The sequence below is a fragment of the Streptomyces griseoaurantiacus genome, assembly GCF_036189845.1.
In the GTDB taxonomy this organism is placed as follows: domain Bacteria; phylum Actinomycetota; class Actinomycetes; order Streptomycetales; family Streptomycetaceae; genus Streptomyces; species Streptomyces griseoaurantiacus.
Window position 1 is genome coordinate 3,014,992 of sequence record NZ_CP108326.1, and the last position, 56,833, is coordinate 3,071,824.

Consider the following 56,833-nt stretch of genomic DNA (forward strand, 5'->3'; position numbering starts at 1 on the left):
CGCTGGGACTGCTACCTGGTGCCGGCCGGCGGCACGGCGGCGAGGCGGTGGCGGATCACCGCCCGGATCGTCGAACAGGCCGCGCTGCTCGGACGGGAACCGGACGTCGGCCCGCACGGGGTGAGTTCCTGGATCCCGTACACCACCACGGACGGCTTCCTCGCCCTGCGCACCTGGCTGCGGCCCGCACACGCCGAGGTCGAACGGATCCACGTCGGCAGGGACGACCAGGAGGCGCTGACGGTGACGGCCACGCTGTACGGGACGGAGGCGGTGCCGCCGCGGGACGCGCGGGTCACCGCGACGACGCGTTCGGGAAGGGCGCCGGAGATCGTGGTCCCCGCGCGTCCGACCGCAGGCGCCGGTTTCACCTTCGTCCTCCCCTACGCGGAACCGGTCCGCCGCGGCACCGGCGAGGACGAGCCGTGGGACCTGCGGCTGACGGGCCCCGGCCTGCCGGCGCCGGTACCGCTCGGCCGGATCGGCGGGGACGTCGCCGACCGGAGGAGGACGGACGTCCTGCCGGCGACCACGGTGGGCGGCCACCGGGTGCAGCCCTGCTTCACGGCGGACAACGCACTGGCGCTGAGCGTGCGCCCGGAGACCGCGTAACGCCCGCTCGCGGGCGGAGGTGCCGGCGACTACGACTACGACTACGGCAACGGCAACGGCAACGACGGTTACGGCGACGACGGTTACGGCGACGACGGTTACGGCAACGGCGGTTACGGCAACGGCGGTCACGGCAACGAAGGACCGGCGAACACTGCGCACTCCGGGCAATGCCCACTGTCAGACCCGCCTGCCACACTCCTCCCGTCGCGTCCCACCGGACGGTACGCGCCCCGACACCCCACTACACCAAGGTGGTTCGACTCCGTGAGACTGACCCGTGTGACGCTCGCCGTGGCCGCCGGCGCCCTCGCCCCCGCCCTGCTGCTCTCCACCCCGTCCTTCGCCGCCGGCGCCACCACCGCCCCGGCGGCCACCGCCTCGGACACGACCCCGGGCGACGGGTCCCCCTACGACGACATGGACATCCACGACCTGCGCATCGCCGTCCTGCGCATCCTCGCCGACCCGGACAGCGGCAAGCGCGTCACCAAGGAGGCCAACGCCCTCCTCGACAACGGCACGGAGGAGGACCTGCGGACCTGGCTGGAGACCGGCTACCGGCTCGCGCGGTTCGAGGACGACCAGGTCGCCATTTTCACCATCCTCGCCAAGCCGTCCTCCGGCAAGGGCGTCTACCGCGAGGCCACCGAGGCGCTGGAGGCCGGCACCCCCGAGGCCGCCCGCGCGTTCCTGGAGACCGGCTACCGCCTGGCCCAGGCCGAGGACGACAGCGTCGCCATCGTCCGCATGCTGACCGACCCGGACCTCACCCCCGCCATGCGTGCCGCGATCAACGCGGTCCTGGACGACGGCACCCCGGAGGCCCTGCGCCACTTCCTGGAGGTCGGCCAGTACGAGGTCGACGGCTGAGCGACCGGCCACCCCGGGCGCCGCGCGCCCGGGGTGGCCGGGCGCCCCTGTGCGAATGCGGGTCACCGCACCCGGTGTGCCCCCGGGGACGGGACCGCGGTGAAGGTGCGGGGGGCCGTGAAGCCGGCCTGGGCGAAGGCGGCTTCGACCGCTGCCGTGAGGGGGGCGACCGTCGCCTCCTCCACGAGGACGATGGCCGAGCCGCCGAAGCCGCCGCCGGTCATGCGGGCGCCCAGGGCGCCGGTGGCGAGGGCCGTGTCGACGACCAGGTCGAGTTCGGGGCAGGAGATGCGGAAGTCGTCGCGCAGGGAGGCGTGGCCCTCGGTGAGGACCGGGCCGATGCCGCGGGTGTCGCCCGACTCCAGGAGGGAGACGACGCGCTCGACGCGCTGGTCCTCCGTCACCACGTGGCGGACCAGGCGGCGGACCTCCTCCTCGTCGCCGAGCCGGTCCAGTGCCGCGTCGAGTTCCTCGTAGGCCACGTCGCGCAGGGCGTCGACGCCGAGGAGCGCGGCGCCCTTCTCGCAGCCGGCCCGGCGCTTGCCGTACTCGCCGTCGCTGTGGGCGTGCTTGACCTGGGTGTCGACGACGAGGAGCCGCATGCCCTCGGCCGCGAGGTCGAAGGGGATCTGCTTCTGGGAGAGGTCCCGGGTGTCGAGGAAGAGGGCGTGGCCGTCCTCGCAGCAGGCGGAGGCGGTCTGGTCCATGATGCCGGTGGGGGCGCCGACGTAGACGTTCTCGGCGCGCTGGCACAGGCGGGCCAGCTGCCAGCCCCGCAGCCCCAGTGCGTACAGGTCGTTCAGTGCGAGGGCGACGACGACCTCCAGGGCCGCCGAGGAGGACAGGCCGGCGCCGGAGGGGACGGTGGAGGCGAGGTGGATGTCGGCGCCGTCGATCTCGTGGCCCGCCTCGCGCAGCGCCCACACCACGCCGGCCGGGTAGGCGGTCCAGCCCTTGTCGGACTCGGGGGCGAGCTCGTCGAGGGTGAGTTCGACGGGGGCGGCGTCGATGTCGGCGGAGTGCAGCCGCAGTCGGCCGTCCTCGCGCCGGGCGACCGCCGCGACGGTGGTGTGCGGCAGGGCGAACGGCATGACGAAGCCGTCGTTGTAGTCGGTGTGCTCGCCGATGAGGTTGACCCGTCCCGGCGCGGCCCACACCCCCTCGGGTGCGCTCCCGTACAGCTCCCGGAACCGGTCGGCCACCTCGTCGGCGGCTCTCGCGACAGCCTCACTCATGCCCTGTTCCTGACCCTTCGCTACCACTCTTTTGCGGCGTACGCGCCGACTGTACGTGCGTGTTATTCGGCTTCGCGCGCCTGGGCGAACCGCCAGGCGTCGGCGACGATCCCCGCGAGGTCCGCGCGGGACGGGTTCCAGCCCAGTTTCTGCCGGGCCGTGTCCGCCGAGGCGACCAGGACGGCCGGGTCTCCGCCGCGGCGCGGGGCCACGACCTCGGGGACGGGGTGGCCGGTGACCTGCCGCACGGTCTCGACGACCTCGCGGACGGAGAAGCCGTTGCCGTTGCCGAGGTTGCAGATCAGGTGCTCGCCGGGCACGGCGGCGGTGAGGGCGAGGAGGTGGGCCTCGGCGAGGTCGGCGACGTGGATGTAGTCGCGCACGCAGGTCCCGTCGGGTGTCGGGTAGTCGTCGCCGAAGACGGAGATCGCCTCGCGACGGCCCTGGGCGACCTGGAGGACGAGCGGGATGAGGTGCGACTCGGGGTCGTGCCGTTCCCCGTAGGTGGCGCCGGAGGAGGTGGCGTAGGCGCCGGCGACGTTGAAGTAGCGCAGGGAGACCGCGCCCAGGCCGTGGGCCGCCGCCTCGCCGCTGATCATGTGGTCGACGGCGAGCTTGGAGGCCCCGTAGGGGTTGGTGGGCTTCGTCGGCGCGGTCTCCACGATGGGGACCTGCTCGGGCTCGCCGTACGTGGCCGCCGTCGAGGAGAAGACGAGGGTGCGCACCCCCGTCTCGCGCATCGCGGCGAGCAGCGCCATGGTGCCGCCGACGTTGTTCTCCCAGTACTTCTCCGGCTTCACGACCGACTCGCCGACCTGCGAGAACGCGGCGAAGTGCAGGACGGCGTCGAAGGAGGCGTCGAGCCATTTGGCGGCGTCGCGGATGTCGCCCTCGACGAACGTGGCGCCCGTGGGGACGCCCTCGCGGAAGCCGGTGGAGAGGTTGTCCAGGACGACCACCTCGTGTCCGGCCTCCAGCAGGTGCTGGGCGACCACACTGCCGACATAGCCGGCCCCGCCGGTGACCAGGTACTTACCGCTCATGTGCTCGCTACCTCCCGAAGTCGGCGGGCCGCGGCCTCCGGCGGCACGTCGTTGATGAACACGTTCATGCCGGATTCGGAACCGGCGAGGAACTTCAGCTTTCCGGCGGTGCGGCGGATGGTGAAGAGTTCGAGGTGGAGGGCGAAGTCGTCCCGCCCGACACCCTCGAACTCGTCCCAAGGGCCGAACGGCGCCTGGTGCCAGGCCGCGATGTACGGGGTGCGCGACTCGCCCACGGTGCCTCCCCCTCCGTCCCCCCCGTCGAAGATCCGGTCGAAGCGCCGCAGCAGCTCCAGGTAGACCCGGGGGAACTCGGCGCGCGCCGCCTCGTCGAGCCCGAGCAGGTCCGGCACCCGGCGGCGCGGATAGAGGTGAACCTCGTAGGGCCAGTGGGCCGCGTAGGGCACGAAGGCCACCCAGTGCTCGGTCTCCAGGACGACCCGCTCACCTGCGGTCTCCCGCTCCACGACGAGGTCGAAGAGGTTCTCCCCGCCACTGGCCTGCTTGTGCTGGGCGAGCGAACGGAGCATCAGGGCGGTGCGGGGCGTGGTGAACGGGTAGGCGTAGATCTGCCCGTGCGGGTGACCCAGCGTCACCCCGATCTCGGCGCCGCGGTTCTCGAAGCAAAAGACCTGCTGGACGGAGGGCAGATGGGACAGTTCGGCGGTGCGGTCGGTCCACGCCTCCAGGACCAGTCCCGCCTGCTCCTCGGTCAGGTCGGCGAAGGACGCGTCGTGGTCCGAGGTGAAGCAGACGACCTCGCAGCGCCCGGAGTCGCCGGCCAGCGAGGGGAAGCGGTTCTCGAAGACGACGACGTCGTAGGAGGAGTCCGGGATCTCGCTGAGCCGCCCGTCCCGGGAGGGGCACAACGGGCATTCGTCGGCGGGCGGGTGGTAGGTGCGGCCCTGCCGGTGGGAGGCGACGGCGACCGCGTCGCCGAGCAGCACGTCGTGGCGGATCTCGGACGTGGTGACGGTGCGCTCCAGCGGGCGCCGGTCCACGGCGTCGCGCACGGTGTCGTCACGCAGGTCGTAGTAGATCAGCTCACGCCCGTCGGCCAGCCGGGTCGAGGTCTTCTTCACTGCGCCATACCCCAATCTTCCAACAGAACCCAACATAACAAACCACGCCACTCCCCGGACGTCAACATCACAACCCCACAAAAGCGATCACTCGCGAGGTTCACCCCCTGACCGCGGAGGCGTGGATTCCGTCCGGATCGGTTCACGCGACGAATCGAGTACACATGCGAACCCCCACACACCTGGCAGCCGAACTGCGGCTCCCCACCAACTGGCTCGACTACACGATCCTCGGGATCTACTTCGTGGTCGTGCTCGGCATCGGCTTCGCGGCCCGCCGCTCGGTGAAGACCAGTCTCGACTTCTTCCTGTCCGGGCGCTCCCTGCCCGCCTGGATCACCGGCCTGGCGTTCATCTCGGCCAACCTGGCCGCCACCGAGATCCTCGGCATGGCCGCCAACAGCGCCCAGTACGGCGTGTACACCGTGCACTGGTACTGGATCGGGGCCATCCCCGCCATGGTCTTCCTCGGCCTGGTGATGATGCCCTTCTACTACGGCTCGAAGGTCCGCTCCGTCCCCGAGTTCCTGCTGCTCCGCTTCGACAAGTGGGCCCACCTGCTCAGCGCGCTCCTGTTCGCCTTCGCGGCGCTCCTGATCGCGGGCGTCAACCTCTACGCCCTGTCGATCGTCGTCGAGGCGCTGCTGGGCTGGCCGAAGTGGGTGGCGATCCTCGTCGCCGGCGCCTTCGTGCTCGGATACATCACCCTGGGCGGCCTGTCCTCCGCGATCTACAACGAGGTGCTGCAGTTCTTCGTCATCCTCGCGGCCCTCATCCCGATCGCCGCGCTCGGCCTGAAGCGGGTCGGCGGCTGGGACGGCCTGACGGACTCCCTCACCGCCTCGCACGGGGACAACTTCGTCACCGCCTGGGGCGGCACCGGCATCGGCAGCGCCAACCCGCTCGGCGCGAACTGGCTGACCATCGTGCTGGGCCTCGGCTTCGTGCTCTCCTTCGGCTACTGGACGACCAACTTCGCCGAGGTGCAGCGCGCGCTGTCCGCGAAGAACCTGTCGGCCGGGCAGCGCACCCCGCTGATCGCCGCCTTCCCGAAGATCTTCATCGTCTTCCTGGTGATGATCCCCGGCCTGGTCGCCGCCGTCCTCGTGCCCAAGATCGGCACCTCCACGTCGGGCCTGCAGTACAACGATGCGATCCCCTACCTGATGCAGGAGCTGCTCCCCAACGGTGTGCTCGGCATCGCGGTCACCGGACTGCTCGCGGCGTTCATGGCCGGCATGGCGGCCAACGTGTCCTCCTTCAACACCGTGTTCACCACCGACATCTGGGGGCGGTACGTGGTGCGCGACCGCGAGGACGCCTACTACGTGCGGTTCGGCCGGCTGATCACCGTCATCGGGGTCGCGGTGTCCGTCGGCACGGCGTTCCTGGCCTCGTCGTTCTCCAACATCATGAGCTACCTGCAGACGCTGTTCTCCTTCTTCAACGTGCCGATGTTCGTCGTCTTCATCGTCGGCATGTTCTGGAAGCGGGCGTCCATGAAGTCCGGGTTCTGGGGGCTGCTGGCCGGCACGACGGCCGCGATGGTCAACTACTTCGTCCTCTACAAGCAGGACATCGTCGGCATCCCCACCGACCAGGGCGCCAACTTCGTCTCCGCGATCGCCGGCTTCGTCGCCGGCGCGGTCGTGATGGTCGCCGTCACCCTGTTCACCGCGCCCAAGCCGGCCGAGGAACTCCAGGGCCTGGTCTACGGCACGCGCTCCCCCGGCATGGACGAGCCGCCCGCCAAGGGCGACGACGCGTGGTACCGGCGGCCGGCACTGCTCGGCTGGGGCGCGATCGTCCTGGCCGCCGCGTGCTACATCCCGTTCTCCATCTGAGCGCCGAGGGGCTGAGACACCATGGCTGAGCAATTCCCGCACGAAGGCGAGCACCGGCCCGCGTCCTCGGAGAAGGACCTCCAGCGCGAGGTCGCCGAACTCCAGAACCAGTCCGCGACCGCGGCCCGCCTCTTCGACATCCGCCGCATCATCGGCGGCCTGTTCGTGCTCTACGGCGTCATCGTGACGATCGCCGGCCTCACGGCCTCCGACGCCGACATCGACAAGGCGGTCGGCGTCAACATCAACCTCTGGACCGGCCTGGGCATGCTGATCCTCGGCCTCCTCTTCCTCCTCTGGCTCAAGCTCCGCCCGACGGAACCGCCGGAGGTGACGGAGGAGGACGTACGGGAACAGAAGTAGGCGGGCGCGCTACCCGCGGTGCCAGGGGCCGGTGTCCACGAGGGTGGACACCGGCTCCGCGCCGTCGGCGGGGCCGCCCGCCCGGATCACTCCCCGGCGAACAGGTCCTCGGCGGTGGTCGCGCGGACCGCGCGCTCGGCCCACAGCTCCAGCAGGTCCAGATCGGGGCACGCCGGCACCCGCTCGCGAACGGACTCGGGCACCGGGATGTCCCGCCACCCCAGGATGCGCAGAATCATCGCGGCACGATCCCCCGGCGCCCTTCTTCCCGGCCCTGTTCCCGGCCCTCCTCGCGGACGACTTGGGCGACCGGGCTGTTGAAGAAGTACTTCACCGGTGACGTGGGGGTCCTCAACGGCTCTCCCGCACGGGGAAGGTGCTCGTGTCGATCGTGATGCGCTCCCCCGTGGCCAGAGTGAAGACGACCGGCCGGCCATAGGGGGTCTCCGCGACCTTGCCGTACCCCGAGGCGTGCGGCTCGGACATCAGCGTGACCATCCGCTTGAACGGATCGGCGATCAAATAGAAATCGATGCCGTACCGGCCGTACTTGCGGACGTTCCGCACGTAGTCCTTCTCGTCCTCGGGCTCCGACGGCACCTCGACCACTGCCAGGACATCGAGGCAGGAGTAGCTGTTCCCGCGTCGTTCGGCGTCGAAGCCGACGACCGTCAGATCGGGGGCGGCGTCGTTCTCCCCGGGGAACGACACGAGCACATCTCCGAAGACACGCTCGCGCGCGATACCGGCGGCCTTGACCGCGTCCTTGACGTCCGAGACGGTCCAATCCTGCTCCGGACTCTGCGGGGTCATGATCACCCTTCCGTCGAAGACCTCGACTTTGTAGCCCTCGGGGATGCCGCCTCGCTCGATCAGGTCGCTCATGACAGTCACAGCAGCTCACCTCCTCCTCGCATTATGGCCGGGCAGCCCCGAAGCCCGCCCACCTCAACGATCACGCGGTCGCCAGGTCACACCACACGTACTTGCCCCGGTTGCCCTCCGTGGACAGGGGGTGCCAGCCCCACAGGTCCGCGCAGGCGCGGACGAGGGTGAGGCCGCGGCCCTCCTCCAGTTCGGCCGCGCGGTCCGCCGCCGTCGGGTCCACCGGCTCGGGAGGGCGCGGGTCCGTGTCCCACGTACCGATCCTCAGCACCCCCGCCGACCAGCGCACCCGCAGCGCGGCCGGTCCCTCCGTGTGCCGTACGGCGTTGGCGACCAGCTCCGCCGCGAGCAGCTCGGCGACGTCGACGACGCAGATGAGTCCGTGCAGGGTGAGGATGAGCCGCAGGGTGCGCCGGCTGACGGTGACGGCGCGCAGGTCGTTGGGGATGTACAGGGAGTACTCCCAAGGGGCGGCGAGTCCCGTTCCGGTCCCGTTCTCGGGCATGCGTGAACTCCGTTCGGTGAGGGCGAGGGGGTTGAGAGACGCGGTCCCCGGGCGGTGGCATGCCTCAGCCGTCATGGCAGGACGGATCGGTGCGCTTCCGGGCATCCCGGCGGTTCCGCAACGTGTGCGTCGCGTCACTGAAGGTAAGTCCTTAATTTAGGACACTGCAAGTCGTTGCCGTAATCTCCCCCTGAACGAGTAGCCCGTGAGAGGAACTTGGGGACGAGGAGGAACACCATGCCGCGTCGACGGCAGCCCACCGCACGCCAGGTGCGACTGGGCATCGAGCTGCGGAAACTCCGCGAAGCGGCAGGGCTGAAGGCCCGCGAGGCGGCGGCCTTGCTCGGCGCCGACTCCGTGCAGATGAGCCAGATCGAGGCAGGCATCGCAGGCGTGAGCGAGGAGCGGGTACGACGTCTCGCCGCGCTGTACGACTGCGTGGACGCGGAGTTGGTCAACGGCTTGGTGGCAATGGCGACCGACCGGACGCGCGGCTGGTGGGAGGAGTACCGGGGTGCGCTGCCGGAATCGTTCCTCGACCTGTCCGAACTGGAACAGCACGCCATGTACAGGTGGGACATGGACTTCCTGTTCATCCCCGGACTGCTGCAGATCGAGGACTACTCCCGCGCGCTCTTCGCGGACAGGGTTCCCGCTCTCCCCGAGGAGGACCTCGACTTGCGCGTACGCCACCGAGTGCAACGCAGAAGGGTCATCGAAGGCCCTAACCCGGTCCCCTACGTCGCCATCATCCACGAGGCGGCGCTGCGCATCAGGGCATGCGATCGCGCCGCCTCACGCAAACAACTCGCCCATGTACTCGACCTGTCGGAAGCGGACCACATCACCGTCCGCGTCGTGCCCCTGGACCTGGACAGCTTCGCCAGCGCCGGGGCCACCATGGTGTACGCGGGCGGAACCGTCTCCAAGCTGGACACGGTCGTGCGCGACGCGCCCCACGGAACGGTCTTCATCGACGCGGAAGCGCAACTGGGGACCTTCCGCGCTCACTTCCATAAGGTAGAGGCGCGGTCTCTCGCACAAGGTCCCTCCCGGGACCTCATCCACAAGCTGGCGAAGGAGCTGTGAGGCGCACATGGGCACCCAGTTGATCTGGCAGAAGTCTTCCTACTCCGGTGGTGGCGACGGCAACGCCTGCGTCGAACTGGCCGCCGCCACCCCCGCCAACCTCCACCTCCGCGAGAGCGAACAGCCGGACACACGGCTCACCACCACGCCCCTCGCCGTAGCCCGCCTTCTGCACCACATACGTTCCGGGGGCGACGCCTGACCTCCGTACCGCACGGCGAACGTCAGGTCGGGATCCCGCCAGCTTCTCGCGGCGTCGGACGCGATGCTCGGCGGTATGAACCGACTCGAAGGAAACGTGGCCCTGATCACGGGCGGTGGCCGCGGCATTGGTGCGGCCGTGGCGGTGCGGTTGGCCGAGGAGGGCGCCGATGTCGTGCTGACCTATGAGAACAGCGCGGACCGGGCCGCCGGGGTGGTGGAGCACATCAAGGCCGGGGGACGCCGAGCGGTTGCCCTCCGGGCCGATTCTGCGAATCCCGCGGCGCTCACCGCCGCGGTGGACGAGGCCGCCGCGCTGTTCGGCAGGCTCGACATCCTGGTCAACAACGCGGGCGTCTTCCCTGTCGGTCCCCTTGAGGAGGTGGAACTGGCGGAGCTCGACCGCACGCTGGCGGTGAATGTCCGGGCACCGTTCCTCGCGTCGCAGGCGGCAGTGCGCCATATGGGCCGAGGCGGCCGCATCATAAGCATCGGCAGCAATATCGCCCAGCGTGCGGTCTTCCCGGAGATGGCGCTCTACTCGATGAGCAAGTCGGCCCTCACCGGGATGACCAAGGGCCTGGCCAGGGAACTCGGCCCACGCGGCATCACCGTCAACCTCGTGCACCCAGGACCCACCAACACAGATGCCAACCCGTCCACCGGCCCCCATGCCCAGGCGATCGCCGGCCTCACCGCCGTAGGCCGCTACGCGGAACCGCATGAGATAGCCGCCACCATTGCCCACCTGGCAAGCCCGGACGCCCAGTACACGACGGGAACCTCCCTCCACGTGGACGGTGGCTTCACGGCCTGACCCCGTCCGTTGTGACGTCCGGTCCATCCCGAAGCCCCCTGCGTGGCCCCCGCGTCGCACCCGTCGGGATCACGCGAGGCCCAGTGCGTGAGGGAGCGTCGCCGCACGCGGATGCCTGGGCGGCTGCGGATCTCGTGGCCCATGGGAGCGGCCAGGTGCAGGGTGCCGTCGTCCCTGGGGAGACCCTGCATGCCCAGCAGTCGGGCGGCCGTGGGGCCCGCGGCCACCACGTGGGGCCCGCAGGTCAGGAGGGCCCCCCGCACCCGGGAGCGCAGGGACGGGCCCCCTTCGTCCTGCCCCACCCAGTAGCTGCCCCGGGTCAGCGGAACCCAGCGGCCCGATCTGACCATCCGCCGCACGGTGTTCCGGTCGGCGCCGGCCGGCCCGAGTTGCGGGAGGGTCACCGCCCAGTCCTGTCGGGCGGCGGTGGCGTGGACTCTCCGGAGGACTTCGCGGACACCCTCGTCGGTCTTTGTCAGTGCCATTGCCGCACTATGGCGTAGGGGGCGGACAGTTCACCCTGGGCTGTGGACAGGGCTGTGGACAACTCGGAATCGGGTGCCCGGGGCCGGTGCGCTCGGTCAGGAGAGCTTTGCTTCCTGGGCCTTGAGCACCGGTGCCGGGAAGTCGAAGTCCTGGCCCAGGGGGTGGATGGCGGAGAGGTAGGCGAGCGTGCTGCCCTTGCGGAAGACGACCACCTTCTCGGGCCCCTCGTCGCCGTCGACCTCGCCCGTCGCGGTGAACGCCAGTGCCTGCTCACCCACCTCGGGTGCGCGGTCCTGGGTGACCGCGGTGAAGTGGAGCGTCGTTTCCCGCTGTGTGCCGGTGAAGCCGCCGCGGCAGGCCGTCAGCGCCTTGCCGAGGGCCGTCAACTCCCCCTCGGCGGTGCCGGCGTCCTCGTAGGACGCGAGCGTGATCGCCATCATGGGGAGGTCGAGCGCCGGTTCGGTCCCGTCGAGCCCGCCGGTCCGGGAGCCGGAGGAAGGGACGGGCAGGTCCGCGGCGGCCCAGCGTTGTGCCGTGGCCACCGGGTGCCCCAGGGCGACCGGGGCCAGTGCCAGATCCAGGAGCCGGCACTGCTTCTTGTCGGTGCGCACCTGGTCCGCCGTGAACTTCTGGCCCTTGCCGCCGCTCTCTACCAGAAAGCCCTCCAGGTCCCCCTTGTCCAGCGACCTCTTCTCCAGTTCGCGCGCGCTCAGCGGTCCGGCCGGCGGCGTCGAGGGCGTCGAACTGGTGCCGGAGCCATCGGCTCCGTGGGTGCCGGAGTCGTCGCACGCGGTGAGGAGTGCGAGCGGCAGGGCGGTCAGGACGGCCAGGGTGGTGCGTAAGGCGGCGGTGTTCATACGGGTGCGTCTGCTTTCGGTGGGTCCTGAGGTTTTGAGGTTTTGAGGTCCTGCGCAGCTTGGGCCGAGTGCGATCGCAGGGTGCGGACAGGGGCACCCAACGATCGCCCATGGACAGTCAGTCGGCGCCCCGGCCGTTCAGCCCAGCTTCTTCGCCTGTGTCTCCACGAGTACCGTCGGGAACTCGAAGTCCCCGCCCTTCATCAGGGCCGCGGGGTTCAGGCTGGACACGTAGGTGACCGTCGAACCGGTGCGGAAGGCGGCGACCTTCATGGGGCCGGGCTTCGGCATGCCGTCCTGCTGGACCGTCGCGGTGAAGGCGACGGCCTCGTCGCCCGCCTCGGGGGCGGTGTCGGCGGCGACCTCGGTGAGCTTCTGCTCGGTGCCCATCGCGGAGTAGGTGTAGCCCTTCGCACAGGCGGTGACGCTCTTGCCGATCGAGGCGAGCGCCTCGGTGGCGGCGGCCTCGTCGGCGTAGGAGGCGAGGGTGACGGCGGAGGTCGTCGTGTCGAACGCCGCGTCCACGGCGGCGTCGACGTCCTTCTCCTTGCCGGTCGGCGCGTCCTTCTTGCCCGTGGCCCGGCGCTGCACGGTCGCCTTCGGCTCGTCGAGGGCGACGCCGGAGAGGGAGAGGCTGACCGGGGCGCAGTCCTCGCGCTTGGAGGCGACCTTGTCCGCGCTGATCTCCTCGTCCTTGGTCGGCTTGCTGACCAGGAAGCCTTTGACGTCGGACTGGGTCAGGACCTTCTTCTCCAGCTCGGCGGCGCTCAGCGGCGCGGCCGCCGTGCCCTTGGAGGAGGACCTGGTGTCGGCACCCCCGGACTTCGAGGAGTCGGAGTCCGAGCCACCGCAGGCGGTGAGGAGGACGGCCGTGAGGGCGACGAACGGGACGGCCAGGGTCAGGGTGCGTCTGGGCAAGGTGGTGCCTCTACCTTTCGGCTTCCGCTTTGACGGAAGGTCAACAAGAAGTTGACAGGACTTTACTTGCGGCTTCACAGAAAACACACCCGGGTTTACCTTCGCCCCTCGTCCGCGCCGCACCCGACCCCCGGGGATCCCGCTCGCGAAGGCCCTGTGAAGGTCTTCGGCAGGAGTCCGATCAAAGGGGTTGACAGCTCACAGAATGCTAAGATCATCGCACGTTCAGTAGGCTGACGGCGCGTCACGTGTTGACCGCGCACGGGGGACAGTCTCTAGGGCCCCATCGCGAGGGGCAGCGACCGCGGCCGGCCGGTCAGGCACCGGCCCGCGGTCGCCCCTGTTCGCGAGGCGACTTGAAGAGAGTCTCATGACGTCATTGCTCCAGGACCCACTCCTGTGGGTCTTGCTGGCGGTACTTCTCGCTGCGGTCTTCGCGGTGATGAAGGCCCGCCGCACCAACATGGCACTCCGCAGACAGAACGAGAACCTGCGCAGCGCCCGAGACGGCCTCCAGGGAGAACGCAACCAGCTCTACACCGACTACGCCGCCCTGCGCACCCAGCACTCCGACGCCCTCGCGGAGGTGCGCCAGGACGCGGAGGCGGAGACCAAGGACGTACTGAAGTCCGCGATGCGCACCCTCCAGGTGCTCGCGGACGAGCAGCAGCACGTCATCGACAAGGCACAGCGCAAGTACGGCGACGACTCCGAGATCCTCGCCGACCTGATGCTGGTGGACCACACCAACAGCCAGTTCAGCCGCCGTGCCCAGGGCATCGCGGTGCTGTGCGGTGGCTGGCTCGGGCGCCGCGAGACCATCGCCTCGGTCTACGACGTGGCCCGCAGCGCGCAGGGGCGGATCAAGCACTTCGACCGGGTCCGCATCAACTCGCAGGTGAACGTCTCGGTCGCGCCCAGGGCCGTGGAGCCCGTGGCGGTGGTGCTGGCCGAGCTGCTGGCCAACGCCACCAACTACAGCGCGCCCGGCACGCCCGTCGAGATCAACATCCAGACCGTGTCGACCGGCGTGTGCCTGATCGTCGACGACGCGGGTCTCGGCATGAGCCAGGAGGAGAAGGACCGGGCCGCCGAGCTGCTCGATCCCCAGGGGCCCGTCGCCATCACCGGCCTCGGCAATCCCCCCAAGTTCGGTTTCGCCGTCTCGGGGATGCTCGCCGCCCGCTACGGCTTCAAGGTGTCGGTCGACTCCGTATCCCCCTACGGCGGCGTACGCGCGGTGATTCTTCTGCCCGAGAACCTGCTGACCACCAATGTGCCCGAACCGGAGGAGTCCGGGGCGACGGGGCATCGCCACGCGGACGGGCAGTCCGCCGTGCCGGGGCCGACGCCGGTGCCGGACCCGGAGCCGATGGCGCAGCCGCAGCGGCTGACATCGATGGCAACGTCCGCCCACCACGCGGCCCCCGCCCGCCCGGTCGGCACCACGGCCGGGGGTCTGCCCAAGCGCCGTCGCATCAGTTCGGTCTCCGTGGTCCCGTTCCCCGTCGACGCCGACGAGGCGGAGCGGGAGCAGCCGGAGCCGGAACACGGCGGCCAGGTCACCGCGGCGCGCATCTCCGCGTTCGCGCGCGGCACGCAGCTCGGTCGGAACACCCCCTCCACGGAAGGACCCGAAGCCCAGTGAATCCCGACCTGTCGTGGGTGCTGAACGACGTGCTGCAGGTGCGCGGCGCCCGGCACGCGATCCTCGTCTCGGCCGACGGCCTGCTGCTGGAGCGCTCCAGCGACATCGGCCGTGACGAGGCGGAGACCAACGCGGCCGCCATGAGCTCGATGCAGTCCCTGAGCCGGGCGGTGGCCCCGTTCGTGTCCGCCGGGAACGGCGTCTGGAAGCAGACGCTGATCGAGTACGACGGTGGCTGGATCTTCCTGATCGCCGCGGGCCAGGGTGCCTACCTGGCGGTCTCGGCGGCCCTCGACGTCGACATGGAGTCGATGTCGTTCCGGATGCAGCAGCAGGTGAGCGCGCTGGGCAAGGCGATGACCACACCGCCCCGCCAGAGCGCGGGTGCGGACGTATGACCCGGCCGGACGAGGAAGCCGCGGTCACCGGTCACTTCGTACGCTCCTACGTCATCACCGGGGGCCGGCGCCTGCCGGAGGCGGACGAGCTGTCCCTGCACACCCTGGTGACGCTCGCCCCCGACGCGGAGCTGCCGCTCGGGGCGTCCCCGGAGGTGCGCGAGATCTGGGAGCTGTGCGCCGGCGGCTACCTGGCCGTGGCCGAGGTGTCCGCCCACCTCGGGCTGCCCGTGGGAGTGGCCCGGCTGCTGCTGACCGATTTATTCGAACAGGGCCATCTGCTGCGCCGCGCCGCACCGCCGCGCGCACAGCTCGTCGACCGAGAAACCATCGAGAAGGTGCTGCATGGACTCCAAACCCGTTATGGATGAGCGCGGGACCACCCGCAGCACCCCCGCCGGCCGCAACCCGGGCATCTACGTCTCCGACGCGGTGACCACCACCGCCAAGATCCTCGTCGTGGGCCACTTCGCCGTGGGCAAGACCACGTTCATCGGGTCGCTCTCGGAGATCACCCCGCTGCGCACCGAGGAGAAGATGACGGAGGCGTCCACCCAGGTGGACGACCTGCGCGGGGCGCCGGACAAGGTGACCACCACCGTGGCCCTGGACTTCGGCCGGCTGACCCTGAGCGACGACCTGGTGCTCTACCTGTTCGGCACGCCGGGCCAGCAGCGGTTCATGCAGCTCTGGGAGGACATGGCGCGCGGCGCGCTGGGCGCGCTGATCCTGGTGGATCCCGCCCGGCTCGCCGACTCCTTCCCGGTGATCGACCTGGTGGAGAAGTACGGCCTGGAGTACGCCATCGCCGTCAACTCCTTCGATCCCTCGGCACAGTTCGCCCAGGAGGAGATCCGCGAGGCGCTGGACCTGCTGCCGGACACCCCCGTCGAGTACTGCGACGCCCGGGACCAGCGCTCCTCCGGCCACGCGCTGATCGCCCTCGTGCGGCACCTGCTCACCCGGGTGTCCTGAACACCCCTCGTACCACTTCCGCCCCCGAAGGAACCACCTCATGGACCACCAGCAACCGGCCGGCAGCCCCGGCGCCGCCTCCAGATGCCCGATGCACGGCGCCGACTTCGCGGCCGACCCGCACCTGGTCTACGACCAGTTGCGCGCCCAGGGCCCGGCGGCGCCCGTGGAGATAGCGCCCGGCGTGAACGCCACCCTGGTCACCGGGTACGAGACCGCCCTGCGCGTTCTGCAGAGCCCGCAGCTCTTCGTCCGGGACTCACGGCGTTGGAAAGACCTCAACGAGGGCCGTATATCCCTGGACAGCCCCGTCCTGCCGATGATGGCCTACCGGCCCAACTGCCTGTTCACCGACGGGGCCGTGCACCTGCGGCTGCGCAAGGCGGTCACCGAGAGCCTGGACAAACTGAACATCACCCGGATCCGCCGGGACGTCGAGCCGATCGCCGCCTATCTCATCGACCAGTTCAGCGAGCGCGGCCGGGCCGACCTGCTGCACGACTACGCCAAGCTGCTGCCGCTGCTGCTGTTCAACAAGCTGTTCGGCTGCCCGGCCGACATCGGCGACCGGCTGACCGGCGCCATGGCCGCCCTGTTCGAGGCGCAGGACCCGAACGAGGCGCTGCGCGCCAACGAGGAGCTCAACGCCTCCCTGATGGAGCTGATCGCGCTCAAGCGGCGCGAGCCCGGCGACGACATGACCTCGTGGCTGATCCAGCACGGTGCGGGCCTGACCGACGAGGAGCTCAAGGACCAGCTCGTGATGCTGATGGGGGCCGGCATCGAGCCGGAGCGCAACCTCATCTCCAACACGCTGCTGACGCTGCTCACCGAGGACTCCGGCCGCGGCACCGGCATGCTGATCGAGGAGGCGCTCGACCACGTCCTGTGGAACGACCCGCCGATCGCCAACTACGCCACGCACTTCCCCGTGCAGGACATGGACCTCGGCGGCACGGTCGTGGAGGCGAACTCCCCGGTCGTGATCAGCTTCGCGGGTGCCAACACGGACCCGGCGCTGAAGGAGGCCCGGCAGGCGCGCAGCGCGGGTGCCCACCTGGCGTGGGGCGCCGGGCCGCACGCCTGCCCGGCGAAGTCGCCGGCGCAGGTGATCGCGGTGGCGGCGGTCGAGGCGATCCTCAACGCCCTGCCCGACCTCCAGCTCGCGGTACCGGCCGACCAGTTGCAGTGGCGTCCGGGGCTGTTCCACCGGGCGCTGGTGGCGCTGCCGGTGCGCTTCGGCCCGACGCCCGCGACCCGGGTGGCCTCGGCGCTGGGCAACGGCGCCATGCCGGCGGCCCGGCCGACGCCGGCCGAGCAGCCGCTGCGGGCCCAGGCGCCCTCGGCCCCGCGTCCGGCGGAGCCGCAGCGGGCGGGCCGCAAGGGCGGCTTCTGGAGCACGTTCCTGGACCTGTTCCGGGTGTGACCGAGGGGGCGGGAGGCTGCTGCGGACATCGGGGTGCGGGTCCGGAGCAGCCTCCCGCCGTGTGAGCACACGTGTGCTCCTGTGAACATCATTTGACCGAATGTGGGCGATGACGACCACCAGAAGTCCACAATGTGCCACGGAATGTGACAGGAGCAACACGCAGCGGCGCATGCCGAAGGTATGGGGACGGGTAGGTTCCGCCGGTACGGGTAACGCACCGCCCACCCGAAGGAGCCCCCCGTGTCCGCCGTCGGTGACATACCCCGCACCACCGTCGACCGCCGTACCGTCCTCTCCGTGCTCCGGCGGCTCCGCTCCCCCGAGGGCCAGAGCAACCCCCTCCCGCTCTGGGAGGAGTTCCGCCGGCTCGGCGACGTCGTCCCCGCCCCCTGGGGCGGCTACTTCCTCACCGGCTACGACGTCTGCAACCAGGTACTGCGCGACCGCGCCTGGCACGTCCCCGACTTCGCCTGGCAGGACCGGCAGGCCGACCCCGGACGCTGGGGGGCCGCCGCGACCCGCGAGATGGGCGGCACCCTCTCCCGCCTCAACGCCCCCGCGCACACGTGCCAACGGCGCGCCCTGGGCAACCCCTTCGACCGCAGCACCCTCCAGGACCTGGCCCCGGTCGTCGCCGGGCACGTCGACACCCTCCTGGACGACCTGGCCGAACGGCTGGAGGCCGAGGGCGAGGCCGACTTCCTCGCCACCGTCGCCGAACCGCTCCCCATCAGGACCGTCGGCCACTGGCTCGGCCTGCCCCCCGAGGACCACGCGCGCATCGTGGACTTCGCGCACCGCCAGGTCTTCGCCCAGGAACTCACGCCCACCCGGAGCCAACTGGAGATCTCGGCCGGGGCCAGCGCCGAGATGCGGGCCTACTTCACCGAGCTGATCGCCGGCCGCCGCGCCGCCCCGGGCGAGGACGCGCTCTCCGGCTGGATCCGCCACTGGGACGCCGCCCACCCGGACGACCCGGCCGCCGCCGACCACGTCCTCTACCACCTGACCATGTTCATCACCATCGCCTCGATGGAGACCACCGCGACCACGATGTCCAACGCGGTGTGGCTGCTGGGCCGGGACCCCGGGCGGTGGGCCTGGCTGCGGGAGCACCGGGAGTTCGTCGACGGGGCGATGGAGGAGACCCTGCGCTACGACCCCCCGGTGCACCTCACCTCCCGTTACGCCTCCGAGGACACCGAACTGGCCGGGGTGCCCATGCCCCGCGACACGATGGTCCACGTCCTCTACGGCGCCGCCGCGCACGATCCGCGCCGCAACCCCGACCCCGGCGCCTTCGACCCCACCCGGGACGGGGCGCACCTCAGCTTCGGCGGGGGCGCGCACTACTGCCTGGGGGCGGCGCTCGCCCGGCTGGAGATCCGTACCCTGCTGGCCCGGCTGCTGGAACGGTTCCCCACCCTGCGGCCGGTCTCCGCCCCCGCCTACGCGCCCCGGATGGTGTTCCGGCGCGTCACCTCCCTGAAGGTGACCTCGACCTCCCTGGCGGCGGCCGCATGACCTCCCCGACGCCGCCCGTACCGCCGGTGCCCCCGATGCCGCCCTCGGTGCCCTCGGTGGCCGAGACCGTGCTGTTGAAGACCCTGCGGGTCCAGCAGAACGGCGCCGTGCTCTCGATCGAGCTGAACACCCCCGAGGACGGCAACCTCGTCACCGACCAGATGCTGCAGGACCTCCTGACCGTGCTCGACGGTCAGGACCCCGGTGTACGGGTGGTCGTCCTGTCCGGCGCGGGCGAGGACTTCTGCGTCGGCGGGGACCGCGCCGCACTCGCCGGGCACCTGGCCGAGGACCCGGGCGGCGCCGGGATACGCGCCTACGGCAACCGGGCGCGGCGGGTCTGCGAGGCGCTGACCCGGAACCCGGCGGTCACCGTCGCGGCGGTGCACGGCCGGGTGATCGGCGCCGGGTTCGCCCTCGCCCTCGCCTGCGACCTGCGGGCCGGGGCCGACACCGCGACCTTCCGGCTCCCCGAACTCGCGCTCGGGGTGCCGGCCGCGTGGGGCGGGCTGCTGCCGCGGCTGCTCAGCGAGGTGGGGCCCGCACGGGCCCGCGAACTGGTGCTCACCGGACGGGAGTTCGGGGCGCGGGAGGCGCTCGGGCTGTCGCTGTTGCAGCGGGTCGTGCCGTGGGCCGACCTCGACGCGGCGGTCGCCGCGTGGACCCGGCCGGTGGTGCGGCGGCCGGGAGGCGCGCTGCGGGTGACGAAGGCACTGCTCAACGCATACGGGGTGGGCTCACGGCTGGCCGACGCGACGGGGCTGGACGCGGAGTTGCTCGCCTCCGTCCTCACGTCGGAGCAGCCGGGCACCGGCCGCCGTACGGGGCATCTGCTGTGACGGGGCCCCGGCAGCGGCGATTCACCCGCTGACCGGCCCCGCCCTGTCCAGCAGCCCCGTGCGCGCGGCCAGCGCCGCCGCCTCCAGGCGGCTGCCCACGCCGAGTTTCATCAGCACCCGCTGCACATGCGTGCGCGCGGTGCTCGGCGCTATGCCCATGCCGGCCGCGATCAGCCGGGTGTCCTCACCGTCGGCGACCCGGACCAGCACCTCCACCTCACGGGGCGTGAGCATCGCGAGCAGCCGCTGGCCCTCGTCGTCCGGCTGGGCGGCGGGGTTGAGGAGTTCGGCGAACGCCCCCTGGAGCAGCAGCGGCGCGACCGCCGCCTCCCCCGCCCGCGCCTTCATGATCGCCCGCTCGACGCCCTCGATCCGCTCGTCGTGGCGCACATAGCCCGAGGCGCCCGCCGCGAACGCCGCCGCGATCCCCCGGGGGTTCGGCACCGGGCCGAGCACCACCACCGCCACCTGCGGGCGTTCCCGCTTGATCCGCGCCACCGGGTCGAAGGCACCCGGTGCGGCCGGCGCGGCCGTGCCCAGCAGGCACACCTCGGGTGCGCGCGTGATCACCAGCTCCGCCGCTCCCGCGGCGGGCGCGGCCGCGGCGAGCACCCGGTGCCCGCGCAGTTTCAGCGCCGATGCCAGCGCCTCGGCCAGCAGCCGGTGGTCGTCGACCACCATCAGCCGCACTCCCATCGAGCAACCCCCCAGTCACCCCAGTCCCCCAACGGATGCCCACTGTGGATGCCCACCGATCCCCGTGGTCGGGAAAACCCCGCTCGGCAACCCCGTTCTGTCTGCCCCCGGAAGCTACACGCTTGTTCGACGTTGCGCTTCCCCTGGCGCCCAGAACTGCCCGGATTGCCGAAAAGCCCTCCCCGCGCGGGCCCGGCACGGTAGGCGATCAACGCGAAAAGGCCCCGCCCTCAACTGGGGCGGGGCCGGGCGCGCGCACGTGTCCGCGCGCCTCGCGGGCTACTTGGCGCCGAAGCCGAGCGCCGTGTACTCCTTCTCGCCGGCCGAGTAGGGCCTGCTGACCAGGTCCTTGCCGAGGAACAGCCGGCCGTCGCCGTAGAGCATCTCCGACGTCTTCGGGACCATGCTGCTGACGGCGCGGATCACCGACTGCGAGTCCGGGGTCTCCAGCAGCTTGGTCGACTTCAGCGACTTCCCGTCGACCGAGACCACCTGGGCGCCCTTGTCGTAGGGGCCGTCCTTGAAGGCGAGGATGTTGTCGCCGTCCATGCGGATCGGGAAGATCTCGTAGCCGTCACCGGCGTCGATCTTGTCGCCGGTGGTCTTCCCCGTGGCCAGCGAGAACGCGATGATCTCGTTGGTCCGGCTGAAGTCGCCCCCGCCGTCGTGCTCCTTGGTCGGCACGTACAGCTTGTCGTTGCCGACCGCGATGGCGTGGCAGTCCTCCACGAGGTTCACGCCGCAGTCGTGCTCGTACTTGCCGTCCGCGAGCGTGATCTTCGTGCGCAGTCCGCCCTTGTCGTCCAGCGAGAAGACGTCGGTGACACCGCTCGCGGTGATCTCACCGGAGTCGACGCCGAAGACGACCGGCTTGGTGGAGATGACCTTGGCGTTGTCGAGGCCCGAGGGGAGCTTGTACTCCCACTTCACGGCGCCCGACTTGGAGTTGAGGAGCTGCACCGAGTAGCGCTCGTTGCCGAAGTCGCCGCACTTGCGCACGGCCACGAGCTGCTCGCCGCCCGCGTAGCCCTCGTCCTGGCAGTCGCCGACCTTGGGCTGCCACAGCACCTTGCCGGAGGAGAGGTCGAAGGCCGCGCCGCCGTTGTACCCGCCGCCGACGGCGAGCGTGGTGGCGGAGATCGCCGCCTCCTTGAACTGCACCTTCGCGCCGCTCACGGCCACGCTCTTGCGCCACAGCTTCTTGCCGGTGGCCACCTCGAACGCCGTGATCTCGGTGCAGGGGTGGTAGTCCTTGGGGTTCTTCCGCTTCGCGGACTCGCTGATCACCGCGGCGATGCCGTCGGAGCTCGTCGTGCGGGTGCCGGCGCAGGTCTGGCCGGGCAGGTCCAGCGTCCACTTGGTGTCGCCGGAGTCCGCCTCGTAGCCGACGATCTTGTTGACGGCCGCCTTGGCGTAGACGGAACCGGACAGCCAGGAGCCGGCGACGCTGTCGATCTCGTTCTTGTCGGTGATCTTCGGCGCCGGAAGCTGGAAGAGGACCTCGGCGGACGGGTTCGCGGGCGCCTTCTCGCCGCCCGAGCTCCCGCCGGTGCCGCCGCCGGAGCCGTCCTCGCCCTTGCCGTCGCCCTTGCCGCCGGAGCCGGAGGCGGTCTTCTTGTCGTCGTCACCACCGCCGGAGGTGGCGTAGATGACGCCGCCGCCGACGATCAGCGCGATCGCGGCGACCGCCGCCACGACGATCCACAGCACGTTGCGGTTCCGGCCGCCACCGGGCTGCGGCTGCATCGGCACGGTGGGCGGCTGGTAGCCGCCGTAGCCGGGCTGCTGACCGGGGAAGCCGTACCCGGCCTGCGGCTGGCCGTACGCCTGCTGCTGCCCGTAGGGCGGGGGCTGCTGGCCCGGGTAGCCGTAGCCGGGCTGCTGCGGCGGGGCGGGCTGCGGATAGCCGTACCCGGGGGCCTGCTGCGGGTAGCCGTAGCCGGGGCCCTGCGGGGACGTGGGCGGGGGCGGCGGGGTCTGGCCCGGCGGGGTGGCCGGGGGTGTGCCGGGCGGGGCGGCCGGCGGGGGCTGGGGTGCGCCGAAGCCGCCGGGAGGCGGGGGCTGCGGGGCGCCGAAGCCCTGCGGGGGCGGAGGGCCCTGCGGGGCGTTCTGCGGCGGGCCCTGGGGCGCCGGGGGCGCGCCGAAGCCGTGGGGCGCGGGCGGCGGCGGGCCCTGCGGGGCCGGGGCGGAGTCGGCGGCCCCCTGGGGCTGCGGGGTCTCCGGGGCGGCGGAGTCCTTCTTCTTCAGCGGGTCCTGCGGGGCACCGGAGTCCCCCGAGGGCGGCTGGTTCGGAGGCGGGGGCGGCGGCTGGCTCATGGTGTGGGTTTCCTCGTGGGTACGGACGACGGGGACGACGGTGGCAGCGGTGACAACGGGGACGGCGCCGGCCGGCGGGGGCACCCGCGGGACGCGAAGGGCCCGCGGGTACCGGTCACTTGCCGTAGGCGAGCATCAGCTTCTGCTTGGTCTGGGAGTTGCCGTTCAGCCGGCCCGTGGAGAGGTAGAAGCGGCCGTCCACGTACGCGATGTCCCGGGAGTAGAAGCCGTTCTCGATGTCGGCGGTGCCCTGCGGGTTCCGCAGCAGGGTGGTCGGCTTGTGGCCGCCGCCTCCCGTGGACACGGACACCACCCGTCCGCCCTCGCGGTACGTCGGCTCGACGTAGGCGTACAGCGTGGAGCCCTCGGTCCGCATCGGCAGCATCGAGGAGTCGGCCGGGGACTTCGTCCGCCACTTCTCCTTGCCGGTGTCCAGGCTGATCGCGACGATCTCGTTGGCGCCGCTCTTGGCCTCGGTCGGCAGGTACAGGGTGCTCGCGTCCGCCGTGACACCGCTGCAGCCCTGGAGGTCGCGCTCCAGGATGGCCCAGCCGCACTCGGGGGCGAAGGACTCGTTCACGTCCACCTGGGAGCGGAGCGAGCCGTCGTCCTTGAGCGTGGAGACGTTCCACTTCTTGTGGTCCTCGTCGGTGAGGTACAGCACCAACGGGTCGACGGAGTACGTCCGCGCGACCGACCAGCCCTTGGGGATCTTCCTCGTCCACCGGGCCTTGCCGGTCTTCGGGTCGAGCTGCTGGACCTCGTCGTGCTCCTTGGAGGTGGAGGCGGCGCAGGAGGAGACGGCGATCAGCTTCGAGCCGCCCGCGAACGCCGAGGGGAAGCAGGCGGAGCCGTACTTCTTCTTGTCCCACAGCTTCTTGCCGGACCGGACGTCGTACGCCGTGCCGGACTGGGAGCGGCCGACCATGAGGGTGTTCCCGGCGAGGGACACCTCCAGGGAGCGCGTGCTGTCGAACAGGTCGCCCTCGGAGACCTTGGCGGTCCAGCCCTTCTTGCCGGTGGTGAGGTCGATCTGCTGGAGCTGGTTACACGTGGCGTTGCTGCTGACGCCGTTCATGTAGGCGACGACGACCTTGTCGTCCGAGGTCTTCTCGTGGGTCACCGCGCAGATCTTCTGGGGGAAGGTGATCGGGTCCCAGGCGGCCTCGCCGGTGGCGACGTCGTAGGCCACGACCTCCTTGTAGACGGCCTTCACGGCCGTCTTCCCGGTGATCCACATGCCGGGGGCGTCCGCGCCGTCACCGGGGGCCTTGGGGGCCTCCTTGTACCAGAGGACCTTCGCCTCGCCGTCCTTGCGGCCCTCGTTGAGGTCCTCGGGGTCCGCGCCGTCGCCTCCGTTGCCGTCCCCCTTGTCGACGGGGGCCTTGCTCGCGGAGGGGGAGGCCTTGCCGCTCTTGCGGGCGACGGGCTTCTTGTCGTCCTCGCCACCGCCGCCGGACACGGCCCACACCGTGCCGCCGACGATCAGCAGCAGCGCCACGGCGCCGCCGACGATCAGCGCGGGCTTGCCCCTGAAGGGGTTCCGGCCGCCTCCGCCCTCCGGCGGGGGCGTGGGCGCGCCGGGGAACTGGGGCGCCTGCTGCGGGTAGCCGTAGCCGGGCCCCGGCGGGGTGCCGTACGGGCCGGGCTGGGCCGGGGCCTGGTACGGGCCGGGCTGCGGCGGGGCGCCGTACGGCCCGGACGGGGCGTACGGGCCCGGCTGCTGGGGCGGGGTGGCACCGTAGGGGCCCGGCTGCGGCGGGGGCGCGTAGGGCCCGGCCTGCTGCTGCGGGTAGCCGTACCCGGGCTGCGGCGGGGCGGGCGGTGCCTGCGGAGGCTGCGGCGCCTGCGGGGGCTGGGGAACGGAGGACTGTCTCGGATCCTGCGGGGCGCCGAAGCCGCCCTGCGGGGGCGGCGGTTGCTGCTGCGGCTGCTGCCCCTGAGGTGTGTCCTTGCCGCCCTGCGGCGGCGGATCGCTCGGCTGAGTCATCAGCGCCTTCCCCCCTGTTGTCACCGCGTGGCGCCGCGTCCGACAGCGATCGTTTCTCGCCACAGCAGTACTTCTCAGACGATTCTCACTCCGGCCCTTTCTATCACCGCCCTACGACAACCCTGCGGGCCGGTCACCCGCTGTTCCCAAGGGAGGACCGGTCCGTGATGGGGTCGTTACGCGCCTTCACCACTCGGACACGGTGCGCGCACCGCGCGCACCGCCGAGGGCGGAACGAGGCCCTCGGGGGACGCGGACGAGACCGGCCGGGTTCAGACGTCCTCGGCCAGTTCCAGCCAGCGCATCTCCAGCTCCTCGCGCCGGCCGCCGAGTTCGCGCAGCTCCGCGTCGAGGGAGGCGACCTTCGCGAAGTCGGTCGCGTTCTCCGCGATCGCCGCGTGCAGGTCCTTCTCCTGCTCGGAGACCCGGTCGAGCTGCCGCTCGATCTTCTGCAGTTCCTTCTTGGCGGCGCGGGCGTCGGCCGCGGAGACGGTCCTCGCGGCGCCGGCCGCCGGGGCGGCGGGCGCGGGGGCGGCCGCCTCCGCCGCCTTCTCCATCCGCTCGCGCCGCTCCAGGTACTCGTCGATCCCGCGCGGCAGCATCCGCAGCGCCCCGTCGCCGAGGAGGGCGAACACCCGGTCGGTGGTGCGCTCGACGAAGAACCGGTCGTGGGAGATGACGACCATCGAGCCGGGCCATCCGTCGAGCACGTCCTCGAGCTGGGTGAGGGTCTCGATGTCCAGGTCGTTGGTGGGCTCGTCGAGGAACAGCACGTTGGGCTCGTCCATCAGCAGCCGCAGCAGCTGCAGCCGGCGCCGCTCACCGCCGGACAGGTCGCCGACGGGCGTCCACTGCTTCTCCTTGCTGAAGCCGAAGGTCTCGCAGAGCTGACCGGCGGTCATCTCGCGGCCCTTGCCCAGCTCGACGCGCTCACGGACCTGCTGCACGGCCTCGAGCACCCGCAGCGAGGGGCTGAGTTCGGCGACCTCCTGGGAGAGGTAGGCCAGCTTCACCGTCTTGCCGACGCGGATGCTGCCGCCCGCCGGCTGGCTCTCGCCCTCGCTGACGGCCGCGTCGGCCATGGCGCGCAGCAGGGAGGTCTTGCCCGCGCCGTTGACGCCGACCAGGCCGATCCGGTCGCCGGGGCCGAGCTGCCAGGTGACGTGCTGGAGCAGCACCTTCGGGCCGGCCTGCACCGTGACGTCCTCGAGGTCGACGACGGTCTTGCCGAGCCGGGAGGAGGCGAACCGCATCAGCTCGGAGGTGTCGCGGGGCGGCGGCACGTCCTGGATCAGCTCGTTGGCGGCCTCGACGCGGAAGCGGGGCTTGGAGGTGCGGGCGGGGGCGCCGCGCCGCAGCCAGGCCAGCTCCTTGCGGACGAGGTTCTGCCGCTTGGTCTCCTCGGTGGCGGCGATGCGCTCGCGTTCGGCGCGGGCGAAGACGTAGTCGGAGTAGCCGCCCTCGTACTCGTAGACCGCCCCCTTCTGCACGTCCCACATGCGGGTGCAGACCTGGTCCAGGAACCAGCGGTCGTGGGTGACGCAGACGAGCGCGGAGCGCCGGTTCTGCAGGTGGCGGGCGAGCCAGGCGATGCCCTCGACGTCGAGGTGGTTGGTGGGCTCGTCGAGGACGAGGAGGTCCTGTTCCTCGATGAGCAGCTTGGCGAGGGCGATGCGGCGGCGCTCGCCGCCGGAGAGCGGGCCGATGACGGTGTCCAGGCCCTGCGGGAAGCCCGGCAGGTCGAGCCCGCCGAACAGCCCGGTCAGCACGTCGCGGACCTTGGCGTCGCCCGCCCACTCGTGGTCCGCCATGTCGCCGATGACCTCGTGCCGGACGGTGGCCTCGGGGTCGAGGGAGTCGTGCTGGGTGAGCACGCCGAGCCGCAGCCCGCCGGAGTGCGTGACCCGCCCGGTGTCGGCCTCCTCCAGCTTGGCGAGCATCCGGATCAGGGTGGTCTTGCCGTCGCCGTTGCGGCCCACGACCCCGATCCGGTCCCCCTCGGACACTCCCAGGGAGACACCGTCGAGCAGCGCACGTGTGCCGTACACCTTGCTGACGGACTCGACATTGACGAGGTTGACGGCCATTTCACTCCTGATCGGGGACACGGAAGACATGATCGACAGGTGAACTCGATCAGCCTTCAAGCGTAGGCCCTGCGGGGGCGGCGACGGGGCGCGCGAGGACGGTCACTCTTTGTGATGACGGGCGCGCGAACGGGCCGCTACCGTGGAGGGCAGGCAGCAGGATCCCGTCCATGGGAGGAACCATGACCGCCGAGTCCGTAGAGCACCGCCGACGCCACTGGCCGGTGCCGCCCGTGGACGGCTACACCGTGGACGACCTGTTCACGCTGCCTGATCTCCCGCCGCACACCGAGTTGATCGACGGGAGCCTGGTTTTCGTGAGTCCGCAGCGAATCTTCCACACCTTCGCCATCGATCTGCTGGTGAACGGGCTGCGCCGCACGTTGCCGCCGGACCTGTCGGTCTGTCGTGAGATGACTGTCGTGCTCGACCGGCACAACGGCCCCGAGCCGGACATCTGCGTGCTGCGGGCCGATGCCGTGAAGAGCAGGCGGCAGACCCGGTTCGAGGCCGCCGACGTGCTGCTCGCCGTCGAGGTCGTCTCGCCGGACTCCGAGGCCCGCGACCGGGGCACCAAGCCGCACAAGTACGCCGCCGCGGGCATTGCGCACTTCTGGCTGGTGGAGATGGCGGGCGAGACCGACCACCCCGCCGTCCAGGTGTACGAGCGCGGTCAGGCCACCGGGACCTACTCGCTGACCGGCATCCACCACGAGCACGTCAAGCTCACCGCGCCCTACGACATCGACATCGATCTGACCGCCATCGACGAGTTCTGAGTCCCGCCCCTCACGACAGCACCGTCGCCCCCGGCGCCGGTGCTGTCGTCGTGCGGGCCGTGCGGCAGGTGCCGGAGGCCGTGAGGGCGGCGGCCACCCGCGCGGCCGTCGCGGCGTCGGGGGCGAGGAAGGCCGTCGTGGGCCCCGAGCCGGAGACCAGGGCGGCCAGGGCGCCGGCCGTCCGGCCCGCCTCGAGGGTGTCGGCGAGGGCGGGGCGCAGGGAGAGCGCGGCGGGCTGGAGGTCGTTGGTGAGGGTGGCGGCGAGGGCGGCGGCGTCGCCCTTGGCCAGCGCGGACAGCAGGGCCTCGGAGGCGACCGGTTCGGGGACGTCCGTGCCCTCGGTCAGCCGGTCGAACTCGCGGTAGACGGCCGGGGTGGAGAGCCCGCCCTCGGCGACCGCGAAGACCCAGTGGAAGGTGCCGCCCACCTCCAGCGGCCGCAGCCGCTCTCCGCGTCCGGTGCCGAGGGCCGCCCCGCCGACCAGGGAGAACGGCACGTCGCTGCCCAGCTCGGCGCAGATCTCGAGGAGTTCCTCGCGGGGGGCGCGGGTACCCCAGAGCGCGTCGCAGGCCACCAGGGCGCCGGCCGCGTCCGCGCTGCCGCCCGCCATGCCGCCGGCCACGGGGATGTCCTTGGCGAGGTGGAGGTGGACGGCGGGTTCGAGGCCGTGGCGCTCGGCGAGGGCGCGGGCGGCCCGCGCGGCCAGGTTGGACTCGTCCAGGGGGACCTGGCCGGCGTCGGGGCCCTCGCAGGTCAGGCGCGGGCCGTCCGGCGAGGGGGTCGCGGTGACCTCGTCGTACAGGCCGACGGCGAGGAAGACGTTGGCGAGGTCGTGGAACCCGTCGGGGCGGGCGGCGCCCACCGCGAGCTGGACGTTGACCTTGGCGGGGACGCGGACGGTGACGCTCACTGGCTGCCGGGCTCCTTGGTGCGCGGGGCGTGCGGGGGTCGCGGGACGTACGGTCGGGGCGCGCGGCGCCCCGGGGGCGTGCGGCGCCCCGGGGGCGTGCGGCGCCCCGGGGGCGTGCGGCGCGGTTACGGGGCCGGTTCCGGCGAGGGCGAGGCGGGCCCGGCGCCCGCGCGGGGGCCGTGCTCCGCGATGCGCGCGAACTCCTCCACCGTCAGCGCTTCACCGCGGGCCTGCGGCGGGACCCCCGCGGCCACGAGCGCGGCCTCGGCGGCCGCCGCGGACCCGGCCCAGCCGGCGAGCGCGGCACGCAGGGTCTTGCGGCGCTGCGCGAAGGCCGCGTCGACGACGGCGAACACCTCCGCCTTGGCCGCGGTCGTCTTCACCGGCTCGGCACGGCGGGTCAGGGAGACCAGCCCGCTGTCCACGTTCGGCGCGGGCCAGAACACGTTGCGGCCGATGGAGCCGGCCCGCCTGACCTCGGCGTACCAGTTCGCCTTGACCGAGGGCACGCCGTAGACCTTGGACCCCGGCCCGGCGGCGAGCCGGTCGGCGACCTCGGCCTGCACCATCACCAGGGTGCGCTCGATGCTCGGGAAGGTGTCGAGCATGTGCAGCAGGACGGGCACGGCCACGTTGTACGGCAGGTTCGCGACGAGCGCGGTCGGGGCGGGCCCGGGCAGCTCGGTGACCCGCAGGGCGTCGGAGTGGACGAGGGCGAAGCGGTCGGCGCGCCCGGGCATGCGGGCGGCGACGGTGGCCGGCAGCGCGCCCGCGAGCACGTCGTCGATCTCGACGGCGGTGACGCGGTCGGCGGCCTCCAGCAGCGCGAGGGTGAGCGAGCCGAGTCCGGGTCCCACCTCCACGACGACGTCCGCCGGCCGCACCTCGGCGGTCCGGACGATGCGCCGCACGGTGTTGGCGTCGATGACGAAGTTCTGCCCGCGCTGCTTGGTCGGCCGTACGCCGAGCACGCCCGCGAGCTCGCGGATGTCGGCGGCCCCGAGGAGGGCGTCGGAGGGGGAGGGGTTGCTCACGGCGACAAGGGTACGGGGCGGCCACCCGGCCGAGGGGCGCGCGCCCGGCCGACGGGTGCGACCGGTGGCGCCCCATGCGGCGGCAAAGCCCTCGCGCGGTCGGGCAAAGGCGCAGGTGATGACGGGGGCGTCCGGCAACGGAGCGGTCAAATCGGGACCAATCTTCGACAGGCCCCCTGCCCCCGGCACGGCCGTCGGGCGTCCACTGGAACACGGGGCGGCATCCCGTCCCACGCCCCCGGCGGCCGCCACCCGCCGGGCGCCTGTCCCCGGACGAGGCAAGAGGAGCCGGCATGACAGAGAGCGCAGAACGCACCGGAGAGACCGGGACCCGCACCACCCGGGCCGAGGCGACTCGGGCCGAGGCCGCCGGGGCCCGTGGCCCCGGGTCCCGCGGCGCCGACGCCAGGACCGTCGACCCGCGCACGGACGGGGTCCGGGCCGTCGGCCCCCGCGCCGCCGCCGACGTCGTCCACGAGTCGTACTCCTTCGCCTGCATGCGCTGCGGGCACGGCTGGGAGCAGTCGTTCGAGATAGAACACCACTTCGACGCCGAGGGCACCGCGTTCGTGACCTACGTGGCGAACGGCACCGTCGTGCCCTCGCCCCTGTCCCGCCCCTCCTGCCAGAACTGCGGCGGCCACGTGCTGCGGATCATGCGGCCCGGCCGGGTCTCCTCGGCCCAGCGCTCGCTGTACGGGCAGCGGCAGGACGCCGCCCGGCCCGCTCCGCGCCGGGTGCCGAAGGCCCGGCGCGGGGAGCCCGGGGCCGAGTCCTCCGCCACCGGGGGCGGGTCCGGCGGGCGGCGGCACTGGCACCTCTCCGACCTCCTCCACCTGTTCGCGCACCGCCAGCACCGGACGAGCTGACCCCTTCCGGGCGGTCCGTGGGATCCGGTGGGGTCCGGGCGGTTCGTAGGATCGATGCATGCCTTCGCACACCGACAAGAACGCCGCGCCGCCGCTCCCGGAACCCCTCCGGGTGCCGGTCGCGGACTCCCACACCCACCTCGACATGCAGTCCGGCACGGTGGAGGAGGGGCTCGCGCGGGCCGCGTCGGTGGGGGTGACCACGGTCGTGCAGGTGGGCTGCGACCTGAAGGGCTCCCGATGGGCCGCCGAGACCGCCGCCGCGTACGAGGCCGTCCACGCCGCCGTCGCCCTGCACCCGAACGAGGCGCCCCGCATCGTCCACGGCGACCCCGACGGCTGGTCCCGGCAGGGCGCCCGCGAGCCCGGCGGGGACGCCGCCCTGGACGAGGCCCTCGCCGAGATCGACCGTCTCGCCGCGCTCCCGCAGGTCAGGGGCGTCGGCGAGACCGGGCTCGACTACTTCCGCACCGGCCCCGAGGGCAAGGACGCGCAGGAACGGTCCTTCCGCGCCCACATCGAGATCGCCAAGCGGCACGGCAAGGCGCTCGTCATCCACGACCGGGAAGCCCACGCCGACGTGCTGCGGATCCTGAAGGAGGAGGGCGCCCCCGAGCGGACGGTCTTCCACTGCTACTCCGGGGACGCGGCCATGGCCGAGGAGTGCGCCCGGCACGGCTACTACCTGTCCTTCGCCGGCAACGTCACCTTCAAGAACGCCCAGAACCTGCGGGACGCGCTCGCCCTCGCCCCCCGGGAACTGGTGCTCGTCGAGACCGACGCGCCCTTCCTCACCCCCGCGCCCTACCGGGGCCGCCCCAACGCGCCCTACCTCATCCCCGTCACGCTGCGCGCGATGGCCGAGGTGTGCGGCACGGACGAGGACGCACTGGCCACGGCGATCGCCGCGAACACGGCCCGCGCCTTCGGCTACTGAGGGGACGAGGGCGGCCTCGAACCGCCTCGGGGCGACCACGCAGGGTCACCGGGCGAACATCCGTCGCCACGCTCCGTGTTCGTGTCGTGCGGGTGGGCGACGGCCGCTCCCGCTAGGTTGCGCTGGCCCGGTCCGGACCAGCCCCCACCTCGGAGCGCGTCGTCGTGAACACCCGTCCCCAGGACACCCCCGCACACCCCCTGGCCCCCTCGGCGTATCCGTCGAACCCGACCCGTCCGTCGTACCCGACGCTTCCGTCGCACACGCCGTACACGCCGTACACCCCGTGCACGCCGTACACCCCGTACACGCCCACGTACGTCCCCACGGCGCCGTACGGGTACGGGGTGCACGAGGCGGAGACCGTGCCGGTGCTGCCGCGGCAGGGCGGCCCCGTGGCTCCGGGCGGGACCGTGGCCCGTGACGGGACCGTGCGGCGGGGTGCCCGGCGCAAACCCCCGGCGCGCCCCGAGGCCGTGCGCCGGCTGGTCCCGCAGGCACTCGTCGTCGCGTTCCTCGCGGGCGGCACCACGGCCTTCGTGGCCAAGGACAAGGCCGTAGAGCTGAACGTCGACGGCCGGCGGCGCACGCTGCACACCTTCGCCGAGGACGTCACCGGACTCCTCGCCGAGCAGGGCCTCGACACCGGCGCCCACGACCTCGTCACCCCCGGGCCCGACACCGCCCTGAGCAGCGGCGACGAGATCGACGTACGGCACGGGCGGCCGCTGCGCCTCACCCTGGACGGTCAGCGGCACCGGGTGTGGACGACGGCACGCACGGTCGACGCGGCACTGCGGGAGCTGGGGGTGCGGGTGGAGGGCGCGTACCTCTCGGTCGCGCGCTCCCGGCACATCGGGCGCGCGGGTCTCGCGCTGGACGTGCGCACCGAGCGGACGGTGACGGTCATGGCGGACGGCCGCGAGCGGCGGGTGCGCACCAACGCGGCGACCGTGCGGGAGGCGGTCGCGCAGGCCGGGGTCGTCCTGCGCGGGCAGGACACGACCTCGGTCGCGCCGGACGGCTTCCCCCGGGACGGGCAGACGGTCACCGTCCTGCGGGTGCGGGGGCACCGGGAGGTGCGCGAGGAGCCCGTCCCCTTCGAGGAACGGCGCACGGAGGACCCGGCGCTGTTCCGGGGCACGGAGGTCGTGGACGACGCGGGGCGCACGGGCGTGCGCCGGGTGACGTACGGCGTCCGCACGGTCAACGGGGTGCGGCAGCCGCCGCGACGGCTGCGGACGGAGATCCTGCGGGAACCGCGGGCCCGGGTGGTCCGGGTGGGGACCCGGCCGCTGCCGGCCTCCGTCGCGGGGGCGGAGGGGCTGGACTGGGAAGGGCTGGCGCGCTGCGAGTCGGGCGGGCGCGCGGACGCGGTGGACCCGTCCGGGACGTACGGGGGGCTGTACCAGTTCGACGCGCGCACCTGGCACGAGCTGGGCGGCCGGGGCCGGCCCGAGGCGGCGCCGCCGGCGGAGCAGACGTACCGCGCGAAGAAGCTCTACGTCCGCAGGGGCGCCGCCCCGTGGCCCCACTGCGGGGAGCGCCTGCGCGGCGGGGCGTGACAGCTCGGGGGTACGGGTGCGCTCGCGAGTGCGGGTGCGTCGTGGCCGGTCGCGCCCCTGACAGGGGGTGCGCGTACGTCCACACGTGCGGGGGCGTCGTGGCCGAGCGCGCGGTTCCCCGCGCCCCTGATGAGGTGCGCGTACGTCCATACGTGCGAGTTCGGGGTGTCGGGGGTCGGCGGTGCCCCGGCTTGCCAGGGGCGCGGGGAACCGCGCGACCGGCCGCACTCGGCCCGCACCCGCCCGGGCACGCGCACCCCCGGGTCATGAGGCGCCCCGGGTCATGAGGCGCCCCGAGCCACAAGGCGCCGTGCCCTACCGCTCCGCGTGCTTCGCCGCGACCACCGCGTCGAAGACCTCCCGCTTCGGGACGCCCGCCGCCGAGGCGACCGCGGCGATGGCCTCCTTGCGGCGTTCGCCCGCCTCCTCCCGCACCCGTACCCTGCGCACCAGTTCCGCCGCGTCCAGGGCCTCCGGGCCGCGCTCGGGGGCGCCCTCGACGACCACCGTGATCTCCCCGCGCACGCCGTCCGCCGCCCACTCGGCGAGTTCGCCCAGCCCGCCCCGCCTGACCTCCTCGTACGTCTTGGTCAGTTCGCGGCAGACGGCGGCCCGGCGCCCGGGGCCGAAGACCTCGGCCATCGCGGCGAGGGTGTCGTCGAGGCGATGGGGTGCCTCGAAGTAGACGAGGGTGCGGCGCTCGTCCGCGACCTCCCGCAGCCGGGCGAGCCGTTCGCCCGCCTTGCGCGGCGGGAAGCCCTCGAAGCAGAAGCGGTCCACCGGCAGCCCGGACAGGGCGAGCGCGGTGAGCACCGCGGACGGCCCCGGTACCGCCGTCACCCGCACGTCCCGCTCCACGGCCGCCGCCACCAGCCGGTACCCGGGGTCGGAGACCGAGGGCATGCCCGCGTCGGTGACGAGCAGCACCCGGGCACCGCCCACCAGCGCGTCCACGAGTTCCGGCGTCCGGGCGGTCTCGTTGCCCTCGAAGTACGACACGACGCGCCCGGTCGTCTGCACGCCGAGGGCCTGGGTGAGCCGGCGCAGCCGCCGGGTGTCCTCGGCGGCGACGACGTCGGCGGAGGCCAGCTCCCGGGCCAGCCGGGGCGGGGCGTCGGCCACGTCACCGATGGGCGTGCCGGCGAGTACGAGGGTTCCAGTCACTCCCCCATCCTCCCAGGGCTCCCGGGCCGCGGCCGCCGCCCCCGTCCGCGGCCCGAACCTCGGCTTGCGCGGGACGCGCACAGCGCGGTTCCCTACGATGGCGCGGTGACCAGTACCGCGTCCTCCACGGACACCCGGCAGAGCCTGGCCGCCCAGGACCGGCAGCCCGCGTGGCAGCAGCGGCTGCGCCGTTTCGGCTACGCGCCCCCACCGGGCGCCGCCGCCCCGGCCGGCGGCGGCGACGTGCGCGACCGGCTCGTGCCGCCGTTCACCGAGCCCGGCCCCCGGCTGTGGGCGACCCTCGGTCTGCGTCCCGGGCTCGTCGACCTGATCCGGCGCCGGTCGGGCTGGGGCGGCCCGCTGCTGGTGACGCTGCTCGCCGGGGTGATCCGGTTCTGGAACCTGGGCAGCCCGAAGGCGGTGATATTCGACGAGACGTACTACGCCAAGGACGCCTGGGCCCTGGTCCACAACGGCTACGAGGCGAACTGGGCGAAGAACGCCAACGACCTGATCCTGCGGCACGACGGGCACGTGGCGATCCCCACGGACCCGGCGTACGTGGTGCATCCGCCGGTCGGCAAGTACGTCATCGGCCTCGGTGAGCTGCTGTTCGGCTTCAATCCCTTCGGCTGGCGGTTCATGACCGCGCTGCTCGGCACCCTGGCGGTGCTGATGCTGTGCCGCATCGGCCGCCGGCTGTTCCGTTCCACGTTCCTCGGCTGCCTGGCGGGCACTCTGATGGCGCTGGACGGGCTCGCCTTCGTGATGGCCCGGACGTCGCTGCTCGACGGCGTGCTGATGTTCTTCGTCCTGGCCGCGTTCGGCTGTCTGGTCCTCGACCGGGACCGGGCCAGGGGGCGGCTGGCGGCCGCCCTGCCGGCCGATCCGGACGGCCGGGTCCGCCCGGACGCGTACATCGCCGAGACGACCCGGCTGGGGCTCCGCCCCTGGCGCTGGGCGGCCGGTCTGATGCTGGGCCTGGCGATCGGCACCAAGTGGAACGGCCTGTACATCACGGTCGCGTTCTGCGTGATGACCGTCCTGTGGGACGTGGGCAGCCGCCGGGTGGCGGGCGCCGTGCACCCCTACCGGGCGGTCCTGCGGCGCGACACGGGGCTGGCGTTCCTGGCCACCGTCCCCGTCGCCCTGGTCACGTACCTGCTCTCCTGGCTGGGCTGGATCCTCTCCCCGGACAACGGCAGGGGCGGCTACTTCCGCGACTGGGCGAACGGCGCGGGCAGGGGCGAGGGCTGGACCTGGCTGCCGGAGTGGGCGCGCAGCCTGTGGCACTACGAGCACGAGGTCTACCAGTTCCACGTCAACCTGCACTCGCCGCACCCGTACCAGTCCAACCCGTGGAGCTGGCTCGTCCTGGGCCGCCCCGTCTCGTACTTCTACGAGTCGCCCGCCCCCGGCCGGGACGGCTGCCCGGCCGACGCCTCGGAGAAGTGCGCCCGCGAGGTCCTCGCGATCGGCACCCCCGTGCTGTGGTGGGCGGCCTGCCTGGCGATCCTGTACGTGCTGTGGCGCTGGCTCTTCCGCCGGGACTGGCGGGCGGGCGCGATCGCCTGCGGCATCGCGGCCGGCTACCTGCCCTGGTTCCTGTACCAGGACCGCACGATCTTCCTCTTCTACGCGGTGGTCTTCCTGCCGTTCCTGTGCCTGGCGGTGGCCATGATGATCGGCGGCATCCTGGGACCGCCCGGTTCCTCGGAGCGCCGCCGGGTCGTGGGCGCGGCGGGCGCGGGCGCGCTGGTTCTGCTGATCGCCTGGAACTTCATCTATTTCTGGCCCCTGTTCACCGGCGACGCCATCCCCATCGAGGACTGGCGGTCACGGATGTGGCTGGACACATGGATCTGACGGCGGCTCAGGCGGCCGCCCGGCGGACCGTGATGTTCAGCGGGTCGAATGCGGGGTCAGTAATCTGATGACTCTTAGGACAACGTAGGGTCACATCTTCCACAGGGGTTGCATGCGCCCCCTACAGTCGAGGGTGCACGGTAGAGCCGGGAGGGGCTGAAGGGCATGCGCAAGGGGGCCAAGGCCGCAATCATCACGTCGGTGTGCGTGGTGATGGTGGGAGGCGCCGGGTACGGGGCGTTCAGCTTCGTGTCCGCCGTGAGCGACACCGGCACGGAGGTGAAGACCGGGCCGCTCTCCGCGGACGAGGTGAAGGACGCGAGCAGCACGTTCTTCACGGCCTGGGAGAAGGGCGACGCCACCAAGGCGGCCGACACCACCGACGACATGTCCGGGGCGGCCGCCGACCTGCTGACCGCCTACCGGACCAACGCCCACCTCACCAAGGTGCGCATCACGCCCGGCACCCCGAAGGGCACCTCGGTGCCCTTCTCCGTGAACGCCACGGTCTCCTACCGGGGCGACACGGAGCCGCTGACGTACAAGAGCAGCCTGCGCGTGGTGCGCGGCAAGGCCACCGGGCGGCCGCTGGTCGCCTGGAAGCCGTCCGTGATCCACCCGGACCTGCGCGCCGACGACACTCTGGTGACCGGCGAGGCCACCAGCCCGCCCATCGAAGCGGTCGACCGCAAGGGCAAGGTGCTGGACCCGAAGAAGTACCCCTCGCTCGCCCCCGTCATCGCCACCCTGCGCAAGCGCTACGGCGACAAGGCGGGCGGCGAGCCGGGCATCGAGCTGCAGATCCGGCGCGGCGACCGGGCGGCGGCCGACGAGACGCTGGCCACCCTCTCCCCGGGCACCCCCGGCAAGCTGCACACCACGCTCGACGCGGACGTGCAGGGGGCGGCCGAGAAGGCGGTGCGCAAGTACGACGAGTCCTCCGTCGTCGCGCTCAAGCCGAGCAGCGGTGAGGTGCTCGCGGTCGCCAACCACCGCAAGGACCAGTTCAACGCGGCGTTCGAGGGGCAGCTCGCGCCCGGCTCCACCATGAAGATCGTCACCGCCGCGATGCTGATCGACAACGGGGTCACCTCGATGAACGGTCCGGCTCCCTGCTCGGACACCGCGGTGTGGCAGGGGCAGACCTTCCACAACCTCGCCGGCATGACCGCCAACGAGTCGGCCACGCTCTCCAACAGCTTCCTGCGCTCCTGCAACACCGCGTTCATCAAGCTGATCGACGAGAAGCCGCTCAGCGACGCCTCGCTGACGACCGAGGCGCAGGACCGGTTCGGGCTCGGTCACAACAACTGGAGCACCGGGATCACCTCCTTCGACGGCAGCGTCCCGGCGTCCGGCGGACCCGACCGGGCGGCCAACGCCATCGGCCAGGGCAAGGTGCAGATGAGCCCGCTGAACATGGCCTCGGTGACGGCGACGGCGATCACCGGCAGCTTCCGGCAGCCGTACCTCGTCCCGCGCAAGCTGGACGACCGCAAGTTCGCCTCCGCCAAGGGGCTGCCGGCGAGCACCGCGAGCCAGCTCAAGCAGATGATGCGGCTGACCGCGACCCAGGGCACCGCCACGCAGGCGATGTCGGGGCTGAGCGGGGACATCGGCGCCAAGACCGGTTCGGCGGAGGTCGACGGGCAGGCGAAGTCCAACAGCTGGTTCACCGGGTTCCGCAACGACGTCGCGGCCGCGGCGATGAGCCAGGCCGGCGGTCACGGCGGCGACGCGGCCGGTCCGATCGTCGCATCTGTGCTACGAAGCGCCGGCTGAGGCCGTCGCTGTCACACCGGGACCTTAGGCTGAGGGCCTCGTTGCGTTCTCTGGGGGCACGGAGCGTACGGGACAGCCGGGGTGGGGACAGCGAAGGGTTGCGAAGCCGTGGGCAAGAGAAGACGCGTCGTCGAGCGCAAGGGGCGCGGGCAGTTGGTCGTCGGCGCCGTGGCGGCCGTGGCCGTCGTCGGGGGGACGCTGGCCGCGTACAGCGCGTACGGCGGCGCCTCGGGCGACCGTACGGCGGCGACGGCCGACCACAAGGCCGTGAAGAAGGGCCCCCTCTCGGCCTCCGAGGTGCGCAGGGCCGCCACCGCCTTCCTCACCGCCTGGCAGGGCGGCAAGGACGGGCGGGCCGCCGCCGCGACCGACGCCCCCGAGGCGGCGAAGGCCGCGCTGACGGGCTATCACAAGGACGCCCACCTCACGGATCTCGCCCTGACCCGCGGCAAGCGCTCCGGGGCGACCGTGCCGTTCGGGGTGAAGGCCACGGTGTCGTACAAGGGCAGGGCCAAGCCGCTGGCGTACCGCTCGAAGCTGACCGTCGTGCGGCGCGCGGAGGACGGCGAGCCGGTGGTCGGCTGGCGCCCCTCGGTGCTGCACCCCGCCCTGGAGGACGGCGACCGGCTGGTCGCCGGCCCGGCCGGCACCCCGCCGATCAAGGCGGTGGACCGGTCCGGCGGCGAGCTGACCACCGAGAAGTACCCCTCGCTCGGCACGGTCCTCGACGGGCTGCGCGAGAAGTACGGCAGGACGGCGGGCGGCAAGGCCGGCATCGAACTGCGCATCGTCCGCAAGGCGGCGAAGGGCTCGGGGAAGAAGACCGGCGGCGCGGCCGAGGACAAGACGCCCGACAAGACCCTGGTGACGCTGACCGAGGGCACCCCCGGCACCGTGCGCACCACGCTCGACGCGGCGCTCCAGGCCGAGGCCGAGCGGCAGGTGCTGACGAAGGCGAAGTCCTCGGTGGTGCTGCTGCGCGCGTCCACCGGGGAGATCCTCGCGGTCGCCAACCAGAGCCACGGCTTCGACGTGGCCCTCCAGGGCAGTCTGGCCCCCGGCTCCACCATGAAGATCATCTCCTCCACGCTGCTCTTCGAGAAGGGCCTCGCCTCGGCCGAGAAGCCCCATCCGTGCCCCAAGTACTCCTCGTACGGCGGCTGGAAGTTCCAGAACGACGACAAGTTCTCCATCCAGGGCGGCACGTTCAAGGCGAGCTTCGCGCGCTCCTGCAACACGGCCTTCATCAGCCAGGCGAAGAAGCTGGACGACGACGACCTGACGGGGGTCGCCCAGCAGGTCTACGGGCTCGGCCGGAACAACTGGGCGATCGGCGTGCCCTCGCTGGACGGTTCGGTGCCGGTGCAGAGCGGGGCGCAGATGGCGGCCTCGCTCATCGGGCAGGGCGGGGTGCGGATGAACCCCCTCAACATGGCCTCGGTGGTGGCGACGGCGAAGACGGGGGTCTTCCACCAGCCCTACCTGGTCGCCCCCTCGGTGGACCACCGCACGCTCGCGAAGGCGGACCGCGCGATGTCCGCCTCGGTGCAGGCCCAGCTCAAGGAGGTCCTGCGCTACACGGCGGCGGCCGGCACGGCCGCCGAGGCGATGGCCGGCCTCGGCCCCGACGACGGGGCGAAGACCGGCTCGGCCGAGGTCGACAACCAGGACAAGCCCAACGGCTGGTTCACCGCCTGGAAGGGCGACCTGGCCGGCGCGGGCGTCGTCCTGGCGGGCGGCCACGGCGGGGACACGGCGGGCCCGATCGTGGCGGCACTGCTGCGGGCGGGGAGCTGACCGCGGCGAGCGGAGCGGACGCCCCAGAGGTGGGACCGGAGCCGGGGTGAGGAATCCAAGGCCGTACGCGTACGTTGCACCCACTGTCGAAGGCGGGAAGGGAGCGTGGGCGTGGACGGCGTACGGGGCACGGTCGACGAGGGGTTCGAGCCGGTGAGGGACGCGTTCGCGCGGAACTTCGAGGCACTGGGAGAACGGGGCGCGGCCGTCGCCGTGTACCGGGACGGCCGCAAGGTCGTCGACCTGTGGGCGGGCAGCCGGGATGCCGACGCGGTCACGGAGGCCGGTGGGGCGCCGTGGGAGCACGGCACCGCGCAGATCGTCCGGTCGGCCACGAAGGGGGTCGCCGCCGCCGTCCTGCTGATGCTCGCCGAGCGCGGCGAGCTGGACCTGGACGCGCCGGTCGGCCACTACTGGCCCGAGTTCAAGGCGCGCGGCAAGGAGCGGGCGCTGGTCCGGCACGTGCTGGCGCACCGCACCGGGGTGCCGGTGCTGGACCGGCCGCTCACCCCCGCCGAGGCGCTCGACCCCGATCTGGCCGCGGCGGCGGTCGCGGCGCAGGCCCCGGTCTGGGAGCCGGGCTCCGACCACGGCTACCACGCGCAGACCTACAGCTGGCTCACCGGCGAGCTGGTGCGCCGGGTCACCGGCGGTCGTTCGCTCGGCGAGTGGCTGGCGGCCGAGGTCTCCGCCCCGCTGGGGCTCGATCTGTGGATCGGGCTGCCGGACTCGGAGGCCGGCCGGGTCGGCCGCGTCGGACCGCTCCCGGAGCCTTCCGCCGACGGCTCCGGTCCCCGGCTGCGGCCCAAGCGCGCGGTCTCCGAGGCGTACGCGAACCCGGAGTCGCTGACCCGGCGCGCCTTCGGCGCCATCACGCCGACGCCCGACGAGAACGACCCGGCCTACCGCGCGGCCGTCCTCCCCGCCTCCAACGGCATCGCGACGGCGCCCTCGCTGGCCCGGTTCTACGCGGCGCTGATCGGCGAGGTCGACGGCGTACGGCTGTGGCGGCGCCCGGAGACGCTCGCGCTGGCCCGCACCGAGGCGTCCGCGGGACCGGACCGCACCCTCGTCGTGAGCACCCGCTTCGGCCTCGGCCACATGCTCCACGGCCCCGCGTCCCCGCTGCTGTCCCCGCACTCCTTCGGCCACCCCGGCCGCGGCGGCGCCCTCGCTTTCGCCGACCCGGAGTCCGGACTGGCCTTCGCCTACGTGACGAACGGCTTCCGCAGAAGCGTCACCGCGGACCCCCGCGCCCAGTCCCTGATACGCGCGCTCAGGTCGAGCACCACGTAAGGGAGCGCGGGAAACGCGCGCCGCAATGCGCCGCGGGAAACCGCGCGCCACAAGGGGCGCGGGGAACTGCGCGCCCAGCCACACGCGCGCCGCACGCACACACGCACCCCACGCACCACGCACCCACGTCCCCGGGGTCCAAGGGGCGCAGCCCCTTGGCGGGGGCGTCAGACGGCGAGCGGCCGGGACGCCCTCCCCGCCGCGTCGTCGATCTCCCCGTGCGCCTTCGTCAGCATCCGCATCGCCAGCTCGTTGAGGGCCCGCGCCCCCGCGATCTCCTCACCGATGCGCGGCTGGTTGTCGTCGGACCGGTGCCGGTGCGCGTACCCGTGGGCCCGCACCTCGCTGCCGTCCGGCAACCGCACCAGCGCCGCCGCCCGCGTGCGGTGCGCGTCCTCCTCGAACTCCAGCTCCACGTGCCAGCCCACGACGGCGTCCGTCATGTCGACCACCTCCCAGTGCCACTCCCTCCAGGGTCCCTCGGGCCCCGGAAGGCCGCACCCGCAAGGGCCGGTCGCCGGCGTCCCCGGGGTCTCTCGTCCGGATCATCCCGGCGTCGCGGGCCGGCCGGGGACGCACCGCGCCTCCCAGCCGGCCCGATCCGAACGAAGACCTATGTCGTGTCTTCAAAGTGGGTTCAAACGGAGCGTTACTCCGAACAGGTGACGCGGCCCTCCGGGACTTGAGGCATATGCCGTAATCCTGCATTACTGGGCATATCCAACCAGGGCAGCCCGTTCCGTTCGGGGAGCGTGGCCACGGTGCGAGGTGCAGCCCTTCACACGTGGGGAGGTGCGCGGCTCCGCTGGGACCGCGATGGGCACCCCGGAGGGGGTTGGATGGTCAGCCGGCACCGCATGCGGTGCCGGCTGACTCTCTGTCTGCAAGACCCAGGCGTACGCCGGGGGTGCACAGGCCCATGCGTGCGCCATTTCCGTCCGAATCATGTGATGGACGCCTTGTCAAAGCGAAGGTCCTGTGGAGTACTTGAAACAGCGAACCGGTGGGCCGCCCATCCCATGACCGGGGATCACGACAAGGGCGGCATGTGCCGGTTTTCTCGTGTGCGGCATCGAGGGAACTCCCTCGGCACGACGGCACTCTTCAGTCGTCTGCTCTTGCGTGCAACTCTTCCGCGAAGGTCGGCTCCCAAAGCCCATGGTTTCGCTGCGCCCTGTCTGTTCCTGTCAGCGAGGAGTCTCTCCATGCCCATCTCTCCGAACCAGGGATCCACCGGCGGCGGTACGTTGGTGACGATCACAGGTACGAACCTGTCCGGCACGACCGCTGTCACCTTCGGCACCAGGCCGGCCAGCAGTATCACCAACGTCTCTCCGACCCAGGTCACAGCCGTGTCCCCGTCGGGCACCGGCACCGTCGGAGTCACCCTGACCACCGCGGGTGGAACCAGCAACCCCGTCCCGTTCTTCTACGTCGGAGCCCCGTTCAAGTCCTCGGTCGGCCCGGCTTCCGGTCCGCTGACGGGCGGCAACACGGTCACCCTCAACGGTGTCGGACTGGCGACGGCCACGAGCGTGTCCTTCGGCGCCAACACCGCCACGCCCACGGTCGTCTCCGACACCCAGCTCACCGTCACCGTGCCGGCAGGCGCGGCGGCCGGCCCCGTGGGGGTGAGCGTGACCACCGCGGGCGGGACGAACAACGGCCTGTCCTACACCTACGTGGACGTCCCCACCGTGACCACCGTCGCACCTGCCTCCGGACCGACGTCGGGCGGCACGGGTGTGACCATCACCGGCACCAACCTCGACACCACCGAATCGGTCACCTTCGACGGCACCCCGGCGCCGTTCTCCGTGGTGAACGCCACCACGGTCTCGGCAGTGACCCCGCCCGGCGCCGCTGGCGCGGTCGACGTGGTGGTGACCAACGCGGCCGGATCCGACACAGCCGCCGACGCCTTCACCTACGTCGCCGGCCCCGGCATCTGACCCGCGCCCTGCTGCCGCCCGACTCTCAACGGGCGGCAGCCCCACCACCGTTCGACCGGGTGGCCCGCGCCGGGTGGACGGCCTCCGGCTTCTCCCGTGCGGTGACTCCCAGCCCGGGCCGGCGCCCTCGTCGGCCCGGGCTTCACCCAGGCTGCCATTGGAGCACCCTTCATGCCGCCCACGATCAGTACCATCAACCCCACGCAGGGGCCCACTGCCGGGGGCACCGTCGTCACCCTCACCGGCACGGCGATGACGGGAACCACCGCCGTACGCTTCGGCAGTACCAACGCCACTTCCTTCACCGTCAACTCGGCCACCCAGATCACAGCTGTGAGCCCTCCCCGCGCCGCAGGTGCAGCGGCAGTGACGCTCATCCATCCGACCGGGAACAGCAACTCGGTGACGTTCACCTACGTCGTGGCGCAGGTCCCCCAGATCACGGGGGTGACGCCTGCCAGCGGCCCAACGGCCGGCGGCACCACTGTCATCCTCACGGGTACCGGCTTCACCGGGGCCACGGCGGTCACCTTCGCCGGCCTCCCGGCCACGTCGTTCCTGGTGAACTCGGCCACCCAGATCACCGCCGTCACCCCGGCCGGTGCCGCCGGAGCCGCCGTGGTGACCGTCACCGCACCAGGAGGCAGCAGCGCCCCGGACGCGTTCTTCTTCTACGCGGCGCCGCCCGCTCTCCAGAGCGGCAGCCCCGCCCAGGGCCCGGCCTCCGGTGGAACCGTGGTCACCCTCAACGGAAGCAACCTGCTCAACGCGGGCGCCGTACTCTTCGCCGCCACCAACGCCGCCTCCTTCACCGTGGTGTCGGCAACACAGATCACGGCCACCGCACCTCCCGGGACGGGCAGCGCCCCGATCACGGTGGTTACGCCGGGCGGCACGAGCAACCCTGTCGCCTTCGTCTATGTCGCCCCGCCCACGCTGTCGGCGCTGGTCCCCAGCACCGGTCCGGCGTCAGCGGGCACCGTGGTCACTCTCACCGGCGCGAACCTGGCCACTACGTCGGCTGTCACCTTCGGGAGCACGGCCGCCTCGTTCACCGTGGTGTCCGACACACAGGTCACCGCGGTCGCACCCGCGGGCGCCCCGGGTCCGGTCACGGTGTCCGTCACCACCGCGGGCGGTACCAGCCCGGGGCTTCCCTACACACGAACCGCCGCGCCCGGCATCTGACCCGGCAACCGGGGAGAGCACCTCACGCCGACGCCCGCGACCACCCGCTCGATCCCCTCACCCGGTCGCCCGGCGAGCCATGCAGGCAGCTAATCCAACCAGGTTACTCATCAGCGTCGCGTGCCAGGAGCTCAGAAGCGGCCGCCATAGCGTGAGGTTCCACGGCACCGCACCCGGCGGGCCGGGCACAAGAATAAGGAACGGAACCGGTGCACATCACGCCACGCAAAGCGCAACTGGTCGTCGGCGTAGCTCTGGCCGCCACACTGGGGCTCGCCTCCCCCGCCTGGGCCGTACCCTCCAGCACTACGGTGACCGCCAGCCCTCAGTCGACCGAGGTGAACACCCCCGTGCAACTGGCTGCCACCGTCGACTGCCCCTCCGATCCCACGGGCGGCCTGGGCGTCACGTTCTTCGACGGCAGTGACCTGCTCGACACGGTGCCCGTCAACGCCAACGGCCAGGCCACCTACACGGCCACCTTCGCCACCACCGGCACCCACACCATCACCGCCGCCTACAACGGCAACGCCGACTGCGACGCCTCAAACAGCACCACGACAGTCCAGGTCACCGCCGTCCCGACACCCCCAGGCCCGACCCCCGGACTCTGCCTACTCGCCTGCGGCGGACTGATCAACTTCAACGTCGGCGACATCACCAACACCATCAACACCTCTGCGCACAAGACCAAGTCCCACAGCCATCACCACCAGCGCTAGGAGTTGTCTTCAACTGTCACGCCCACATCAGGAGCGAGGCGAGGGTGACGGCTGCTTCGTAGGACTGGACGGATTTGTCGTAGCGGGTGGCGATGCCGCGCCACTGCTTGAGGCGGTTGAAGCACCGTTCCACGACGTTGCGGTGCTTGTACGCCTCACGGTCGAAGGCCGGCGGGCGGCCTCCCCGGCTGCCTCGCCGGGCCCGGTTGGCGATCTGGTCGGCCCGTTCCGGGATCGTGTGAGGTATGCCGCGGCGGCGGAGCCAGGCGCGGATCGCTTTCGAGCTGTAGCCCTTGTCGCCCAGGACGTGATCGGGCCGGACGCGCGGACGTCCCGGTCCGAGCCGGGGCACGCGGATCCCTTCCATCACGGCGGTGAACCGGGTGCAGTCGTTGGCGTTGCCGCCCGTGACGACGAAGCCGAGCGGACGGCCCCTGCCGTCGCAGGCCAGGTGGATCTTGCTGGTCAGGCCGCCTCTGGACCGGCCGAGGGCCGGGTCGCGGAGCCCCCTTTTCGAGCCCCCGCCGCATGCTGGTGGGCCCGGACGACCGTGGAATCGACCGACACCAGCCACTCGATGTCGCCCGTCGCGTCCGCCTTGGCCTGCGCGGCCCGCAGCATCCGGTCGAACGTCCCGTCCCCCGCCCACCTGCGAAAACGCGTATGCAGCGTGGCCCACGGTCCGTAACGCTCGGGCACATCCCGCCAGGCCGTTCCGGGGCGGAACTTCCACACGATCCCGTTCAGGACCCTGCGGTCGTCCAGCCGCTTCCGCCCCCGCGACGACTCGGGCAGCAACGGCCGGACGAACTCCCACTCCGCATCGGACAGTTCATGACGACGTATCACGACACCATGATCCAACACGGGTGATCATTTGAAGACACTGCCTAGGCGCGCTCCGCCGCCCCGGAGGACACCGCCCGCGGGTCGAACCCGAACGGCAGCTCCAGGCGGTGCGCCCGCATCAGCTCCTCGTCGCCGAGGAGTTCGCCGGTGCGGCCGTCCGCCGCGATGACGCCCTCGCTGAGGATCAGCGCCCGCGGGCACAGTTCCAGCGCGTAGGGCAGGTCGTGCGTGACCATGAGCAGGGTGACGTCCAGCGCGCGCAGGATGTCGGCGAGTTCGCGCCGGGATGCCGGGTCGAGGTTGGAGGAGGGCTCGTCCAGGACGAGGATCTCCGGTTCCATCGCGAGCACGGTGGCCACCGCCACCCGCCGCCGCTGCCCGAAGGAGAGGTGGTGCGGCGGCCGATCCTTGAACTCGGCCATGCCGACCAGGGCGAGCGCCCGGTCGACGCGTTCCTCCAGCTCGGGCCCCTTGAGCCCGGCCGCCGCGGGGCCGAAGGCGACGTCCTCGCGGACCGTCGGCATGAAGAGCTGGTCGTCGGGGTCCTGGAAGACGATGCCGACCTGTCGCCGGATCTCGGCCATGTGCCGCTTGCCGACGGGCATCCCGGCCACGGTCACCGTCCCGGCGCCCCCGCCGAGGATGCCGTTGAGATGGAGGACGAGTGTGGTCTTGCCCGCGCCGTTGGGCCCGAGCAGCGCGACCCGTTCGCCGCGTGCGATGCGGAAGTCGACGCCGAAGAGGGCCTGGTGGCCGTCGGGGTAGGCGAACGCGAGCCCGGCGACCTCCAGGGAGGCCGGGGCGGGGGTGTCCGCGGGGACCGGGGAACCGGGGGCAACCGGGGGAACTGTCACAGCACCCATCCCAGCAGACACACCGCGAGCGCGGCCACGGGGAGGGCCAGTGCGTACGACCACTGGGCCCGGGAGGCGGTCACCTCGTCGATGACCGGCATCGATCCGGCGTATCCCCGGCTGACCATCGCGAGGTGCACGCGCTCGCCGCGTTCGTAGGAGCGGATGAACAGCGCCCCGGCGGACTTGGCGAGCACCCCCCAGTGCCGTACGCCGCTCGCCTCGAAGCCGCGGGACTCGCGGGCGATGCGCATGCGCCGCATCTCGTCGGTGATGACGTCGCCGTAGCGGATCATGAAGGAGGCGATCTGCACGAGCAGCGGCGGCAGCTTGAGCCGCTGCAGCCCGAGGAGGAGTTCGCGCAGTTCGGTGGTGGAGGCGAGGAGCACGGAGGCGGCGACGCCGAGGGTGCCCTTGGCCAGGACGTTCCAGGCGCCCCACAGCCCGTTGACGCTGAGCGAGAGCCCGAGGACGTCGACCCGCTCGCCCTCCGCGACGAAGGGCATCAGCACGGCGAAGGCGACGAAGGGCACTTCGATCAGCAGCCGCTTCAGCAGGAAGCCGGCGGGCACGCGGGCCGCGTACGCGACGCCCGCGAGCAGGACGGCGTACAGCGCGAACGCCCACATCGCCTCGCGCGGGGTGGAGACGACCACGACCACGAAGGCGAAGGCCGCGGCGAGTTTGGTGTGCGGCGGCAGGGCGTGCACGGGCGAGTGCCCGTGCCGGTAGAGCCGGTGCGCGTGTCCGGCGCCCATGTCAGACGCCCCCCTTGCCGGGTGTCGGGTTCACCGTGCTCCCCCGTCAGACCTTCTCGGCGGCGGAGGTGTCCAGGGAGGCCGGGGAGGCGTCGGCGTCGCGCCGCCTGCGGACCGCCCAGAAGACGCCGGTGCCCGCGACGACCGTGACGCCGACGCCGATCACCCCGGCGAGGCCGCCGGAGAGGCGGGCGTCGGTGATGTTCCTGACGCCGTAGTCGGCGAGTGGGGAGTCGGCGGAGGCGTGCTCCTTCGCCGTCCTGTCGATGCCCTTGTCGTGGGCGACCTTCTCCAGGCCGTCGGGGTCGGCCGAGGCGTAGAAGCTGACGAACCCGGCGAGCACGAGGGAGGCGACGAGGCCGCCGGCCCACACCGCGCGGCGGGAGACGCGGCCGGTGCGCGCGGCGGCGGGAACCGGGGCGGTGTCGGGGACGTCGACGAGGTCGTCGCCCACCCGCAGCTTGAGCCGCTGCCGCAGCCCGCGCGCCCCGTGCACGAGGTCGGGCCGCACGGCGATGACGGCGCCGACGGTGAGGGCGGTGATGACCGCCTCGCCGATGCCGATGAGCACGTGGACGCCGATCATGGCGGTGGCGACCTTGCCGATCGACACGTCCGTGGTGCCGCCGATCGCGTAGATCAGCGTGAACACGCAGGCGGCGGCCGGCACGGACAGCACGGCGGCGGCGAAGGAGGCGACGGTGACGGAGCGCCGGGTGCGCGGCAGCACCTTCACCAGGCCGCGGAAGACGGCGTAGGCGACGACGGTGGTGGTGAGCGCCATGTCGATGACGTTGACGCCGAGGGCGGTCAGGCCGCCGTCGGCGAACAGGATGCCCTGCATCAGCAGGACGACGGAGACGCACAGGACACCCGTGTACGGCCCGACGAGGATCGCGGCGAGCGCGCCCCCGAGCAGATGGCCGCTGGTGCCGGCGGCGACGGGGAAGTTCAGCATCTGTACGGCGAAGATGAAGGCGGCCACGAGTCCGGCGAGCGGCGCGGTGCGCTCGTCCAGTTCGCGCCGGGCACCGCGCAGGCTCACTGCGACGGCGCCGGCGGCTATGACCCCGGCGGCGGCGGAGGTGGGGGCGTCGATGAATCCGTCAGGCACATGCACTGTTCGATGATAGAGGCTTGTTGCGAACCTCTTGCAAGAGCGCCTCTCCTGCCGTTACAGCGAGCCACCGAAACCCCCGGGTCCCGCCCCGCCATAACCCCGCCCGGAGCAGGTCAAACCCCCGCGTCCCGTACTGTGAGACTCCCCACGAACACGAAGAGTCGCCGCCTCACAGCGGGCCCGGCTCGCTCATCCGTGCGACAGTGGAGAGCGAGGTAGCGGATTCACAACCTCTGCTCGGATTACGCAGGGTGAGGAGTCGTCCGATGTCCGTAGTCGAACAGTACGCGCGCGCTCACGTCGTCACGGATGCCCCGGACGCCCAGGACACCGTCCCCGTCGTGCTGCGCTACGACCCCGAGACCGATCCCCGCCAGGTCCGCCTCGGCCTCCCCGGCCCGCACGAGTGGACCTTCTCCCGTGAGCTGCTGGAACGCGGTCTGCGGACCCCGGCCGCCACGGCCGAGGTCAGCATCTGGCCCTGCGGGCGGGTGCAGGCGGTCATGGAGCTGCACACCGAGCAGGGCGTCTCGGTCATCCAGTTGGAGGCGAAGACCCTCAGCCGCTTCCTGCGCCGCACGTACATGGCGACGGCGGCGCCGGTGGCGGGCTGACGGTCCCGGGAACGACGAGAGGGAGGGCGCCCCCACAGCCGTGGGGGCGCCCTCCTTCGTCCGGTGGCCGGGCCTCAGACGCCGACCAGTTCCCTGCGTCCGTCCGGCCCGGCGTCCGGGTCCGGTGCCCCGTCCTCCTCCGCCGTGCGTAGGCCCTCGCCCTCGACGTCCACGTTGGGCAGGGCGCGGTCGAGCCACTTCGGGACCCACCAGGCCTTGTCGCCGAGCAGGGCCAGCACCGCCGGGACCAGCGTCATGCGGACCACGAAGGCGTCGAAGGCGACGGCGATCGCCAGGCCGAAGCCGATCATCTTGACCATCGACTCACTGGAGCCGATGAAGCCGGAGAAGACCGCGATCATGATGACCGCCGCGGCCGAGACCACCCGGGCCCCGTACCGGAACCCGGTGACCACCGCCTGGTCGGGGCGCTCGCCGTGGACGTACGCCTCCCGCATCCGGGTCACCAGGAAGACCTCGTAGTCCATCGCCAGTCCGAAGACCACGCCCACCATGAAGATCGGCATCATCGACATGATCGGGCCGGTCTCCTCGACCCCGATGAGGCCGCTCAGCCAGCCCCACTGGAAGACCGCGATCACCGCGCCGAGCGCGGCGAGCACCGAGAGCAGGAAGCCGAGCGCCGCCTTCAGCGGGACCAGGATCGAGCGGAAAACCGCGATGAGCAGCAGGAAGGCGAGGCCGACGACCAGCGCGAGATAGGGCACCAGGGCGTCGTTGAGCTTCTGCGAGAAGTCGATGTTCATCGCCGTCGTGCCGGTGACCAGGACCTCCGCGTCGGTGGAGCCCTTCACCGGGCCGTCGCCCTCGCGGATGGCGTGGACCAGGTCCTCGGTGGTGGTGGAGGAGGGCTTGGAGTCCGGGATCACCGTGATCGTCGCGGTGTCGCCGGCCTTGTTGAAGGCCGCCGGGGTCACCGAGACCACGTCGTCCAGCTTCTTGATGCCGTCCGCCACGTCCGTGGCCGCCGCCTTCGGGTCCTTGCTCGACTTCCCGTCGACGACGATCATCAGCGGACCGTTGAAGCCGGGGCCGAAGCCCTCGGAGAGCAGGTCGTAGGCGCGGCGCTGGGTGGTGGAGGTGGGCTGCGAGCCGTCGTCCGGCAGGCCGAGCTCCAGCGAGGCGACCGGGGCGGCGACCGCGCCGAGGCCCAGCACGCCGACGATCAGCACGGCCACCGGGCGGCGCAGCACGAAGCGGGCCCAGCGGGTGCCCATGTTCGGCTTCGGCTCGCCCGCGGCGTCCGTCTTCGGCGGCCGGTTGCCGCCGAGCCAGCGGGCCTTCCCCCCGGCCGGACTGATCCGCCGGCCCGCGAAGCCGAGCATCGCCGGGATCATGGTGAGCGCGATCAGGACGGCGACGGCGACCGTGCCCGCCGCGGCGACGCCCATCTTGGTCAGCATCGGCACCTGGACGACGGCGAGGCCGGCCAGCGCGATGACGACGGTGAGGCCGGCGAAGACCACCGCGGAGCCCGCGGTGCCGGTCGCCCGGCCCGCCGCCTCCTCGCGGCTGCGGCCCTCGGCCAGTTCGGAGCGGTAGCGGGAGACGATGAACAGCGCGTAGTCGATGCCGACCGCGAGGCCCAGCATCGCGGCGAGGGTGGAGGTGGTGGTGCCGAGGCTCAGCGCGCTGGCCAGGGCGGTGATGGCGCCGACGCCGATGCCGACGCCGACGATCGCGGTGAGCAGCGGCAGTCCGGCCGCGAGCAGCGAGCCGAAGGTGAGGACGAGGACCACCGCGGCGACCACGATGCCGATGGCCTCCGTGGCGCCGCCCTCGGGCTCGGCGGCCAGCGCGTCACCGCCGACGTCGACGGTCAGACCGGCGCCCCGCGCGTCCTCCGCGGCCTGTTCCAGGGCGTCCATGGAGGAGTCGGCGAGCTCGCCGGGGCCGACCTTGTACGAGACGGAGCTGTAGGCGATCTTGCCGTTCCGGCTGAACGTCCTGGTCGTGTACGGGTCGGAGACGGCGGCGACCTCGGAGCCGTCGTCCAGGGCGTCGATGGTCTTGTGGACGGCCGCCTTGGCCCCGGCGTCGGTGATCTTCTCACCGGCGGGGGCCTTGAAGACGATGCGGGCGGTCGCTCCGTCGGCGCTGCTGCCGGGGAAGCGCTCCTCCAGCAGGTCGAAGGCCTTCTGCGCCTCCGTGCCCGGTATGGAGAAGGAACTGTCGCCCGCCGAGGGCGCGGTGGCGGCGCCGACCCCGGCGAGGGTCAGCAGTGCCACCCAGACAAGGGCGACCAAGCGCCGTCGCCGGAAGGCGAATCGGCCCAGTCGGTACAGGAATGTGGCCACGTGGACGTACTCCGGTCAGGTCGTGAGGGTGCTGGCAGGGTGATCGGCCCGGTGACCGGCGCTGGGGGGCACCGGGGCAGGACCGACCGGCCCGACGACGAGAGCGGGTCGTCCGTCAGGAGGGGTGGCGGGGAGGTGGGGCGGGGAGGGGGCTCGGTGGGGGCGGGTCAGACGGCGAGGGCCGGGAGCACCACGGCGTCGATGTACGAGTGCAGGAACTCCTGCGTGGGTGGCAGGTCGTCGATGAGCGCCCGGGTGACGAAGGCGCCGAGCACCATGTGGACCATGTAGCGCAGCGCCGGGTTGTCCGCGCGGACCTCGCCGCGGTCGATCGCACGGTCCAGGATGCGCTGGAAATCGACGAGTTCCGGTTCGACGACGAGTTCGCGCAGCGCGCGGTGCAGGTCCGGGTTGGTGTGCACGGCCATGGCGACGCCGCGCATCAGCGCGTGGTTCTGCTCCATGGTGCAGTCGTCCTCGCGTACGACGAGGGCGTGCAGGTCCCCGCGCAGGGACCCGGTGTCGGCGGCGGCGCTGCCGCCGGGTTTGTTGGCGCGCAGTGCCTTGGCGACGAGCTGGGCCTTGCCGCCCCACTGGCGGTAGAGCGTGGCCTTGCTGGAATGGGTGCGGCCGGCGACGGCGTCCATGGTGAGGGCGTCGTAGCCGACCTCGCGCAGGAGGTCGAGGACGGCGGTGTAGAGCTCGGCCTCGCGTGCGGGCGTGATGCGGCTGCGGCGCGACGTCGCGGCGACCTCGGTCATGACCAGCCCTCCTGTGCGGCGCAGCCACGGGCTGCCACCGGTCGGGTACGTGACGAGAGTACCGCGAACCACGAACGAAACGAAACGGTTTCGTACGTGGCCAGCATCACGCCTCACCCGCGCAACCCCCAGGCGACCTCAGTTCAGGCCGGTGAGGAACTCGCCGAAGAGCCGGTTGGCGCTCTCCGAGCCGTGCAGGCGCTCGAACTCGGCGCGCGCCAGGCGGCGGCGGAACTCGCCGCGGTACGAGACGTCCCCCGCGTCGTGCATGAGGTCGGTGAACCACGCGGCGAACGCCTGGTAGTTCCACACGTGCTTCAGACAGGTGGCGGAGTACGCCTCCAGCAGGCTCGCGTCCCCCTCGGAGACCTTCCGCAGGACGGCCGCGGCGAACACGTCGGCGTCATGCAGGGCGAGGTTCATGCCCTTGGCGCTCATGGGCGGCACGAGATGCGCGGCATCGCCGAGCAGATACAGGCGGCCGTAAGTCATCGGGTCGTGAACGACGCTGCGCAGGGGCACCAGCGTCTTCGCGGTGATCGGTCCCCGCACGGCGACCGGCTCGCCGAACCGCGCCTCGACCTCCTCCCAGACCCGGTCGTCCGTCCACTCCTCGACGGCCGTGTCCAGGGGGCACTGGAGATAGAAGCGGCTGGCCAGGGGCCCGCGGGCGAACTGACCGGCGAAACCCCGCTCGTGGATCGCCATCATCGACTGGTGGTTGGCGGGGGCATCGGCCAGTACGGTCAGCCAGGCGTACCCGTACTCGTGCGAGTGGCGGGTCAGTATCCCCTCGGGGATGCTCGCCCGGCTGACGCCGTGGTCCCCGTCGCAGCCGGCGACGTAGGCGCAGTCGAGGGTGTGCGTCACGCCCGCGCCGTCGCGGTAGCGCACGCGCGGGCGGGGGCCGTCGACGTCCTCCGGTGTCACGTCCTCCGCCTCGAAGCGGAGGTCGCCACCCTCACCGAGGAACACGTCGATGAGATTGCGCACGAGCACCTGCTGGGGGCAGAAGCGCCCGTCGCCGTGGTCGTCGGTCGCGTAGGCGAGGGGCCGTGTCTCGCCGTCGACGCGGAAGTTGAGGAGCGGCTCGAAGGGGACGCCTCCGAGCACCCGGTCCGCCAGGCCCCGCTCGCGGAACATGCGCGCGGCCCGGGAGTCGACGACTCCGGCGCGCTGGCGCTGCTCGACGTACTGGCGGCTTTGCCGCTCCAGTACGACGCAGTCGATCCCGTCGCGCAGGAGGAAGGTGCCGAGCGCGAGGCCGGCGACGCCCCCGCCCACGATCACGACAGTGGTGTTCTCGACCGTCTCGTCCGTTTCGGACATGGTGGTGCTCCTTGTGTGCTTTTCCGGGCTGCTGTGCCGGGCTGCTGTTCCTTGGCGCGCGAGGGCGCGGCGACATACCCTTAACCGAAGTCGCCACTACGCATCATACGCCCGATGCGTAGTCATCACTACGCTTGCAAGGGGAGTCCGGAATGCGCCGCGACGGAGCAGCCAACAGGGAGAAGGTCCTGCGGGCCGCCGAGCAGGTCTTCGCCGAGAACGGGGCCGCCGCCTCCACCGACGAGGTCGCCCGGCGGGCGGGGGTCAGCATCGCCACCGTCTTCCGGAACTTCGCCACCAAGCAGGACCTGATCGAGGCCACCGCGGCACGTCACCTGGAGAAGCTGACCGCGGAGGCGGTACGGATCGCCGACGGCCCGGACGCGGGCCGGGCCTTCGCCACCCTGTTCAGGACCCTCGCGATGGCCGGGCCGGTGAAGATGAGCCTGCTGGACCTCCTGCCGCCCCACGAGGACGACGGAACGGGCCTGTCCCCGTCGGTCACCGAGGCGGCGGACGCCTTCCACGCGGCCCTCGACGGCGCGCTCCGCCGCGCCCAGGCCGCGGGCGCCGCACGCCCCGAGGTCACCGGGGACGACATCTCCTTCCTCCTGCGCGCCCTCGCCCACGCCACGAGGGCCGGCGAGGGCGAGTCGCTCGACCGTGCCGTGGGCGTCGTCCTGGACGGACTGCGCGTACCCCACTGACACCGGCACCCCCGCCCCCTCGCCCCCGGCGGGGCCCCGCCGAGTTGCCCGGGCCCGTGGCCGGGCCAAGCATGGACACGGTGAGGCAGACGACGACAGACGCGACCGCTCGCGGCTACCTCCGGTACCCGCACCTCCACGGCGACCTCCTCTGCTTCGTCGCGGAGGACGACCTCTGGATCGCCCCCCTCGACGGCTCCACCCACCCCCGCCGCCTCACCGTCGACCGGACCAGGACCGGCCACCCCCGCTTCTCCCCCGACGGCCGGTACCTCGCCTACACCACCTGGCGCAGCCTGGACCCGGAGATCCATCTCGTGCCGGTCACCGGCGGCCCCTCCCGGCGGCTCACCTACTGGGGCAGCACCGACACGAGGGTGCGCGGCTGGACGCCCCCGGACGCCGAGGGCCGCAGCGCCGTCCTCGCCGTCACCTCCCACGACGAACCCTTCTCCCACCTGACCTGGGCGTACAAGGTCGACACCGACGGCAGCCCGGGCCGGCGGCTGCCCTGGGGGCCGGTCACCGACATCCAGGTCGCCGACCTCGACGGCGAGCGCCGCTCCCTGCTCCTCACCGGCACCCCGCCGCACGAGCCCGCCTCCTGGAAGCGCTACCGGGGCGGTGCCACCGGCAGGCTCTGGCTGCACGGCCGGCGGCTCCTCGCCGACCTCGACGGGCACCTCGACGCCCCGGTGTTCCTCGGCGACCGCATCGCCTTCCTCTCCGACCACGAGGGCGTCGGCAACCTCTACTCCTGCGCCCACGACGGCTCCGACCTGCGCCGGCACACCGACCACGAGGAGTTCTACGCCCGGCACGCCGCCGGGGACGGCAGCCGCGTGGTCTACCAGTGCGCGGGCGAGCTGTGGCTCGTGGACGACCTGTCCCCCGGCGCGGTCCCCCGCCGTCTCGACGTGCGCCTGTGCGGGCCCCGGGCCGGCCGCCGCACGTACCAGGTGCCGGCCGCCCAGCACGTGGACGGCGTCTCCGTGGACGAGACGGGGCGGGCCAGCGCGGTCGTCGTGCGCGGCAGCCTGCACTGGCTCACCCACCGCGACGGCCCCGCGCGCACCCTGACCGACACCCCCGGCGTGCGCGTCCGGCTGCCGGAGATGCTCGGCGGCAGCGGCCAGGTCGCGTACGTCACCGACGCGGAGGGCGAGGACGCCGTCGAGATCGCCCATCTGCCCCGGGCGAGCGGGGCCCGCGCCCCGCGCCGGCTCGCCGCCGGACGGCTGGGCCGGGTGCGGGAGATGGTCGCCGACCCGGCCGGCGGATGTCTCGCCCTCGCCTCGCACGACGGCCGCCTGCTCCTCGTCCGCGTCCCTGAGACGGACGGGGCGACCCCCGAGGAGATGACCGGCCCGAAGCGGGAACACGACCCGCGCGCCCCCGGGGAGAGCACCGGCTGCGAGGTCACCGAGCTGGTCCGCTCCGTCAACGGGCCCGTGCGCGACCTCGCCTTCTCCCCGGACGGGGCCTGGCTCACCTGGTCCCATCCCGGCATCGGCCGCTCCCTGCGGCAGATCAGGATGGCCCGCATCACCTGGCCGGAGGCCGGGCCCGTGCTGGACGTCACCGACGGGCGATTCGAGGACGAGAACCCCGTCTTCACCCGCGACGGCCGCTACCTCGCCTTCCTGTCCTGGCGCGGCTTCGACCCGGTCTACGACGTGCACACCGGCGACCTGTCCTTCCCCCTCGGCTGCCGCCCGTACCTCGTCACCCTCTCCTCGGCCACCCCCTCCCCGTTCGCCCTCAACCCCGAGGGCCGCCCGGCCGCCGGGGGCCTGGACCCCGTGGAGGAAGAGGCCGGGGACGGCACGGTCACCGTCGAGGTGGAAGGCCTGGCCAGCCGGGTGACGCCGTTCCCGGTCACCGCCTCGAAGTACTCGGGGCTGGCCCCCGTGGCCGGCGGCGGGCTGGTCTGGCTGCGCTGGCCGATCTCCGGCGCCCTCGGAGAGACCTTCGCCAACCCGGACGACCTCTCCGGCCGGCCCACCCTCGAACACTTCAACGTGGGCCGGGCGAAGAAGACCGAACTCGTGGGCGACCTCGACTGGTTCGCGGTGAGCGGCGACGGCACCCGGCTGGTCGTCATGGACGAGGGCGAGCTGCGCGCGGTGCCCGCCGACGAGTCCGGCGAGGCCGACAGCACCGTCTGGATCGACCTGCGGCGCATCCTGCACCAGGTGGACCCGGCGGCGGAGTGGCGGCAGTCCTTCGAGGAGGCGGGCCGGATCATCCGCGCCCACTTCTGGGACCCCGGCATGTGCGGCATCGACTGGGACGCGATCCTGGCCCAGTACCGGCCGCTGGTCGAACGCGTCGCCTCCCCGGACGACTTCGCCGACCTGCTGCGCGAGGTGCTCGGCGAACTGGGCACCTCGCACGCGTACGTCACCGCCGCCCGCCGCAACGAGGGCCCGCCGCACTACCAGCGCCGGCAGGGCCTGCTCGGCGCGGACCTCGTGTGCCGGGAGGGGCGCTGGGTGATCCGGCGCATCCTGCCCGGCGACTCCTCCGACTCCCGCGCCCGCTCCCCGCTGGCCGGCACCGGCATCCGGGAGGGCGCGGTCCTCACCCACGTCGACGGCCGCCCCGTCGACCCCCTGACCGGCCCGTACCCGCTGCTGGCCGGCGCGGGATCCACCAGCGTGGAACTGACCTTCGCCCCGGACGGGGACGCGGGCGCCTCCCGCCGGGTCGCCGTCGTCCCGCTCGTCGACGACCGGCCGCTGCGCTACCAGCACTGGGTGGCCAGGCGCCGCGAGGTGGTCCGCGAACTGAGCGGCGGCCGGTGCGGCTATCTGCACATCCCCGACATGGGCGGCTCCGGCTGGGCCCAGTTCAACCGCGACCTGCGCGGGGAGGTGGCGCGCCCCGCGCTCATCGTCGACGTGCGCGGCAACGCGGGCGGGCACATCAGCGAACTGGTCGTGGAGAA

At 72.2% G+C, this 56,833-nt stretch carries 50 protein-coding genes and 1 pseudogene (2 of these 51 running past the window's edge); 28 read left to right on the forward strand and 23 right to left on the reverse strand.

The window, feature by feature from the left end; all coding sequences use genetic code 11:
• Both OHB09_RS13275 and OHB09_RS13280 read left to right on the forward strand, forming a co-directional pair.
• Positions 1–612 carry the 3' end of a glycosyltransferase family 4 protein gene (locus OHB09_RS13275; RefSeq protein WP_328922023.1) on the forward strand. The gene continues 1,488 nt to the left of window position 1, outside the view, so 612 of the gene's 2,100 nt are visible here — the last part of the coding sequence; the start codon falls outside the window, past its left edge; its stop codon occupies positions 610–612.
• 267 nt (positions 613–879) lie between these two features.
• Positions 880–1,485, forward strand: coding sequence for an ALF repeat-containing protein (locus OHB09_RS13280; RefSeq protein WP_191891962.1), 606 nt, complete (start codon positions 880–882; stop codon positions 1,483–1,485).
• Positions 1,486–1,547: 62 nt separating this feature from the next.
• Here the strand turns inward: OHB09_RS13280 and galK are convergent, their stop codons facing one another.
• The 3 genes from galK to galT all read right to left on the reverse strand — a co-directional run bounded on the left by galK (position 1,548) and on the right by galT (position 4,845).
• A complete protein-coding gene (gene galK / locus OHB09_RS13285) occupies positions 1,548–2,720 on the reverse strand; it encodes a galactokinase (RefSeq protein ID WP_191891963.1) in 1,173 nt (390 codons plus the stop codon).
• A 62-nt stretch (positions 2,721–2,782) separates the two neighbouring features.
• The gene (gene galE, locus OHB09_RS13290; RefSeq protein WP_006143836.1) at positions 2,783–3,763 is read right to left on the reverse strand and encodes a UDP-glucose 4-epimerase GalE; all 981 of its coding nucleotides are present in this window, start codon (positions 3,761–3,763) and stop codon (positions 2,783–2,785) included.
• The gene (gene galT, locus OHB09_RS13295; RefSeq protein ID WP_006143837.1) at positions 3,760–4,845 is read right to left on the reverse strand and encodes a galactose-1-phosphate uridylyltransferase; all 1,086 of its coding nucleotides are present in this window, start codon (positions 4,843–4,845) and stop codon (positions 3,760–3,762) included. The genes galE and galT overlap by 4 nt, the downstream gene beginning before the upstream one ends.
• Before the next feature lie 164 nt (positions 4,846–5,009).
• Here galT and OHB09_RS13300 point away from each other — a divergent pair, with 164 nt between their 5' ends.
• Together OHB09_RS13300 and OHB09_RS13305 are read left to right on the forward strand one after the other, a co-directional pair.
• Complete coding sequence (locus tag OHB09_RS13300) at positions 5,010–6,689, forward strand: sodium:solute symporter family protein (protein ID WP_093599241.1); 1,680 nt, start codon at positions 5,010–5,012, stop codon at positions 6,687–6,689.
• Between the two features lie 21 nt (positions 6,690–6,710).
• Positions 6,711–7,052 carry a hypothetical protein gene (locus OHB09_RS13305; protein WP_006143839.1) on the forward strand — a complete coding sequence of 114 codons (342 nt, stop codon included), beginning with the start codon at positions 6,711–6,713 and terminating at the stop codon, positions 7,050–7,052.
• Positions 7,053–7,138: 86 nt separating this feature from the next.
• On the opposite strand, the gene OHB09_RS13310 is transcribed toward OHB09_RS13305, so the two are convergent.
• The 3 genes from OHB09_RS13310 to OHB09_RS13320 all read right to left on the reverse strand — a co-directional run bounded on the left by OHB09_RS13310 (position 7,139) and on the right by OHB09_RS13320 (position 8,442).
• A complete protein-coding gene (locus OHB09_RS13310; RefSeq protein WP_234527481.1) occupies positions 7,139–7,291 on the reverse strand; it encodes a hypothetical protein in 153 nt (50 codons plus the stop codon).
• A gap of 112 nt (positions 7,292–7,403) precedes the next feature.
• Positions 7,404–7,937, reverse strand: coding sequence for a Uma2 family endonuclease (locus OHB09_RS13315; protein WP_213088859.1), 534 nt, complete (start codon positions 7,935–7,937; stop codon positions 7,404–7,406).
• Between the two features lie 70 nt (positions 7,938–8,007).
• Entirely contained in the window at positions 8,008–8,442 is a 435-nt protein-coding gene (locus OHB09_RS13320; RefSeq protein ID WP_191854978.1) for an ATP-binding protein, read from the reverse strand.
• A gap of 237 nt (positions 8,443–8,679) precedes the next feature.
• On the opposite strand from OHB09_RS13320, the gene OHB09_RS13325 reads away from it, so the two are divergent.
• The 3 genes from OHB09_RS13325 (at position 8,680) to OHB09_RS13335 (ending at position 10,549) form a co-directional block, all read left to right on the forward strand.
• Positions 8,680–9,531 carry a helix-turn-helix domain-containing protein gene (locus OHB09_RS13325; protein WP_191854977.1) on the forward strand — a complete coding sequence of 284 codons (852 nt, stop codon included), beginning with the start codon at positions 8,680–8,682 and terminating at the stop codon, positions 9,529–9,531.
• Positions 9,532–9,538: 7 nt separating this feature from the next.
• Positions 9,539–9,733 (forward strand): DUF397 domain-containing protein, encoded by a 195-nt coding sequence (locus tag OHB09_RS13330; protein ID WP_191854976.1) that lies wholly within the window; start codon positions 9,539–9,541, stop codon positions 9,731–9,733.
• 75 nt (positions 9,734–9,808) lie between these two features.
• Positions 9,809–10,549 (forward strand): SDR family NAD(P)-dependent oxidoreductase, encoded by a 741-nt coding sequence (locus tag OHB09_RS13335; protein WP_213088843.1) that lies wholly within the window; start codon positions 9,809–9,811, stop codon positions 10,547–10,549.
• Between the two features lie 581 nt (positions 10,550–11,130).
• Here OHB09_RS13335 and OHB09_RS13340 read toward each other — a convergent pair.
• Both OHB09_RS13340 and OHB09_RS13345 read right to left on the reverse strand, forming a co-directional pair.
• Positions 11,131–11,892, reverse strand: coding sequence for a hypothetical protein (locus OHB09_RS13340; protein ID WP_191854974.1), 762 nt, complete (start codon positions 11,890–11,892; stop codon positions 11,131–11,133).
• A gap of 138 nt (positions 11,893–12,030) precedes the next feature.
• Positions 12,031–12,810, reverse strand: coding sequence for a hypothetical protein (locus tag OHB09_RS13345; protein WP_191854973.1), 780 nt, complete (start codon positions 12,808–12,810; stop codon positions 12,031–12,033).
• A gap of 370 nt (positions 12,811–13,180) precedes the next feature.
• On the opposite strand from OHB09_RS13345, the gene OHB09_RS13350 reads away from it, so the two are divergent.
• The 7 genes from OHB09_RS13350 to OHB09_RS13380 all read left to right on the forward strand — a co-directional run bounded on the left by OHB09_RS13350 (position 13,181) and on the right by OHB09_RS13380 (position 19,623).
• Positions 13,181–14,458 carry an ATP-binding protein gene (locus tag OHB09_RS13350; protein ID WP_006143843.1) on the forward strand — a complete coding sequence of 426 codons (1,278 nt, stop codon included), beginning with the start codon at positions 13,181–13,183 and terminating at the stop codon, positions 14,456–14,458.
• Entirely contained in the window at positions 14,455–14,856 is a 402-nt protein-coding gene (locus tag OHB09_RS13355) for a roadblock/LC7 domain-containing protein (protein ID WP_006143844.1), read from the forward strand. The genes OHB09_RS13350 and OHB09_RS13355 overlap by 4 nt, the downstream gene beginning before the upstream one ends.
• Positions 14,853–15,227: a DUF742 domain-containing protein gene (locus tag OHB09_RS13360; protein ID WP_006143845.1), complete on the forward strand. Its 375-nt coding sequence runs from the start codon at positions 14,853–14,855 to the stop codon at positions 15,225–15,227. Before OHB09_RS13355 ends, OHB09_RS13360 begins: the two co-directional genes overlap by 4 nt.
• Positions 15,220–15,831, forward strand: a complete 612-nt coding sequence (locus tag OHB09_RS13365) for a GTP-binding protein (protein WP_040897017.1) — start codon at positions 15,220–15,222, stop codon at positions 15,829–15,831. The genes OHB09_RS13360 and OHB09_RS13365 overlap by 8 nt, the downstream gene beginning before the upstream one ends.
• 40 nt (positions 15,832–15,871) lie before the next feature.
• Positions 15,872–17,257: a cytochrome P450 family protein gene (locus OHB09_RS13370; protein WP_006143847.1), complete on the forward strand. Its 1,386-nt coding sequence runs from the start codon at positions 15,872–15,874 to the stop codon at positions 17,255–17,257.
• 243 nt (positions 17,258–17,500) lie between these two features.
• Positions 17,501–18,784: a cytochrome P450 gene (locus OHB09_RS13375; protein WP_006143848.1), complete on the forward strand. Its 1,284-nt coding sequence runs from the start codon at positions 17,501–17,503 to the stop codon at positions 18,782–18,784.
• Positions 18,785–18,819: 35 nt separating this feature from the next.
• Positions 18,820–19,623, forward strand: a complete 804-nt coding sequence (locus OHB09_RS13380) for an enoyl-CoA hydratase/isomerase family protein (protein ID WP_191855049.1) — start codon at positions 18,820–18,822, stop codon at positions 19,621–19,623.
• 21 nt (positions 19,624–19,644) lie between these two features.
• Here the strand turns inward: OHB09_RS13380 and OHB09_RS13385 are convergent, their stop codons facing one another.
• From OHB09_RS13385 to OHB09_RS13400, 4 genes are all read right to left on the reverse strand, one after another.
• On the reverse strand, positions 19,645–20,319 hold the full coding sequence (locus OHB09_RS13385; protein ID WP_078631266.1) for a helix-turn-helix transcriptional regulator: 675 nt from the start codon (positions 20,317–20,319) through the stop codon (positions 19,645–19,647).
• A 279-nt stretch (positions 20,320–20,598) separates the two neighbouring features.
• Positions 20,599–22,635: an outer membrane protein assembly factor BamB family protein gene (locus OHB09_RS13390; protein ID WP_328922024.1), complete on the reverse strand. Its 2,037-nt coding sequence runs from the start codon at positions 22,633–22,635 to the stop codon at positions 20,599–20,601.
• A gap of 115 nt (positions 22,636–22,750) precedes the next feature.
• A complete protein-coding gene (locus OHB09_RS13395; protein ID WP_328922025.1) occupies positions 22,751–24,625 on the reverse strand; it encodes an outer membrane protein assembly factor BamB family protein in 1,875 nt (624 codons plus the stop codon).
• A gap of 272 nt (positions 24,626–24,897) precedes the next feature.
• Complete coding sequence (locus tag OHB09_RS13400; protein WP_328922026.1) at positions 24,898–26,712, reverse strand: ABC-F family ATP-binding cassette domain-containing protein; 1,815 nt, start codon at positions 26,710–26,712, stop codon at positions 24,898–24,900.
• Between the two features lie 170 nt (positions 26,713–26,882).
• On the opposite strand from OHB09_RS13400, the gene OHB09_RS13405 reads away from it, so the two are divergent.
• Positions 26,883–27,491 carry a Uma2 family endonuclease gene (locus tag OHB09_RS13405; protein ID WP_328922027.1) on the forward strand — a complete coding sequence of 203 codons (609 nt, stop codon included), beginning with the start codon at positions 26,883–26,885 and terminating at the stop codon, positions 27,489–27,491.
• A 10-nt stretch (positions 27,492–27,501) separates the two neighbouring features.
• Here the strand turns inward: OHB09_RS13405 and OHB09_RS13410 are convergent, their stop codons facing one another.
• A complete protein-coding gene (locus OHB09_RS13410) occupies positions 27,502–28,401 on the reverse strand; it encodes a 4-(cytidine 5'-diphospho)-2-C-methyl-D-erythritol kinase (protein ID WP_234527254.1) in 900 nt (299 codons plus the stop codon).
• Positions 28,402–28,526: 125 nt separating this feature from the next.
• Complete coding sequence (gene rsmA / locus OHB09_RS13415; RefSeq protein WP_006143857.1) at positions 28,527–29,435, reverse strand: 16S rRNA (adenine(1518)-N(6)/adenine(1519)-N(6))-dimethyltransferase RsmA; 909 nt, start codon at positions 29,433–29,435, stop codon at positions 28,527–28,529.
• Between the two features lie 293 nt (positions 29,436–29,728).
• Between rsmA and OHB09_RS13420 the strand changes: the two genes are divergently transcribed.
• The 3 genes from OHB09_RS13420 to OHB09_RS13430 all read left to right on the forward strand — a co-directional run bounded on the left by OHB09_RS13420 (position 29,729) and on the right by OHB09_RS13430 (position 32,806).
• Positions 29,729–30,304 carry a hypothetical protein gene (locus tag OHB09_RS13420; protein ID WP_328922028.1) on the forward strand — a complete coding sequence of 192 codons (576 nt, stop codon included), beginning with the start codon at positions 29,729–29,731 and terminating at the stop codon, positions 30,302–30,304.
• Positions 30,305–30,362: 58 nt separating this feature from the next.
• Positions 30,363–31,241, forward strand: a complete 879-nt coding sequence (locus OHB09_RS13425; protein ID WP_328729193.1) for a TatD family hydrolase — start codon at positions 30,363–30,365, stop codon at positions 31,239–31,241.
• Positions 31,242–31,405: 164 nt separating this feature from the next.
• The gene (locus tag OHB09_RS13430) at positions 31,406–32,806 is read left to right on the forward strand and encodes a ubiquitin-like domain-containing protein (protein WP_328922029.1); all 1,401 of its coding nucleotides are present in this window, start codon (positions 31,406–31,408) and stop codon (positions 32,804–32,806) included.
• A gap of 315 nt (positions 32,807–33,121) precedes the next feature.
• On the opposite strand, the gene rsmI is transcribed toward OHB09_RS13430, so the two are convergent.
• Positions 33,122–33,970, reverse strand: coding sequence for a 16S rRNA (cytidine(1402)-2'-O)-methyltransferase (gene rsmI / locus OHB09_RS13435; RefSeq protein ID WP_006143861.1), 849 nt, complete (start codon positions 33,968–33,970; stop codon positions 33,122–33,124).
• Positions 33,971–34,075: 105 nt separating this feature from the next.
• On the opposite strand from rsmI, the gene OHB09_RS13440 reads away from it, so the two are divergent.
• The 4 genes from OHB09_RS13440 (at position 34,076) to OHB09_RS13455 (ending at position 40,711) form a co-directional block, all read left to right on the forward strand.
• The gene (locus tag OHB09_RS13440; protein ID WP_006143862.1) at positions 34,076–35,836 is read left to right on the forward strand and encodes a dolichyl-phosphate-mannose--protein mannosyltransferase; all 1,761 of its coding nucleotides are present in this window, start codon (positions 34,076–34,078) and stop codon (positions 35,834–35,836) included.
• Positions 35,837–36,001: 165 nt separating this feature from the next.
• On the forward strand, positions 36,002–37,618 hold the full coding sequence (locus tag OHB09_RS13445) for a penicillin-binding transpeptidase domain-containing protein (protein WP_093599207.1): 1,617 nt from the start codon (positions 36,002–36,004) through the stop codon (positions 37,616–37,618).
• Positions 37,619–37,726: 108 nt separating this feature from the next.
• A complete protein-coding gene (locus OHB09_RS13450) occupies positions 37,727–39,415 on the forward strand; it encodes a penicillin-binding transpeptidase domain-containing protein (RefSeq protein WP_319117876.1) in 1,689 nt (562 codons plus the stop codon).
• A 111-nt stretch (positions 39,416–39,526) separates the two neighbouring features.
• Complete coding sequence (locus OHB09_RS13455) at positions 39,527–40,711, forward strand: serine hydrolase domain-containing protein (RefSeq protein ID WP_328729191.1); 1,185 nt, start codon at positions 39,527–39,529, stop codon at positions 40,709–40,711.
• A 167-nt stretch (positions 40,712–40,878) separates the two neighbouring features.
• Here OHB09_RS13455 and OHB09_RS13460 read toward each other — a convergent pair whose 3' ends face one another.
• The gene (locus tag OHB09_RS13460) at positions 40,879–41,154 is read right to left on the reverse strand and encodes a DUF1876 domain-containing protein (RefSeq protein ID WP_328922030.1); all 276 of its coding nucleotides are present in this window, start codon (positions 41,152–41,154) and stop codon (positions 40,879–40,881) included.
• A gap of 762 nt (positions 41,155–41,916) precedes the next feature.
• On the opposite strand from OHB09_RS13460, the gene OHB09_RS13465 reads away from it, so the two are divergent.
• From OHB09_RS13465 to OHB09_RS13475, 3 genes are all read left to right on the forward strand, one after another.
• The gene (locus OHB09_RS13465) at positions 41,917–42,663 is read left to right on the forward strand and encodes an IPT/TIG domain-containing protein (protein ID WP_191890894.1); all 747 of its coding nucleotides are present in this window, start codon (positions 41,917–41,919) and stop codon (positions 42,661–42,663) included.
• Between the two features lie 171 nt (positions 42,664–42,834).
• The gene (locus OHB09_RS13470) at positions 42,835–43,851 is read left to right on the forward strand and encodes an IPT/TIG domain-containing protein (protein ID WP_191854965.1); all 1,017 of its coding nucleotides are present in this window, start codon (positions 42,835–42,837) and stop codon (positions 43,849–43,851) included.
• A 209-nt stretch (positions 43,852–44,060) separates the two neighbouring features.
• On the forward strand, positions 44,061–44,573 hold the full coding sequence (locus tag OHB09_RS13475) for an Ig-like domain repeat protein (protein WP_191890895.1): 513 nt from the start codon (positions 44,061–44,063) through the stop codon (positions 44,571–44,573).
• Positions 44,574–44,589: 16 nt separating this feature from the next.
• Here OHB09_RS13475 and OHB09_RS13480 read toward each other — a convergent pair.
• The 4 genes and pseudogenes from OHB09_RS13480 to OHB09_RS13495 all read right to left on the reverse strand — a co-directional run bounded on the left by OHB09_RS13480 (position 44,590) and on the right by OHB09_RS13495 (position 48,154).
• Positions 44,590–45,419: pseudogene (locus OHB09_RS13480) on the reverse strand (IS5 family transposase).
• 44 nt (positions 45,420–45,463) lie between these two features.
• Positions 45,464–46,285 carry an energy-coupling factor ABC transporter ATP-binding protein gene (locus OHB09_RS13485; RefSeq protein ID WP_328922031.1) on the reverse strand — a complete coding sequence of 274 codons (822 nt, stop codon included), beginning with the start codon at positions 46,283–46,285 and terminating at the stop codon, positions 45,464–45,466.
• Complete coding sequence (gene cbiQ / locus OHB09_RS13490) at positions 46,273–47,034, reverse strand: cobalt ECF transporter T component CbiQ (protein WP_006143868.1); 762 nt, start codon at positions 47,032–47,034, stop codon at positions 46,273–46,275. The genes OHB09_RS13485 and cbiQ overlap by 13 nt, the downstream gene beginning before the upstream one ends.
• A 46-nt stretch (positions 47,035–47,080) precedes the next feature.
• Positions 47,081–48,154 (reverse strand): energy-coupling factor ABC transporter permease, encoded by a 1,074-nt coding sequence (locus tag OHB09_RS13495; RefSeq protein ID WP_093599198.1) that lies wholly within the window; start codon positions 48,152–48,154, stop codon positions 47,081–47,083.
• A gap of 266 nt (positions 48,155–48,420) precedes the next feature.
• Between OHB09_RS13495 and OHB09_RS13500 the strand changes: the two genes are divergently transcribed.
• Complete coding sequence (locus OHB09_RS13500; RefSeq protein WP_006143870.1) at positions 48,421–48,768, forward strand: SsgA family sporulation/cell division regulator; 348 nt, start codon at positions 48,421–48,423, stop codon at positions 48,766–48,768.
• A gap of 74 nt (positions 48,769–48,842) precedes the next feature.
• Here OHB09_RS13500 and OHB09_RS13505 read toward each other — a convergent pair whose 3' ends face one another.
• The 3 genes from OHB09_RS13505 to OHB09_RS13515 all read right to left on the reverse strand — a co-directional run bounded on the left by OHB09_RS13505 (position 48,843) and on the right by OHB09_RS13515 (position 53,176).
• Positions 48,843–51,086: an MMPL family transporter gene (locus tag OHB09_RS13505; protein ID WP_328922032.1), complete on the reverse strand. Its 2,244-nt coding sequence runs from the start codon at positions 51,084–51,086 to the stop codon at positions 48,843–48,845.
• Positions 51,087–51,253: 167 nt separating this feature from the next.
• Positions 51,254–51,847 (reverse strand): TetR/AcrR family transcriptional regulator, encoded by a 594-nt coding sequence (locus OHB09_RS13510; protein ID WP_006143872.1) that lies wholly within the window; start codon positions 51,845–51,847, stop codon positions 51,254–51,256.
• Positions 51,848–51,985: 138 nt separating this feature from the next.
• Positions 51,986–53,176, reverse strand: coding sequence for a 4-hydroxybenzoate 3-monooxygenase (locus tag OHB09_RS13515; protein WP_006143873.1), 1,191 nt, complete (start codon positions 53,174–53,176; stop codon positions 51,986–51,988).
• Between the two features lie 152 nt (positions 53,177–53,328).
• On the opposite strand from OHB09_RS13515, the gene OHB09_RS13520 reads away from it, so the two are divergent.
• Entirely contained in the window at positions 53,329–53,883 is a 555-nt protein-coding gene (locus tag OHB09_RS13520) for a TetR/AcrR family transcriptional regulator (protein WP_006143874.1), read from the forward strand.
• A 71-nt stretch (positions 53,884–53,954) separates the two neighbouring features.
• Positions 53,955–56,833, forward strand: the 5' portion of a protein-coding gene (locus OHB09_RS13525; RefSeq protein ID WP_328922033.1) for a S41 family peptidase. 481 nt of this gene lie beyond the right edge of the window; the window shows 2,879 of its 3,360 coding nt (coding positions 1–2,879); its start codon is at positions 53,955–53,957; its stop codon lies beyond the right edge, outside the window.

Bases quoted from the DNA above. Each gene is read 5' to 3' on its own strand.
- OHB09_RS13335 (WP_213088843.1), top strand. From the start codon at position 9,809: ATGAACCGACTCGAAGGAAACGTGGCCCTGATCACGGGCGGTGGCCGC.
- OHB09_RS13315 (WP_213088859.1), bottom strand. From the start codon at position 7,937: ATGAGCGACCTGATCGAGCGAGGCGGCATCCCCGAGGGCTACAAAGTC.
- OHB09_RS13300 (WP_093599241.1), top strand. From the start codon at position 5,010: ATGCGAACCCCCACACACCTGGCAGCCGAACTGCGGCTCCCCACCAAC.
- galK (WP_191891963.1), bottom strand. From the start codon at position 2,720: ATGAGTGAGGCTGTCGCGAGAGCCGCCGACGAGGTGGCCGACCGGTTC.
- OHB09_RS13420 (WP_328922028.1), top strand. From the start codon at position 29,729: ATGACAGAGAGCGCAGAACGCACCGGAGAGACCGGGACCCGCACCACC.
- OHB09_RS13360 (WP_006143845.1), top strand. From the start codon at position 14,853: ATGACCCGGCCGGACGAGGAAGCCGCGGTCACCGGTCACTTCGTACGC.
- OHB09_RS13520 (WP_006143874.1), top strand. From the start codon at position 53,329: ATGCGCCGCGACGGAGCAGCCAACAGGGAGAAGGTCCTGCGGGCCGCC.
- OHB09_RS13485 (WP_328922031.1), bottom strand. From the start codon at position 46,285: ATGGGTGCTGTGACAGTTCCCCCGGTTGCCCCCGGTTCCCCGGTCCCC.
- OHB09_RS13460 (WP_328922030.1), bottom strand. From the start codon at position 41,154: ATGACGGACGCCGTCGTGGGCTGGCACGTGGAGCTGGAGTTCGAGGAG.
- OHB09_RS13310 (WP_234527481.1), bottom strand. From the start codon at position 7,291: ATGATTCTGCGCATCCTGGGGTGGCGGGACATCCCGGTGCCCGAGTCC.
- OHB09_RS13470 (WP_191854965.1), top strand. From the start codon at position 42,835: ATGCCGCCCACGATCAGTACCATCAACCCCACGCAGGGGCCCACTGCC.
- OHB09_RS13395 (WP_328922025.1), bottom strand. From the start codon at position 24,625: ATGACTCAGCCGAGCGATCCGCCGCCGCAGGGCGGCAAGGACACACCT.
- OHB09_RS13515 (WP_006143873.1), bottom strand. From the start codon at position 53,176: ATGTCCGAAACGGACGAGACGGTCGAGAACACCACTGTCGTGATCGTG.
- OHB09_RS13390 (WP_328922024.1), bottom strand. From the start codon at position 22,635: ATGAGCCAGCCGCCGCCCCCGCCTCCGAACCAGCCGCCCTCGGGGGAC.
- OHB09_RS13465 (WP_191890894.1), top strand. From the start codon at position 41,917: ATGCCCATCTCTCCGAACCAGGGATCCACCGGCGGCGGTACGTTGGTG.
- OHB09_RS13405 (WP_328922027.1), top strand. From the start codon at position 26,883: ATGGGAGGAACCATGACCGCCGAGTCCGTAGAGCACCGCCGACGCCAC.
- OHB09_RS13340 (WP_191854974.1), bottom strand. From the start codon at position 11,892: ATGAACACCGCCGCCTTACGCACCACCCTGGCCGTCCTGACCGCCCTG.
- OHB09_RS13380 (WP_191855049.1), top strand. From the start codon at position 18,820: ATGCCGCCCTCGGTGCCCTCGGTGGCCGAGACCGTGCTGTTGAAGACC.
- OHB09_RS13510 (WP_006143872.1), bottom strand. From the start codon at position 51,847: ATGACCGAGGTCGCCGCGACGTCGCGCCGCAGCCGCATCACGCCCGCA.
- OHB09_RS13365 (WP_040897017.1), top strand. From the start codon at position 15,220: ATGGATGAGCGCGGGACCACCCGCAGCACCCCCGCCGGCCGCAACCCG.
- OHB09_RS13325 (WP_191854977.1), top strand. From the start codon at position 8,680: ATGCCGCGTCGACGGCAGCCCACCGCACGCCAGGTGCGACTGGGCATC.
- OHB09_RS13305 (WP_006143839.1), top strand. From the start codon at position 6,711: ATGGCTGAGCAATTCCCGCACGAAGGCGAGCACCGGCCCGCGTCCTCG.
- OHB09_RS13500 (WP_006143870.1), top strand. From the start codon at position 48,421: ATGTCCGTAGTCGAACAGTACGCGCGCGCTCACGTCGTCACGGATGCC.
- OHB09_RS13370 (WP_006143847.1), top strand. From the start codon at position 15,872: ATGGACCACCAGCAACCGGCCGGCAGCCCCGGCGCCGCCTCCAGATGC.
- OHB09_RS13425 (WP_328729193.1), top strand. From the start codon at position 30,363: ATGCCTTCGCACACCGACAAGAACGCCGCGCCGCCGCTCCCGGAACCC.
- OHB09_RS13445 (WP_093599207.1), top strand. From the start codon at position 36,002: ATGCGCAAGGGGGCCAAGGCCGCAATCATCACGTCGGTGTGCGTGGTG.
- OHB09_RS13400 (WP_328922026.1), bottom strand. From the start codon at position 26,712: ATGGCCGTCAACCTCGTCAATGTCGAGTCCGTCAGCAAGGTGTACGGC.
- OHB09_RS13320 (WP_191854978.1), bottom strand. From the start codon at position 8,442: ATGCCCGAGAACGGGACCGGAACGGGACTCGCCGCCCCTTGGGAGTAC.
- cbiQ (WP_006143868.1), bottom strand. From the start codon at position 47,034: ATGGGCGCCGGACACGCGCACCGGCTCTACCGGCACGGGCACTCGCCC.
- OHB09_RS13385 (WP_078631266.1), bottom strand. From the start codon at position 20,319: ATGGGAGTGCGGCTGATGGTGGTCGACGACCACCGGCTGCTGGCCGAG.
- OHB09_RS13330 (WP_191854976.1), top strand. From the start codon at position 9,539: ATGGGCACCCAGTTGATCTGGCAGAAGTCTTCCTACTCCGGTGGTGGC.
- galE (WP_006143836.1), bottom strand. From the start codon at position 3,763: ATGAGCGGTAAGTACCTGGTCACCGGCGGGGCCGGCTATGTCGGCAGT.
- OHB09_RS13350 (WP_006143843.1), top strand. From the start codon at position 13,181: ATGACGTCATTGCTCCAGGACCCACTCCTGTGGGTCTTGCTGGCGGTA.